Here is a 56,660-nt window from a genome sequence, read left to right on the forward strand (position 1 = left end):
CTGTGGGAGCAACTGTCTTCTTGTGGAAGCTGGCCTTGCTGGCGATGGGGCGCGTAGCGCCCTTGGCCCGGCTCTGCCGGGCATCGCCAGCATGGCTGACTCTTACGGATGGGCCACCTGCTCCTGCCAAGGTGTTCCGGCCTTTAGCATCGCATTCAGCCGTATGATCAAGACCCGCATGCACGCCACTATCGCCACCTTCGCGCATTTCCCCTCGGCCCGCAAAGCCGCATAGCGGGCTCCGAAGTCTTGGTTGTATCGGATGACGATCCAGCAGGCCATGTACAGCGCTCGCCTGACACGTGACCGGCCACCCCAGATCTCGCGCTTGCCCGCGTGTTTGCCGCTGTCTTGGTTGAACGGTGCAACACCCACCAGTGCCGCGATTTCCTTACGGTCCACCTGGCCCAACTCCGGCAGCAGAGCCACCAGCTTGGTTGCCGTGACCAAGCCAATGCCTTTGACCTCCAAGAGGCGTGGGACACGGTCGTCATTGAGCTTCACGGCCTGTTCAGCGATCTCGAGTTCGAGCGCTTTGATTTCACCTTTCAGGTAAACAATGTGGCGCTCCAGACGGAAGCAGACGCTGGTTGACTGGGCCTGCTTCAGCCGACGTTTGTCATCGTCACGTTGCTGGACGAAGCGATCCCGCTGCATCAGCAACTCGCGCAGCAAGGCCCGTTCAGGCGTCATTACCGTATACCGTTGAGGCGGCAGCACTTCGGCGAAGTGAGCCAGCACCGCAGCGTCGATGGGGTCGGTCTTGGCTTGTTTACCCATGGATTTGGCAAAGGCCCGGACGCGGCTGGGGTTTATCCGGTACGCCGGAAGACCAGCGTCATGTAGAGCCCGCAGGACGTTGCATTCGTAACCGCCGGTCGCTTCAAGGATGATTGCTGAAACCTGATACTCGCCGAGTTTTTCGACAAGCTGACTGAATCCGTTCAGGTCATTGGAAACATTGAAGTTCAAACCTTCGGGGCGGATGTGCACGGCAAGTGTGGTGCTGGAAACATCGATGCCGACAGAGGAAAACATGGCCAAACCCTCTTAGACTCAAGGAGTGAGAGCGCTTTGGCTTGGCCCACGCTTGTGGTTCGAGATTTGGCCCTCATCCAACTGTTCGGGCTCTCGCCAAAGTGGAACGGTGAATGGCAGCTTGTGCTCCCACACGTGCTCGAGGCACCTCGGGCTATCAACTTGCCATTCACCGCTCTCACCTTAGATTCTATTCCCTCCTCAAGACACAAGCGGGCTTGCCCGCGAACACGGGCGAAGCCCGTGCCAGCCCGCCCCACCTCACCAGCTGTAACTCAACTTGGCCGTCACTTCGCGCCCGGGGTTGTAGTAGTTCGCCGTCCCCGACCCAACCACATGTTGCTCGTCGAACAGGTTGCTGACATTCAGCGCCAGGTCGGTCCCCTTGGCGATCTTGTAGTTCAGCGCCGCGTCGAACAGTGTTGTGCCGTCGCTCTTCTTGGTGTTGGCAGCATCCATGTAGTAGGCACCCACGTACCGCGCGCCCAGACCCACGCTCACATCCGTGCCCGGTACGTCGTAATAGCTCCACAGCGATGCGGTGTGCTTCGGTGCAGTGGCAAATTCATTGCCCTTGAGCGAGTCGCCGTTCCACAACGACCCGCGCAGCACCTCGGACTCCATGTAGGAGTAAGCACCGATCACGCTGATGTCTTGCGTGACTTGCGCCTTGGCTTCCAGATCCAGACCGCGCACGCGTGACTCGCCCACTGTCTGCTGCTCGATGATGCCGCTTGGCAGCACCACGGCAATGGTCACGTTCTCCTGGGTCAGGTCGTAAACGGCAGCCGAGAACAGTGCGTCCATGCCCAAGGGCGAATACTTCACGCCCACTTCATACTGCCTGCCCGTTTGCGGCGTAACGCCAACTTGCGGGGGTGATACGGACTCCACCATGCTCACATAGGTAGAGACTTCATCGTTGACGATATAGGTCAGTGCCGCGCGATAAGAGGTTTCGGAGAAGTTGTCCTTTTCCGTCTGCTCGCCACCGATGTACTCCTTGCTGGACAGGTCCATCGAGTCATTACGCACGCCTGCGGTGGCGATGACGCGGTCAAAGAACGACAGGTTCTGCTGCAGGAACACCGCTTTGGTGGTGGCATCATTCTTCTTGCGGGTATAGGGCGTGATGCCGCCTGGCACGCCGGTGAATACCGGGTTGGCGATGTCGATGGATGGCGCCAGGCCGTAGACCGAACTCTGCTTGGTCGTCGAGTCGAGGTACTCCACGCCCACCAGGGTGCTGCTGTCGATATGCTCGAATTGGGCATCGTACTGCAGCATCAGGTTGCCATTGAGCTGATCGGCATCACTGTCGGTGCCGAAGATGTAGCGTGGAATCGTAGTGCCGACACGCGAGGTGCTGTCGCTCAGGTACGCGTAGCCAAAGTCATCGCTCAGCTCGCTGTAACGCAGGTTGCTGCGCAATACGAAGCCATTGTCGAAGTCGTGGGTGATGTTGCCGCTGAGGCTGGTGCGCTCCACATTGTGGAAGTTGTAGCTGGGCTCGCCATAGAAATCGCTGCGGTCGTATTCCTTGTCCAGCGGGTAGCCGCCACTGTTCGGCGAGCTATCGGTTTTCAGGTAGTCGAGCACCATGGTGGCCGAGGTAAAGTCGGTGGGCGCCCAGGTCAGGCCGCCCATCACGAACCGGTTGTCGTCCTGGGAGTGGTCGTACTCGCGGTCGCTGTTCTGCATCTTGGCCGTGAAGCGGCCGGCCAGGGTTTGCTCGTCGTTCAAGGCATCGCCTACATCGATACCGGTTTCGGCATGGTTGTAGGAGCCGTAGGTCACGTAGCCCTGGCCAAACTTCTCGAAGCGCGGTTGCTTGGTCACGAAGTTGACCGAGCCACCTGGGTCTGCCGGGCCGAACAGCGTGGAGTTGGCACCGCGCAGAATTTCTATGCGCTCGTAGGCGTAAGGGTCTTCACGCACACCGCGCATCGAGCTGAGGGTCAGGCCGTCACGGTAGGTGGTGGCCTGAAAGCCGCGGATCAGGAAGTAATCGTTGCGGTCGTCCGAACCGTAGTAGTCGCTGACCACGCCGGGGGTGTACTGCAGCGCCTCTTCGGTGGTGCTGACGCTGCGCTGCTGCATTTCCTTGTTGGTCACCACAGACACGGAGGCTGGCGTGTTGAGGATGCTGGTCGCCACCTTGCCGCCTACCCACAGCTCCTTGGCAACCACCGAGTTGCTGTCTTCGTCGGCGCTGGCTTTGACCTTGGCATTGATGATGACGGGCGCCAGGCGGTAGTCCTCGGTCGCCCCCAGCTCCAGCGGGCCGGCAGGCTTGGGCTGCGGTACCACCAGGTAAGCACTGGGGCCTTGCTGCTGCGCCTGAAGCTCGGTCCCCTGCAACAACTGCGAGAGTGCCGCCGACGTGCCCAGCGTACCTTGCACACCTGCCGTGTTGCGGTCGGCTATGCGCTGCGCGTCGAAGGACAGGCTAATGCCCGCCTGGCGTGCAAAGCGGTCAAGCGCCGGCGCCAGTGGGCCGCCAGGAATGTTCCATTGCTGCGCCTGGTTGCTGTGTTCAGCAGTTGCAGATTGCGCAAGGGCAGGCAGCGCACAGCTACTGACAACCAGGCCCAGGAAAGCACCGTGCACAGCACGACTCAATGGGTGGCGCTGTGGAACCGGGGTCGAACTCATTTTTCTCGCTCCGTAGAGGGGTCGGCGGGCTGGCCTGTATTCCGGCCTTCTCTACAAGCCGAACGAGAATGATAAAACACCTCATTTATTTTTAGATCGTTGCACGGACCCTGGCCGTTTCAAGGTCGCCCTTCGGCCATCAGCCCCTCCTGCATGGCAGGCAGTGGCCGGCTCAGCAACACGCCGACCAGCAGCGCAAACAGCAACGCCGCCACGCCCGCGACCTGTAACACAGCCTCGAAACCGCCCATGAATGCCTGGCGGGCCAATGGCGCCACCGCCTCACGCAAGCCTGGCTCAAGCAGGGCCAGCGCCGCCTGCAAGTCGCCCGCTGCAACCCGCGTGGCCATCGCGGCAACCTGGCTCGATTGTGCGGGTGCCACAGTGGCCATGGCCTCCTGCAGCAACTGCCCGCTACGGGCAGCGAGCACACCCCCGAGCACACCAATGGCCAGCACGATCGCACCAAACCGCGTGGTGGTGCTCAGGCCCGAGGCCATACCGGTACGCTCACGCGGTACGCAGGCCATGATGTTTTTCTGCGTATCGCCATTGAGCAGCCCGGCGCCCGCCCCCAACACCACGCTGGCCAGGGCGAATGCCCCATAACCGCCGTGGCGCGTGGCCCAGGCACACAGCAAGTTGCCCGTGCCCACCAGCACCAGGCCCAGCGCAAACACCTGCGCCGGGCTGCAGTGGGCAGCCAGGCGCATGCCCAGGCGCGGCGTCAGCAGCATGGCAACGGCGAACGGCAACATACCCGCCCCCGCGGCCAGGGCCGACAGTTGCAGGCCGTTCTGCAAATACAGCGGCAGCAGGGTCATCATCACCTGGGCGCAGGCGGCGTAGGCAAACATGCCCAGCAGAGCCCCTACAAAACGCCCGCTACGCATCAGTTGCAAGTCGATCATCGGCCGCTGCTGGCTGCGCTCGACCATGATGAACAGGCTGAACAGAAAGGCGCTGATCACCAACCGGCCAAGGGTTTGCGGGCTGCCCCAGCCCACCTGGTTGGCATCGATCATCGCCCAGATCAGGTAGCCCAGGCTGCCGGCGAAGGTCAGGCTGCCCCAGGGGTCCAGGCGTGCCGCCGCACTGTCGCGAGACTCTTCGATACTGCGCATGACCATTACCGCCAGCAGTGCCACCAGCGGCAGGTTGATGTAGAAGATCCAGCGCCAGCCCAAGGTACTGGCAATCACCCCGCCCAGCAGCGGCGCGAAGGTGATGGTGGCGCCCATGCAGGCGCCCCAGAAGGCCCAGGCACGCATGCGTTCTTGTGGCTGATGGAACCGGTTGCCAATCGCCGCCAGGGCCGAGGTAAGCAGCAACGCAGCGCCTACCCCCTTGGCGGCTCTGGCCAGGTCGAGAAACAGCAGGCTGGGCGCCGCACCGCAGGCCAGCGAAGCCACGCCGAACAGCACCAGGCCGAGCAGCAGCATGCGCCGCCGGCCGAAGCGGTCGGCCAGGCTACCGGCGGGCAACAGGCAAGCGGCGAAGGCCAGCAGGTAGGCGCTGACTACCCATTCGATGTCGGCGAACGAGCCGGACAGGTCTCGCGCGATACTGGGCAGGCTGACCGCAACAATGTTGGTGTCGAGGATGATCAGGGCGCAGACCAGGGAAGCGGTAAGCAAGGTAAAGCGTGCTGAAGGGGCAGGCATGGCAGGCTCCAGAAGCAGGCTGGTCGTATCAGCGCCAGCCTTGTAGTGTTGACTCCACCATAACGCCGCCAACACCAAGCCTTGTTAGCCCCGGCGGCCTGCGTCATTACCCTGTAGGTAACACCCATGGAAATCCGCCATTTCCGCTACTTCCTCTGCGTCGCCCGCCACGGCCATTTCACCCGGGCCGCCGAGCAACTGGGCATCGCCCCGCCCACCCTCAGCCGGCAGATCCAGGACATGGAGCGCGAGCTGGGCGTGCGCCTGTTCGAGCGTAACCAGCGCGAGGTCAACCTTACCGCCGCCGGCCAGGCGCTGTTGATCGAGGCTGAACAGGCCGTGCGCCAGTTCGACGCCGCACAACTGGGCGCGCAGCGCGCCGCCCGTGGCGAAAGCGGGCGCATCGAGCTGGGCTACGTGGCCTCGGCCGCCTACTCGGGCATGCTTCAGCAGCAAGTCAGCCACTACAGCGAAACCTGCCCCGGCGTGCGCCTGAATATCCGCGAACTGCCCATGGCCGATCTGCCCGGCATGGTTCGCGATGGCCTGCTTGACCTGGCCTATGTGCGCTCGCCCATGGAGCTGCCGGAAGCACTCGAAGCCATTGCCTTGCGCCAGGAAGGCTTTGTGCTCGCCCTGCCCGCCAGCTCGCGCATCAATGAAGTACCACAGATCCCGGCCGCGCGCCTGGCCAATGAAACCTTCATCCTGCCCGAGCAGATCTCCGGCACGCTGGAGGTGGCCGCGCAAGGTGGTTTCGTGCCACGGCTCGGCCCGCAACCTGGCAGCCTGGTGGCGGTGATTACCCTGGTGTCCCTTGGCCAAGGCATTGCCGTGGTCCCGGAATCGGTCGTGCAGCGCATTAGCCTGCCGCAGGTGAACTTCCGGCAAATAGTCGACTGCCAGGCCAGCTCGTGGCTGAGCCTGATCCATCGACGCTTCGAAAAAGCGCCGGCAGTGATGCGGTATGTGCAAAGCGTGATGGGCGGCACTTGATGGCTGCTCAAGCGCTCGGATCGTCTGCAGTACCCAAGGCATAGAACTCATGCAGCTTGGCTTGCAGCAGTGCCTTGTCTGGCAAGCGCGTTTGATACTCGGCAATCAGCGCGGGGGACAAACTGCGATTGAGTGCGTACTCAACCACCTCGTCGTCTCTGCTGGCGCACAGCAACACACCGATGGCCGGGTTTTCATGAGGCTTACGCTCATTGCGGTCCAGTGCTTCAAGATAGAAATCCAGCTTGCCCAGGTACTCTGGCTCGAAGCGACCGACTTTCAGTTCGATCGCTACCAGGCAGTTGAGGCCACGGTGGAAGAACAGCAAGTCGAGTGCGAAGTCACGGCCGCCGACCTGAAGCGGGTATTGTGAGCCGACGAAGCAGAAATCCCGGCCCAGCTCGATCAGGAACTGTTTGAGCCGGTCCATCAATGCGCAATGCAGGTCTGATTCGGCATGCACACCAGGCAGACCAAGAAATTCGACCATGTAGGCATCCCGAAAAACGTCCATGGCCGCAGGATAGTTCTGCCTCAGCGCTGCCGAAACTTTTGCCGGGTTAGCAACGCAGCGCTCATACAGAGCGGCTTTAAGTTGACGCTCAAGCTCACGCCGCGTCTACGCCTGGCAAGCCCCACGCCGACCGCTCGTGCTGCCAAACAAGTGTTTCAAAAAAACAACGGGCACCCATCCACGAGTGCCCTTTGCCCTACCACCCGGTGAACTCAATCACCCCATCGACCGCGCCCCCACCGGTTGCGCATGGCCCCGCGAGGTCACGATCCCCAGGAAGGAAATCACGATCGCCAGGCCCAACGTGGAACTCACTTCCGCCCGGTGCTCAGGCGTGTACATCATCACCGCCAGCGCCCCGGCAATGAAGATGATCACCGCCCAGGTCAGGTACGGGAACAGCCACATGCGAAACTTCAGCTCGGTGTTTTCCCGCTCCAGGCGGCGGCGCATGCGCAGCTGCGAGATGGCGATGACCATGTACACCAGCAAGGCAATGGCGCCGGAGCTTGCCAGCAGGAACTCGAACACACCCTTCGGCGCGAAGTAGTTGAGCACAGCGATGGCCGCACCGATCAGCGTGCTGCCGAACACCGCGGCACGCGGTACACCGACCTTGGAGGTCTTGTTGAGGAAGGCCGGGGCGTCACCGCGCTTGGCCAGCGAGTACATCATCCGCGAAGCGATGTAGATCGACGAGTTCATGCAACTGGTCACGGCCACCAGCACCACCAGGTCGACCATGAACGCCGCGTTGGGGATGTTCATGATTTCCAGCGCACGCTGGTACGAACCCACCACCGCCAGCTGCGGGTCGTTCCACGGCACCACCGAGATGATCACGAAGATCGACAGGATGTAGAAGGTGCTGATACGCCAGATCACCGAGCGGGTGGCCTTGGCGATGTTGCGCGATGGGTCGCTGGACTCGGAGGCCGCGATGGTCACCGCCTCGGTGCCGATGAAGCTGAACATCACGGTAATGAACGCACCGACCACGGCCGACCAGCCCTTCGGCGCAAAGCCGCCGTACTCGGCCATCAACCCGCTCAGCCCGCTGACCTCACGGTTGGGCAGCCAACCCATCAGCGCGGCGAAACCCAGGCCGATGAAACCCAGAATGGCGGTGACCTTGAGGATGGCGAACCAGAACTCGAACTCGCCGTACTTGGCCACACTGAACAGGTTGGTACCAGCCAGCAGCAGCACCGAAGCCAAGGCGAAGATCCAGCTGTCCACCTGCGGGAACCAGGCGTTCAGCACATGCCCGGCGGCCAGCGCTTCGATAGGGATGACCAGCACCCAGAACCACCAGTACAACCAGCCGATGGTGTACCCGGCCCAGCGGCCGATGGCCTGGTCGGCATAGGTGGAAAACGATCCGGTGTCAGGGTGTGCCACGGCCATTTCGCCGAGCATGCGCATGACCAGTACCACCAGGGTCCCGGCCACGAAATAGGAAATTATGGTTGCTGGCCCGGCTGCCGCGATGGCATGGCCGGAGCCTACGAAAAGTCCGGCGCCGATGATGCCGGCGATGGACAGCATCGTTACATGACGTGGCTTGAAACCTTGTGCAAGGTTGCCATCAGATCCCACGGTGTTCATTGATGTTGTTCTCTTTTTGCTGACACAAGGATGGACGGGCAGGCGTAGGCGAAAATATCTCCTTTGAATTCAATAAGTCGACAGCTTACTCGCGTTCTGTTGTTGATCTTTGGCACGCATCACAGAGCAGCTGTCAGTGCAGGACGGGCTTCATTTAAGCCCCGCATGGCTGTGGGTAATTACACGAGAACGCCCCGGAACTGTTCGATCACGACAGGGCGTTTCCATTAACGCCAGATGTCGCGAATGGCATGCCCGATCGCGTCACCGGGCCGTTTGGCGCTTTTGTTTTTCATTTGGATGTGTGTTGCCTGCACTGGCCCTATCGGTCAGATACAAAAAAGCCCCGGTTTCCCGAGGCCTTCCTTGCAAAGTCTTGAACCCGCCTTAACGCACCAGGCAAGGCCGCTTGTTATCGAAGCACCACCCCGGTATCAGGTACTGCATCGCCACGCTGTCATCCCGCGCGCCAAGGCCCATGTTGCGGTAGCACTCATGCGCCTTGGCCAGTTGGTCTTCATCCAACTCCACCCCCAGCCCTGGCCGCGCCGGCACCCGCACATGCCCGTCGACAATACGCAGCGGCTCGCGGGTCAGGCGTTGGCCGTCCTGCCAGATCCAATGGGTGTCGATGGCGGTGATCTCACCCGGCGCCGCAGCCGCCACCTGAGTGAACATCGCCAGCGAAATGTCGAAGTGGTTGTTGGAGTGGGAACCCCAGGTCAGCCCCCAGTCGTTGCACATCTGCGCCACCCGCACCGAACCCTGCAAAGTCCAGAAGTGCGGGTCGGCCAGCGGGATGTCCACCGACTGCAACTGGATGGCATGGCCCATCTGTCGCCAGTCGGTGGCGATCATGTTGGTGGCGGTGGGCAGACCAGTGGCGCGGCGGAACTCGGCCATCACTTCACGGCCCGAGTAACCGTTCTCGGCACCGCACGGGTCTTCGGCGTAGGCCAGCACGCCGTGCTTGTCGCGACACAGGGCAATGGCCTCTTGCAATGACCAGGCGCCGTTCGGGTCAAGAGTGATGCGCGCTTCGGGGAAGCGCTCGGCCAAGGCCGTTACCGCTTCCATCTCTTCTTCGCCGCGCAATACCCCGCCCTTGAGCTTGAAGTCGCTGAAGCCATAACGCGCCTTGGCGGCCTCGGCCAGACGTACCACCGCCTCCGTGGTCAGCGCCTTTTCGTGACGCAGGCGGAACCAGTCTTCATCGCTATCGGTTTCGTTGCGGTAAGCCAGGTCGGTCTGCTGACGGTCGCCGATATAGAACAGGTAACCGAGCATCTTCACTGCATCGCGTTGCTGCCCCTCGCCCAGCAGTGCCGCCATCGGCACGTTCAGATGCTGGCCGAGCAGGTCGAGCAGCGCCGACTCGATGGCGGTCACCGCGTGCACGGTGATGCGCAGGTCGAAGGTTTGCAGGCCACGGCCGGCCGAGTCGCGGTTGGCGAAGGTCTGGCGCATGGCATTGAGCACACGCTGGTAATGGCCGATTGGCTGGCCGACCACCAGGCTGCGGGCGTCCTCCAGGGTTTGGCGAATCTTCTCGCCGCCGGGCACTTCGCCAAGGCCGGTGTTGCCGGCGCTGTCGCGCAGCACCACCACGTTGCGGGTGAAGTACGGGCCATGGGCGCCACTGAGGTTGAGCAGCATGCTGTCATGGCCGGCGACGGGGATCACGCGCAGGTCGGTGACCACCGGGGTGCTGGTGTGAACGGCTGGGTTGGTCTGCATGTTCATGGTTGTTGTCTCGCAGTCATCAGTGGGTCTGGCCCAGGGCCGAAGGGGCCTTGAGGTCATCGGAAGGGGCGCCTTTGGGGCGCATGCGTACGAAGAAGATGGCGATGGCTGCAAGCACCGAGGTTACCGCCAGGCCGTACAGCCCACCCTGGATCGACCCGGTTTGCTGCTCCAGCAGGCCAAAGGTGGTGGGGGCGACGAAGCCACCGAGGTTGCCGACCGAGTTGATCAGGGCAATGACCGCTGCCGCGATACGGGCATCCAGGTAGCCCTGGGGGATTGGCCAGAACAGCGACGACGCCGACTTGAAGCCAATCGCGGCGAAGCACACCGCGACGAAGGCGAACACCGGCCCACCGGTAGTGGACATGAACATGCCGATGGCGGCGACCAGCAGGGCACCCGCCACCCAGGCCTGCTGGAATTTCCAGCGTGTGGAACCGGCGGCGAAGGCGTACATGGCCAGGATCGAGATCAGCCACGGGATCGAGTTGAAGAACCCGACCTGCATGTCACTCAGATCGCCCATGCGCTTGATGATGCTCGGCAGCCAGAACGTGGCGGCATAGATGGTCAACTGGATGCAGAAGTAGATCAGGCAGAACAGCACGATCTGGCGGTCCTTGAGCAGGCTCCAGGCCGACGGTTTGACAGCGCCAACGGCCTCGCGTGCTTGCTGCTCGCGGTCGATGGTGGCGACCAGTGCGTCCTGTTCGGCCTTGCTCAGCCACTTGGCATCTTGCGGCTTGGAGTCGAGCCAGAAGAACACGAAGAAGCACAGCACCACCGAGGCCATGCCTTCGATGAACAGCATCCACTGCCAGCCATGCAGGCCCAAGCCCTGAAGCTGCATCAGCGCCCCGGCCAGCGGCCCGGAAATCAACGAAGCCAGTGCCGAACCGCTGAGGAAGATGGCAATGGCCTTGCCGCGCTCGGCAGCCGGCAACCAACGGGTGAAGTAGTAGATCACCCCTGGGAAGAACCCCGCTTCGGCCACACCCAGTAGAAAGCGCAGCACATAGAACTGGGTTTCGTTCTGCACAAAGGCCATGGCCGTGGCCACCAGCCCCCAGGTGAACATGATGCGGGTCAGCCACAGGCGGGCACCGACCTTTTGCAGCAGCATGTTGGAGGGCACTTCGAACAGTGCGTAGCCGATGAAGAACAAGCCGGCGCCAAAGCCGAAGGCCGCAGCGCTGATGCCCAGGTCACTTTCCAGGTGCGGGCGGACAAAGCCGATGTTGACGCGGTCGAGGTAGTTGACGATGAACATGATGACGAACAGCGGCAGTACGTGGCGCTTGACCTTGGCCACGGCGCTGGCCAACGCGTCGCCGTCATGTCGGCCAGACGGAGCGAGGGTGTCGTTCACTTGCGGATCTCCCACTAATTGTTTTTGTGCGGGTCGAGGTTGTCTGACATGGCAGTGGGGGTGAGCATATGCGCCGCGCAGTTGTACGACAAGCTCACTAACGTCGGTAAATCCTCAAAATACAAGCAATCACAATGGCAATCTGCTTCGATTATGCAAAAACACTTAACCTACGCGTTGACTTGATCACGTGAAAAACCAGCAAAAAATATTTCTATCGATTAACTTGTCATACAAGTACAACAATCAGCGGATGGCACATGGAACCCGAACACGCCCGTAAACGCGGCCACAGCCGCGCTCATGACCTGGTTTCCAGCCTGACCCAGCACATTTTGCTGGGCACCTTCAAACCGGGCGACAAGTTGCCCTCGGAAAACACCCTGGTGCGCGAGCACGGAGTCAGCCGCACGGTGGTGCGCGAAGCCTTGTCCAAGTTGCAAGCTTCGGGGCTGGTGGAGCCGCGCCACGGTATCGGTACGTTCGTGATGGAGCGCCAGGCCCAGGCCGGCCTGCGCGTGGCGGCGGAAAGCGCGGCGAATGTGCGTGATCTGCTGGAACTGCGTATTGGCCTGGAGGGTCAGGCCGCCGCATTGGCCGCGCTGCGCCGTGACGAGGGGCAGCTGGCACGCATGCGCCAGGCGCTGGATGACTACCAGGACCTGGCCGCAGCTGGCGACAGTTGCATCGAAGCCGACCGGCGCTTTCACCTGCTGATTGCCGAGGCCACTGGCAACCTGTATTTCACCGAGATGCTGCTGCAGCTAGGCAACGGCCTGATCCCGCGTAACCGCATGGCCCTGGCCGAACGCTCCGGGGCCAAGCTGGCGCGGCAAGCCTACCTGGCCAACCTGGAGCACGAGGCGATCCTCAATGCCATCCGCCGACAAGACCCGGATGCGGCGCGGGCGGCGGTGTGCCTGCACCTGTCCAACAGCCGCGATCGGTTGCTGCCAGATTGATAATCATCCGACTGGCGCATCCCCCCTGTGTAGGAGCGGCCTTGTGTCGCGAAAGGGCCGCGAAGCGGCCCCCGGTCATCAGCTATATCGCATAAATCGGGGGGCTGCTTCGCAGCCCTTTCGCGACACAAGGCCGCTCCTACAAGGGACCGCATCTGGCCGGTTTTCAAGCCAACGCCCGGTCCACCAGCACCTGCAGGCGCCCCTGCGAACAGCGCTCCACCCGGGCCACCACGCCATACACCTCAGCCAACAACCCCGGCTGCAGCACATCCCCCGGCGCCCCGCAGGCCACCACCCTGCCCTCACGCAACACCACCAGCCAATCTGCGTGGCTGGCTGCCAGGTTGATGTCATGCAGCACCGCCACCGCCAGCAACCGATGCGCCTGCACGCGTTCGCGCACAGCGCCCATCACCCGCAACTGGTAATGCAGGTCCAGCGCACTGGTCGGCTCGTCCAGCAACAGCACCTGTGGGTTGCGTGCCAGCAACTGGGCCAAGGCCACCAGCTGCCGTTGCCCGCCAGACAAACTGTCCAGCGAGCGCTCGGCCAAACCCTCGATGCCCAACTGGCGCAACGCATCGAAGGCGCTGCCCAGCAGATCGCTGCCAGCGCTCACGCGCAAGGCCGCAACAATGCTTTCCAATACGCCCAAGGCGATACCCGGCGGTAGCTGCTGGGGCATATAGGCCAGGCGACGTGAGCGCTCGGCAAAGCCCAGGCGCGTCACATCCTGCCCATCCAGGCGCAAACCACCGCGCATCCGCTCCAGCCCTGCCAAGGCACGCAACAACGTGGATTTGCCCGCACCATTTGGCCCGACCAGCGCTACCAGGCTGCCGGCCGGCAACGCCGGCAGGCTCACCCCCTGCAGGATCTGCCGCGCGCCGTAGGCCACCGAAACACCCTCGATCAACAGGCTCACAACCTTCTCCCCCGGCGGAACACCAGCACCACGAATACCGGCACGCCCACCAACGCGGTAACGATGCCCACCGGCACGATCACCCCCGGCAAGATCGCCTTGCTGACAAGCGACGACAGCGACAGCATCAACGCCCCCACCAGCGCACTGGCGGGCAGCAGGAAGCGTTGGTCCTCACCGACCAGCAGCCGGGCGATGTGCGGCCCGACCAGGCCGACAAAACCGATGGTGCCGACGAATGCCACCGCCGTTGCCGACAACAGGCTGATGCGCAGCAGCGAGGCAAAACGCAGGCGCCGGGTATCGACGCCAAAACTGCGCGCACGGTCCTCGCCCATGCGCAGCAAGGTCATGGCCGGTGCCGCCCGTAGCGAGAACGGCAACAGCAACCCCAGCACCAGGGCCAGCATGCCAAGCTTGTGCCAGTCGGCGCGGGCCAGGCTACCCAAGGTCCAGAACACCAGTTGCTGCAGCACATCCTCGGTGGCCAGCAATTGCAGCAACGAGACCAACGCATTGCAGCTGAACACCAAGGCGATGCCAAACAGCACCAGGCTCTCGACCCCGGCGCCACGCAACCGCGACATGGCCTGCAACAGCACCACCGACAGGCAGGCGAAGATGAACGCCATCACCGTCACCTGGGCGCTCGGCGCCAGCCAGGCAATGCCCAGTGGGTAGGCAATCGCCAGCGAGGCGCCGAGTGCCGCCGATGACGACACACCCAAGGTGAAGGGGCTGGCCAGCGGGTTGTCTAGAATCGCCTGCATCTCGGCACCGGCAAGCGCCAAGGCCGCCCCCACCAGCACCGCCATCAGTGAGTACGGCAGGCGCACGTTCCAGATGATCACCCGCTCGGTGGCACTCAACGTCGCCGGGTCGAAGACGCCATGCAGCAATTGCCCCAGGCCCATGCCCGAGGCACCGCTGGCCAGGTCGCCCAGTACCGACAACAACAGCAACAACGCCAGCGTGAAGACCAGCAAGGCCCGCCGCCACAACAGGCGACGATAATGCCAGGCTGCCAACGCCGCGCCTTCGTGGGCCAGCGCGGTCACCTGGCATCGACCCAGTACTGGCCGTCCAGGCCGACCTTGAGCATGCGGTTGATTTCACCCATGGTTGCCTGCGGGTCGAGCGCCTTGAAACGCTCCGGGTGTACCCATCGGGCCATGGCCTCGACCGCCAGGATGTTGAACGGCGAGTTGTAGAAGTCATGCCACAAGCCATGGGCCTGGCCAGCCTGGATCGGCCGCAGCGGGGCGAACTCGGGGCGCGCGGTGATCTTCGCCAGGCTCTGGCGTGCCGTATCGGTGGAGACGCCAGCCCCCAGCAGCACCCCGGGCGCGCGGTTGCCGGTGGCGATGTACACGTCCGGGTCGGCTTGCAACACGTACTCGACACTCACATCACCCAGCGCCCCAGGCACCACATCGGCACCAATGTTGTGCCCGCCTACGGCTTCGACCACGCTGCCCAATCCGCTCTTGCCAGTGGTGTGCCCCGGTGCCTGCCACACGCCAGCCAACAGTTCGAGAAACACCTTGGGCCGCTCGCTTTCCTTGATCCTGGCCACGCCGTCGGTTACCCGCTTCAGGTGACGGTCGTACAGGTTCAGGTACTCCGCCGCCTGCGGCTCACGCCCCAGCAGCGTGCCCAGTGCCTGCATGCTCACCCGGGTATTGCGGATCGGGTGCACGCGAAAGTCGATGAACAGCACCGGCACCCCGGCCTTTTCCAGTAGATCGGCCACCGGGCTGTGCTGGGTCGGGCCCTCACCGGCGATGCTGAAAATGGCCAGGTCGGGCTTGAGCGCCAGTATCTGCTCAGCGCTCACGCTCTGCTCGGACGCCTGGCCGATCAGCGGCAACTTGGCCACTTGTGGGTACTGCTGCGCATACACCTCATAGGTATGCGGGTCGAGCAGGCGCATGTCGTTCTGCCAGCCAACCACCCGCTGGAACGGGTTGTCACGGTCAAGCAAAGCCAGCGCGAAGAACAGCCGCCCTTCGCCAAGCACGATGCGCTGAGGCGGGTGGTCGACCTCGACCTTGCGCCCGAGCACGTCGGTCACTTGCACGGCGCTGGCAGGTTGGATGAAGCCGAGGCAGGTAGCCAACAGCAAGACAGGCAGCAAACGCTGCCAGAAAAGGGGAGTCGGGCACATCGGGGCATCCTCTTGAAGAGAATCAATCGCAACAGAGCGGGGCATTCTAGCCAGCCGCCCTGTGCTGCCGATGTGCGCGAATGTATTGGCTTGTAGGGTGGCCGTTACATCCAGCCGCCCTCACCTATCCTCACCAAGTCAGGCAGATCTTGCCGAAATGCCGGTTGCTCTCCTGGTAACGGAACGCCTCGACGATCTGCTCCAACTCGAAATGCTTGTCCACCACCGGGCGCAGGCCGTTGGCATCGATCGCCCGCACCATCGCCTGCTGCTGCGCACGGCTGCCTACCAGCACCCCTTGCAGACGAATCTGCCGCACCAGCGCCTGCACCAGCGGCAACTGCCCAGCCACCCCGGTGAGGATACCGATCAGCGAAACATGCCCACCGATGCGCGCGGCAATCATCGACTGCTCCAGCGTCGCCGGGCCACCCACTTCGATCACATGATCAACCCCGCGGTTGCCCGTCAGCTCACGCACTTTCTCACCCCAGGCCGGGGTGCTCTTGTAATTGATCAGGTGGTCGGCACCCAACGCTTTCAGGCGCTCCAACTTGGCATCGCTGGACGAGGTGGCGATCACTGTGGCGCCGGCCAGCTTGGCGAACTGCAAGGCGAAAATCGACACACCGCCAGTGCCCTGCACCAGCACCGTGTCGCCGGGCTTGAGGTGATCATCACTCATCAGCGCGCGCCAGGCGGTAAGCCCGGCGGTGGTCAGGGTGGCCGCTTCGGCATGGCTGAAACCCTTGGGCGCCAGGGTGAACGCAGTGGCACGGGCGGTGACCTGCTCTCGGGCGTAGCCATCGAGGCCGTCGCCAGGCACCTGGGCAAAGCCCTCGACATTGGCCTGGCCATCGAGCCAATCGGGGAAGAAGGTGCTGACCACGCTGTCGCCGACCTGGAACTCGGTAACGCCAGCCCCCACCGCGACCACCTCACCGGCGCCATCGGCCATGGGGATGCGCCGCTCGCTCGGGCCCCACATGCCGCTGACCACGGCGAAATCGTGGTAGTTGAGGGAGCTGGCGTGCAGGCGCACGGTGATCTCGCCGGCCTTGGGGGCCAGGGCCTCGCTGGTGCCGACCTCGACCTTGTCGTAGCCGCCGCCGGGTTGTACGTAGATGGCCTTGCTGGTCATGGGTAGGTCTCCGTATCAGAAGAAAGAATGGGGTTCAGCATAGACAGGTCCGGCCCTTTCGCGGGCATGCCCGCGAACAGGCCCGCATTGCCAATACAAGAATCAGCCCAGCATCACCTTCAATGCCTGGCAATCGGCCGCATGCCAATCCACCAGCTCCGGCCACGGGTTATCCGGCAGGTTCACCAGCACCGTGCGCGCCCCCGCCGCCCGTCCACAGTCCAGGTCAAAGCGGTAATCCCCCACCATCACCAGCTCACTGGGCGCCACGCCCCAGGCACTGGCAATTTTCAGTAACCCATCCGGGCTCGGCTTGGGCGCCGCTTCGTCACGCCCGAGAATGTGCTCCACCGCGAAGCAGTCCGCCAGGCCGATGGCCTCCAGCGTCACATGCGCAAGCTCACGCGCATTGCGGGTAAGAATACCCAGCCGGCAACCGCGCTCGGCCAGTTCGCGCACCAGTTCCACCGCCCCGGTGGCCGCCGTGGAGGCAACCGCCAGGTCCCGCTCGTGCTCCAGCAACCAGGCATGCTTGGCTGCCGCCTCATCAGCCGGCAGCGCCGCCAGGTGGGTGAGGATGTCGTGCTCGGCCGGGATGTCCAACGCCACGCGAATGGCGGCAAAGTCGTGCACCGCCACGGTCAAGGTGCCGTCCATGTCGAACACCCAGTTGCGCACCTCGCCAAGGAGGCTCATGCCCAATCCTTGCGATGACGAATCAGGCCTTCCTGGCTGGACGATGCCACCAGTTGCCCGGCCTGGTTGAAGATGCTGCCGCGGCAGAAACCACGGGAATTACCGGCCCAGGGGCTATCGGTTGCGTACAGCAGCCATTCGTCAGCGCGCAGGTTGCCATGGAACCACAACGAATGGTCGAGGCTGGCGATCTGCATGTCGCGCTGCCACACCGACTTGCCATGGGGCAGCAGCGCAGTGGTCAGCAGGCCGAAGTCCGAGGCGTAGGCCAGCAGGTACTTGTGCAGGGCGGGTACGTCAGGCAGGTTGCCGTCGGCGCGGAACCAGGCGTACTTCACCGGGTCACCGGGCTTGGGGTTGAACGGGTCACGCTCAGTGACCGGGCGGATCTCGATCGGCTTGGCGCACAGCACTTTGTCGCGAATGCGCTCGGGCAACTGGTCGGCCATGGCGCGGGCCAGTTCGACTTCGGTCGGCAGGTTTTCCGGGCCGACCACCTCTGGCATCTGCGCCTGGTGCTCGAACCCTTCCTCGTCGTACTGGAACGATGCGCTGCAGGTGAAGATGGTCTGGCCTTTCTGGATCGCCGTCACCCGCCGGGTGCTGAAACTGCCGCCATCGCGCACGCGGTCCACCGAGTACACCACCGGCAGGCTGGCATCGCCCGGGCGCAGGAAGTAGCCGTGCAACGAATGCACATGGCGCGCGTCCTCGACCGTCTGGCTGGCTGCCGACAACGACTGCCCCAGCACTTGCCCACCGTACAGCTGGCGGAAGCCCAGGTCCTGGCTGCGGCCACGGAACAGGTTCTCCTCGATGGCTTCGAGGCTCAACAGGTCGACCAGGTCGTCCAACACATGACTCATCGGGGGTTCTCCGTAGGAGCGAGCTTGCTCGCGATGCGCCGCCCGAGCGGCGCTCGATCTCACAGGCGCTGAACGTGCAACATGCAGCGCCTTCCAAGTGGGCAAATAATACAGGGTTTGTCATTCGTGCCGGGCATGGCCATGCATTCAGGGGCGCAGGGTGCGCTCCCAATGGGTGCGGTCGATGCGGTACAGCACATGCGGGCGTAGCGGGTGGCCCTCAGGCAGGCGGGGGTGCTCGAAACTGCCCTGCGCGTCCTGCTGCATACCGATGGCTTGCATGACCTTCTGCGACGGCAGGTTGCTCTCGCTAGTGAACGACACGACTTCCTCCAGGCGCAATTGGGCGAAAGCACAACGCAGGCAGGTCCACGCCGCCTCGCTGGCAAAACCCAGGCCCCAGTGACGGCGGGCCAGGCGCCAGCCAATCTCCACAGCGGGGGTGAAATCGGCCTCGAAGCCCACGTGCAGCAAACCGGTCATGCCGATGAACGCGCCGCTGTCCTTGCGCTCAAGGGCCCACAAACCAAAACCGTATTCATTGAAGTGCCCGCGCACCCGACCGATCAATGCAGCGGCTTCCAGACGCGTCAGGGGCGCCGGGAAGTAGCGCATCACCTGCGGGTCGGCGCACAGCGCGGCGAACTCGCGCAGGTCGTCGTCGTGCCATTGGCGCAGCACCAGCCGTGCGCTTTCCAGTTCAAGGATGGGGGTCATGGGGCCTGCTCCGGTTTTGCCGCCTTGCAGTGTACAGCGTAGGCGCGGGCTCGGCTTTCACCCAACCGGTAGCCGCCGAATGCAATTTTCACACGCCCTTCACCGGCCCCCGACAGGCCCCTCAGCACAATGCCGCCATCTCTGCCGCGCCAGACGCGGCCATGCCAACGGAGCTACGCATGCAATCGAGCAATACCCTGGGGCACGCTGCCATACACACCCGGCGCAAGCGGCGCCTGTCTCGCAAAGCCCTCGGTGCCGCCCTTGGCCTGTGCATGGTCGTGGCGGCGTTGACCACCTGGCTGGCGACGAGGACGCATATCGTGGACCTTGGCAACGAGCAACAACTGAGTGACAGCGGTTTACTGCAAGACTGGGCCGAAGGCGCGGTGATCGTGATGATCCGCCACGCCGAACGCTGCGACAGCGCACCCGGCCCCTGCCTGGACGACCCCACCGGTATCACCGTCAGCGGTAGCCAGGCCGCAACCCGTGTTGGCCAAGGGCTGAACCGGCTGGGCCTGCACAACGCCGACCTGCTGACCAGCCCGAAACTGCGCACCCGGCAAACCGCGCACTTCATCCTCGGTCAGGCGGTGGCCAGCGAAGGCTGGCTGGAAACCTGCGACAGCCAGTTCGCCAGCGAGGCGCTGGCGCGCAAACGTGCGGGGCACAACCTGGTGCTGGTGACCCACAACGGCTGCATCGACCATTTTGCCCGCCAGCAGAACGTTGCCGGTGGCGAGCGTCAAAGCAGCTACGCCAGCGCTTTGTTCGTGTCGGTGGATGGCGATGGCAAGGCGCGCATCCTAGGGCGCCTGAACGAGCCGGACTGGCAACGCGTATTGGCCAGCGCAGGACGATAACTGGCAAGATCAGCACTGGCCCCGATTGTGAACACCCCATGCCGCTGCCGCTGATCTACCACGAAGACTACAGCCCGGAGTTCCCCGCCGAACACCGCTTCCCGATGGACAAGTTCCGCCTGCTGCGCGACCACTTGGTCGACAGCGGGCTGACCACCGACCAAGCCCTGCTGCGCCCGGACATCTGCCCCAACGACATCCTCGCCCTGGCCCACGACCGCAGCTACATCGAGCGCTACATGAACGGCGAGCTGTCGCGCGAGGACCAGCGCCGCCTCGGCCTGCCCTGGAGCGAGGCGCTGGCCCGGCGCACCGTGCGCGCCGTCGGCGGCTCGCTGCTCACGGCCGAAATGGCCCTGCAGCACGGCATCGCCTGCCACCTCGCCGGTGGCACCCACCATGCCCATTACGACCACCCCGCCGGCTTCTGCATCTTCAACGACCTCGCGGTGATCAGCCGTTACCTGCTGGCGGCTGGCCGGGTACACCGGGTGCTGATTTTCGACTGCGACGTGCACCAGGGCGATGGCACCGCGCGCATCCTGCACGACACGCCAGAGGCCATCACCGTGTCGCTGCACTGCGAGCAGAACTTCCCGGCCCGCAAGGCGCAAAGCGACTGGGATATCCCCCTACCCCGTGGCATGGGCGATACCGCCTACCTGAAGGTGGTGGACGACGCCCTCAATTACCTGCTGCCGTTGTATCAGCCCGACCTGGTGCTGTACGACGCCGGCGTCGATGTGCACAAGGACGACGCTTTGGGCTACCTGCAACTGACCGATGCCGGCGTTGCCGCCCGTGACGAAGCCGTATTGCGCCACTGCCTGGGCCGCGATATCCCGGTGGTGGGCGTGATCGGCGGTGGTTACAGCAAGGACCGCGCAGCCTTGGCCAAACGCCACGGCATCCTTCACCACAGCGCAGCACGCGTCATCGGTTGTTCACAATGACTGTGGAACCGCTTGTGGATAACCTGCGGGAAAGGCGCTACAGCCCTTTGATGGCAAGGCCTGCAGACTTCTGAGCATTTTTTGACCAGTGCTTCCATGGCCAGCGCTGCGCTAGAATGCGCCTCTTTTCCACAGCCTGCTGCCCACCATGCCCGATCTGAACCCCGCATCCTCTCCCCTCGCTGTCGTCATCGGTGGCGGCCCTGCCGGCTTGATGGCTGCCGAAGCACTGGCCCAGGCAGGCCTGGCGGTCGAGGTGTTCGATGCCATGCCTTCGGTTGGGCGCAAGTTCCTGCTGGCGGGCGTCGGCGGCATGAACATCACCCATTCCGAGCCCTACTCGGCGTTCGTGGCCCGATATGCCGAACGCCAGGGCGAGATCGAGGCGTTGCTGCGCGACTTCGATGCGGACGCATTACGCCAATGGATTCACGGCCTGGGCATCGAAACCTTCGTCGGCACCTCGGGCCGGGTGTTTCCGACCGACATGAAAGCCGCGCCGCTGCTACGTGCCTGGCTCAAGCGCCTGCGTGACAACGGGGTAGTTATCCACACCCGTCATCGCTGGCTGGGCTGGAACTCCGATGGCGCCTTGCGGATTGCTTATCCACAGGGCGAACGGCTGGTGAAAGCCGCCGTCGTGGTGCTGGCACTGGGTGGCGCCAGCTGGGCGCGACTGGGCTCCGACGGCAATTGGCAAGCGCTGCTGGCCGAACGGGCTGTGGATATCTCGCCTTTGCAGCCGAGCAACTGCGGTTTTGAAGTGGACAGTTGGAGCGCCTTGCTCAAGGACAAGTTCGCCGGCGCGCCGCTGAAGAACATTGCCCTCAGCGTACCGGGCAGTGCACCGCGCAAAGGCGAGTTCATCCTCACCGCGCAAGGTGTGGAGGGCAGCCTGGTGTATGCCTGGTCGGCACCGCTGCGCGAGGCCATCAACCGTGACGGCCGTGGGCTGTTGTTGCTCGACCTGCTGCCGGACAAGCCTGTGGACAAAATTGCCCAGGCACTGGCCAAGCCACGCGGTTCACGCTCCATGGCCAAGCATCTGCACAGCCAGTTGGGTATCGATGGGGTCAAGGCGGCACTGCTGCGGGAGCTGACCGATCACGCGAGCTTTGCCGACCCGCAGGCGCTGGCCCGATCGATCAAGGCATTGCCGATCACGTTGGTGCGTACACGGCCGCTGGATGAAGCGATCAGTAGCGCCGGCGGGGTGCGTTTCGAGGGGCTGGATGAGGGGTTGATGGTCAAGGGCATGCCGGGGGTGTTCTGTGCCGGCGAAATGCTGGACTGGGAGGCGCCGACCGGGGGGTATTTGCTAACGGCGTGCTTTGCCAGCGGTTTGCGCGCCGGGCGAGCGGCGGCGGATTGGGTTAAGCCGGTTTCCTGAAAGATTGCAGGGGCTGCTGCGCAGCCCTTTCGCGACACAAGGCCGCTGCCACAGGTACGGCGCGGGCCTGAACTGTGTCGCGATGGGCCGCAGAGCGGCCCCGAAATCTCAGGGCTTACGCTTGCGCGGCCCACCATTGAAACTCGGCACCTTGCGCACCGCCTTGACTGCCGGCTCGGAATTACCCGCCTCAGAACTGTCCATCCAACGGCCCAGCCCGCGCTTGGCGCTGTTTTCTTTCGGCTTCTTGGGCTTCTTCGGTTTCTTGATCACCTGGCCACTGGCATCGGTCAGCGGCACCCGGTGATCAGGGATAAAATCAGGCTCTTCATGACGCGGCAGGGTCTGCCGGGTCAGCACTTCGATAGCCGCCAGCAGTTGCACTTCATCCGCGCACACCAGCGAAATCGCCTCGCCCTTGTTGCCCGCCCGCCCGGTACGGCCGATGCGGTGCACGTAGTCCTCGGCAACGATCGGCAGGTCAAGGTTGACCACCAGCGGCAAATCATCGATGTCCAGGCCACGGGCTGCCACATCGGTGGCCACCAGCACCTGCACTTCGCGGGCCTTGAAGCTGTCCAGCGCGCGCTGACGGGTAGCCTGCGGGCGGTCCCCATGAATGCCGTCGGCGTTCACACCTTCGGCCAGCAAACGCTGCACCAGTTGGTCGACACCGTTACGGGTCTTGGCGAACACCAGCACCTGGGTCCAGCGCTGCTTGCGCAGCAGGTGGCAGAACAGGTCTTCCTTACGCTTTTTATCCACAGGCACCAGCCACTGCTTGACGCTGGTCGCGGTGGCGTTGCGCGGGCTCACTTCGATACTGAGCGGGTCATTCAAGGCCAACCCCGCCAGCACGCGAATCTGATCGGAGAAGGTGGCGGAGAACAGCAGCGTCTGGCGCTTGCGGGGCAGCGCCGCGTAAACCGATTGCAGCTCCTCGGCAAAGCCCAGGTCGAGCATGCGGTCGGCTTCGTCCAGTACCAGGGTCTGCACCTGGTTGAACTTCACCGCGTTCTGCCGGAACAGGTCGAGCAAACGACCCGGGGTGGCCACCAGCAGGTCGACACCACGGCGCAGGCGCATCATCTGCGGGTTGATGCTGACGCCGCCATACACCGCGTAGGTGCTCAGCGGCAGGTTCTCGGCGTATTCGCGCACGTTGTTGTGCACCTGCTCGGCCAGTTCGCGGGTAGGTACCAGCACCAGCGCACGGATGGAGTTGCTGGCCACCTTTTCGCCTTCCAGCGCCAGGCGCTGCAGCACGGGCAAGGCAAAGCCTGCGGTCTTGCCGGTACCGGTCTGGGCTGCGGCCATCAGGTCGCGGCCGGCCAGCACGGCGGGGATGGCCTTGGCCTGCACCGGGGTCGGGGTGGTGTAGTCCAGCTGCTGCAGGGTACGCAGCAGCGGTTCGATCAGGCCGAGTTTGGCGAAATTCATGGCAATACCGTCGGGGGGTTCAGCGAAGGCGGCAAGTTTACCGCATCACCCCTGCCTACTTGCAGATTTCGCCTTTCAACGGCTGCGCAGGCGCCTTGCGCCACTGTGGAAGGCCAATCAGCACCACCGCACCGATAATCACCGCCATCGCCACGCACTCTTCGGCGCCAATCTGTTCGCCGGCGAAGACGATGCCCAACAGCACCGCCACCGCCGGGTTGACGTAGGCGTAGCTGGTGGCGGCTGCCGGGCGCACATGTTTGAGCAAATACATGTAGGCACTGAACGCCAGGATCGAGCCGAAGAACACCAGATAGGCCAACGCCCCCCAGCCGGCAGCAGTCGGCATCTGCGTCATACGCTCGCCCGACAGCACACTGCCCAGCAACAGTACCGCCCCCCCCACCAGCATTTCTGCCGCGCTGGCCATCGGCCCCTGGGGCAGCGGCAAGGTTTTGCTCCACACCGAGCCGAACGCCCAGGACGCCGCTGCGAACAGGATCAGCGCTGCACCCATCGGGCTTGCCTGCAGGTTGGAACCCAGGTTCAGTAGGCCGATACCCACCAGCCCCAGGGTAATGCCCGCCCACTCCAGCTTCGAATTGCGGTGCCCGAACAACAGGCCGAACAGCAGGGTGAACAGTGGCACTGTCGCCACGGCCAGCGCCGCTACGCCCGACGCCACGCCAGCATGCTCGGCCACGGTCACACCACCGTTGCCACAGCTAAGCAGCAAAAAGCCAATTGCCCCTGCCGCCCGCCACTGCGGCCAGGTCGGCGCGGGCACACCGCGCCAGCGCAAAAAACCGTACAGCAGGCCGCCGGCAATCAGAAAGCGCACCCCGGCCATGAGCATCGGAGGCCAGCTCTCCACGCCGATACGAATGAACAGATAAGTGGAACCCCAAACCAGGTACAAGGCCAGGAAAGCACCAATGAGCAACAGCGGGAAGCGACGGGCGGCAGGCATGGGAAAACTCGAAATCCGTTTACGGGTGCTTCAGTTTAACGGCCTGCCTGGGCGAAGATACGTTACAGAACGGGCTCAAATGAGCGGCACACTTTTGGTGCGTTCGGCTTGAGCCCTGTATTGCCGGCCAGCCCTAACGGTACTTGGCCAGCGTGTCGCGCACCTTTGCAGCCGGGACTTTCTGCAACCGACAAAGCAGACCGTGCGAAAGTTGCTGTAAACCGTGGTCCTGGCGCAACACGCCAGTCAGGTGTTGCAGCAGGTTGGCGGCCATTTCGGCATCGGCCATGGCCCGGTGCGCGGTCCCGGTGTCCGGCAACCCAGCCCAACGTGTCAGAGTACCCAGCTTGTGGTTCGGCGCCGCCGGCAGCAGGCGCCGTGACAGCAGCAGAGAGCAAGCGAACGGCTGGCTGCGGCTGCGACCGATGCGGCTCAGTTCGTAGTCCCAGAACTTCTGGTCGAAGGCCGCGTTGTGCGCCAGCAATGGGGTGCCACCGACAAACTCGGCCACCTCGTTCATCACTTTGTCCACCGGCGGCGCAGTGCGCAACATGGCGGTGGTGATGCCGGTCAGGCCGGCGACGAAGGCCGGCACTGGCACGCCCGCGTTCATCAGGCTCTGGTAGCGCTCGACAATGCGCCCGCCTTCGAGCATTACCACCGCCACCTCGGTGGCGCGGCAACCGGCACCGGGGGAAATACCGGTGGTTTCAAAGTCGATGACAGCGATACGTTCCATGAAAAACCTTAGTGTTTGAGCAACAGTGTGCCCTCGATGGGCACATAGCGGGTGGCGGCACGGATCAATGACAGCGCCGTCAGCCCCGGCACGCCATACACCACGGCTTCGGTGCCATGGCGCTGGATCACCCGCTCCAGCAGCAGGTCGAAATCACCATCGCCAGAAGCCAGCACTACCTGGTCGACCCTGCTTGCCGCGTCGATTACATCCAGGGTAATGCCCACATCCCAGTCGCCTTTGGCCGAGCCATCGCTGCGCTGGATGAAGGGTTTGAGACGCACGTCGAAACCGAGGTTGCGCAAAATCTGCTGGAACTGTTGCTGCTTGGCGTCGCCACGGTCGATGGCATAGGCCACGGCTTCGACGATCTGGCCTTCGCGGCTGACGTCGGCCCAAAGGGCGGTGTAGTTGAAATGGCAGCCATGGGCCTGGCGCACGGTGTAGTAGAGGTTCTGCACATCGGCGAACAGCGCGATCTTTTTCACCTGGGAACCTCGTGTCCGGTCTGGGATTTTGGGGCTGCGTTGCAGCCCTTTCACGACACAAGGCCGCTCCCACAGGTCGGGCAATGCGTGTGAAACCTGCACTTTACCTGTGGGAGCGGCCTTGCGTCGCGAAAGGGGCGCACAGCGCCCCTCAAAAATGCCAGCAGTATGCCAGACCTGTCAGACGTACGAGTCGTCGTCCGAGAAGAACCCGCCATCATCGCTGCCATAATCGCTGTCGGCGTAACCACCCTGGTCACTGCCCCAACCGCCATTGTCAGCCACTTGCTGCTGACCGCCCTGGTCGTTCCAGCCGCCGCTGTCGCTGGCCGGTGTCGGTTCTTCCTTGATCACCTCGACCACTTCTTCCGGCTGCGAGTTGTGGTTGAACAGGCTGCTGATACCCTGCGCCAGCAACACACCACCGGCCACACCGGCAGCGGTCTGCATGGCCCCACCGAGGAAACTGCTGGCGCCGCCGCGCGCCGGCGCGGCGGCAAAGCCAGGTTGCTGTGTTGGCGGCTGGGAGAAGCCCGGTGCCGAAGGCTCGCGCCAGCCACCACCCGACGCCACCGGGGCAGCAGCGGGACGCTGCGGCTGCACCGCCGGGGCCGCGTTACGCCCACCCGAACCAAAGATGCTGGACAGGAAACCACCCCCGCCATTGCTTGGCGCGCTGCTGGCGGCTTGTGCGGCCTGGGCCTGGGCGCGGGCCTGCTGCAGTTCGGCCTCCAGCTGCTTGTTCTGCTCGTCGAGGCGCTTGATCGCAGCCTCCTGCACCAATATGGCTTGTGCCATGTAGTAAGGCGCCGCCGGCTGTTGACGCAGATGTTGCTCGATGCACGCCTGGGCCTGCGGATCGCGCGGCTGGCTCGGGTCTTCAGCTTGCTTGATGCGGCCGAACAGGCCGTCGATCAGGGTTTGTTCTTCAGTGTTCATGGGCGACCTCGTGGGGTAGCGGGACAACGGACAGCGTCAAAGATGGGGCGTACGGACGCGGGATTCAATCACCGGCGCGGTGAAACTTTTTTCAGCAAGTGACAGCCCCAGGCCTGCTTTGGGCTAAAGTTAGGCCCCTGTTTTTACTGCCATGCGATGTTGACTGATGAATCCGCTGAGCGTTCTGCGCGACTCCCTGTACTTCTTCCGCCGCCACCTGCCGAACATTGTCCAGCTGTGCCTGCCGCTGGTGGTGCTGGAAGCCCTGCTCACTCAGTTGCTGTACCGGCAGTTGGGCGACCAGGCATCGCCTGCCTACGGCATGCTCGTCAGCCTGCTGCTCTACCCGCTGTACAGCGCCGCGCTGATCCTTTACCTCGATACCCGCAGCAAGGGCCAGGAAATCGCCAAGCGCGACCTGTTCGCCCGCGCCCTGCAGCTCTGGCCACAACTGGCCCTGCTGATTCTCATCAGTTCGCTGCTGATCATGGCGGGCCTTGCCTTGTTCGTCTTCCCGGGCGTATGGATCATGATCAATCTGGTGTTCGCCGAGTACCTGCTGGTGCTGCGCGGCCGCCCGGTGGTGCAGGCGATGCGCGAAAGTGCCAGCATGACCACCGGTCACTTCATGCGCATCATGTTCTGTGTGGTGGCTGTGCTGGCACCGATCTGGCTGATCGACGGGCTGCTGCTGATGGCTTTCCCAGAACCCTCGCCTGGCATGGAGCTGGCCATGGACAGCCTCAGCGGCTTCCTGCAGCTGTTCAGCACCGTGGTGCTGTACCGCCTGTTCATGCTGCTGGAAGGTGAAGCCGGCGCCTGAGGCAACCGGGGAAAGTCTTCGATCTGCCTGGGCGTCGCGCTTGGGCATTAGGGTGCGAAACCTTCAATGCCAACCGAGGAAAGCACCATGCACGAAGACATCAAAGCGGAATTTGCCAGGTCGTTTCGCGGCAGGCTGTACATGCGCGCCGTCAACCGGTACATCCCACTGCGCCTGAGCCGCAGCAGTGACAAGTTCAGCTGGGGGGTTACCCCTGAGGATGACTGGCTACAGGTTGGGGGAAAGCAGGACTCGCCGGTGATGGACTTTCATTACCACTCGCAGACCGACGATCGCCTGCATCACCACATCAGCATCCCTGGGCGACCACAAGCCAAGAAACTGGGCATCAGCCGCAATGGCTACCTGGGCTTCTACTGGCATGCCGACGTCACTGACTACTGGAAGATCGAGCCACTGGAGCTGACCGAGGACGGCCTGGTCTGCCATCTGCGCGACCACCGAGGCCACAGGGTTGGCATCATCAAGGATACGCCGCACAAAAGCGGCGACTGGGTGGCCTTGCTCAATGTCGAGGAAGGTGAAGTGTTCACCTTCCTGCTCGTACCGCTCGGCTGACAGCCGCCCCGGCCACGCTCAGGTCCCCCGAGGTTTGGCTCGCGCCGTAGCCTCGGCCACCAAGGGGTCGTCAGGCCAGTAATGCTTCGGATACCGCCCCTTCAAATCCTTCTTCACCTCGGCGTAGGTGGTGCGCCAGAAGTTCGCCAAGTCCTGGGTCACCTGCACTGGCCGGCGTGCGGGTGACAGCAGGTGCAGCTTGACCTGCTGCCGGCCGTTGGCGATGCGTGGGGTGTCGGCAAGCCCGAACAGCTCTTGCAAGCGCACGGCGAGGACCGGCGGGCTCTCGCTGTAGTCCAGACGAATGTTCGAGCCGGACGGCACCGCCAGGTGCGCGGGGGCCTGTTCGTCCAGGCGCTGTGGCAGCGGCCAGGGCAACAGGTTGCGCAACAGCGACGGCAGGTCCAGCGCGGCAAAGTGGCTAAGGCGCGACACTTTGCCCAGGTAGGGCTGCAGCCAGTCTTCCAGGTTGGCGAGCAGGGCCTCGTCGCCCAGGTCGGGCCATTCGCTGTGGCCATCCTTTTCCAGGTCCAGCTGGCGCAGCAGTGCCACCCGTGCCTGCCACTGGCGCAGTTCCGGCGTCCAGGTCAGCAGGTTCAGGCCCTTGCGCCGAACCAGGCCAAGCAGCGCCCTGGCCTTGGCCTCGTCATCCAGGCCCGGTAGTGGCTCACGGCTGAGGACCAGTTCGCCAACCTTGACCTGCCGCTCGGCGCGCAACACCTGCTCGCGCTCGTCCCAATCAACGATATCGACCCGCTCGACCTGCTCGGCCAGCACGCCATCGAGCAACGCCGGATCGAATTCGGCGGCCAGGTAGATGCGCTCCTCACGCTGCCCCTGGCGGCTACCCAGGTCGGCGACTACCAACCACGGGCACTTCATCAACGCGTCAACTTCGGCAAACAGCGCCGCACGGCCATTGGCCAACCGATACTCCGCCCCACCCTCGCGGCGCTGCAAGGCGACGCGGTCGGGGTAGGCCAGCGCCAGAAGCGCGCCCAGCCAGCGCGAGTGGTCCGGGTCGGCGACCGGCGCACCGGCCTTGCCTCGCAACAGGCCACGGTACTGGCGGGCCAGCTGACGCGCCCGCTGCACGCCACCCTGGCCGCCACGCGCCGCCTTGCTTTCGCCGCTGACCAGCGCCAGCCGGTTGTGCAAGTCCGCGCCACCCCCACGCTGGATATCCCGCTCCCCCAGCAGCGCAGCCACATCGCAGGCCATCTGTGCCAGGCCCAGGTCCTGGCCTCGCAGCAGCAAATGCGCGATGCGCGGGTGCGCCGGCAGTTCAGCCATGGCCTGGCCGTGTTCGCTGAGGTTGTCACGGCTGCCAGGCTTGAAGGCATTGAGCCGCACCAACAGGTCTTGGGCCTGGGCGAACGCGGCAGCCGGCGGTTGGTCAAGCCAGCGCAACTGCTCGGGGGTAACGCCCCAGCGCGCCAGTTGCAGGGCCAACCCGGCCAGGTCGGCCTGGAGGATTTCGGCGCTGCCATGGGCGGCCAGTTGCTCATGCTGGGCTTCGGACCACAGGCGGTAGCACACGCCGGGCTCCAGGCGGCCGGCCCGGCCGGCGCGCTGAGTGGCGCTGGCGCGGGAGATACGCTGAGTGTCCAGGCGGGTCATACCGCTGCCAGGGTCGAAGCGCGGCACACGGGCCAGGCCGGCATCGATCACCACACGCACGCCATCGATGGTCAGGCTGGTTTCGGCGATGTTGGTGGCCAGCACCACCTTGCGCAGGCCCTTGGCCGGCGGGTCGATGGCGGCACGCTGGGCATTGAGATCCAGTTCGCCATGCAGTGGGCAGAGCAGAATTTCGGGCCGATCGCCCAAGGCCTCCTGCAGGCTCTGGTGCACCCGGCGGATCTCGGCCTGCCCAGGCAGGAATACCAGCACGCTGCCGGCTTGGTCTGCCAGCGCCTGCAGCACGCTGTCCACCACCCGTGGTTCGATGAACTCGCCCGGCTGGAACGCTCGCCCCCAACGGATATCCACCGGATGCATGCGGCCTTCGCTGCTGACCACCGGCGCATCGTCCAGCAACCGCGACAGGCGCTCGCCTTCCAGGGTGGCGGACATCAGGAGAATCTTCAGCGGCGGGTCGTCACGCAGCAACTCGCGGCCATTGAGGCTCAGCGCCAGGGCCAGGTCGGCATCCAGGCTGCGCTCGTGAAATTCGTCGAAGATCAGCAAGCCCACACCCTCCAGTGCCGGGTCGGCCTGCAGGCGGCGGGTGAGGATGCCCTCGGTCACCACTTCGATACGGGTTTTAAGCCCGACCTTGCTGTCCAGGCGGATGCGGTAACCCACCGTTTCCCCCACCTGCTCGCCCAGCTCGCTGGCCAGCCGCTCGGCGGCCGCCCGCGCCGCCAGGCGCCGTGGCTCAAGCATCAGGATGGTCTGCCCGGCCAGCCACGGCTCGTGCAGCAGCGCCAACGGCACGCGGGTGGTCTTGCCAGCGCCGGGCGGCGCTTCAAGCACCGCTTCGTCACGGTTTGCCAGGGCCTGGCGCAAAGCGGGCAAGGCCGCATCAATGGGTAATGAAATCATGGTGGTCCTCGAACAGTCTGGCGAGTATAACGGCGAACCCAGCCTGCTCTATCATGGTCTTAGCATCAGGCGCAGGCGCTTCGCTTGCCCTGCTGAACACCTTCTCGGAGATTTACATGCGCATCTCGACCCGCGTCATCGGTGGCGCCCTCATTGCCACCCTGCTGACCCAACTGACGGCCTGCGGCACCATTTTCTACCCGGACCGGCGCGGCCAGATCGGCGGCAAGATCGACCCTGTGGTTGCCGCAATGGACGCCATTGGCATCCTGTTCTACGTGATCCCTGGGCTGATCGCCTTCGGCATCGACTTCGCCACGGGCGCCATCTACTACCCAGGTGGCCGCACCGCCCAGGTCGACCCAGCCAAACTGCAAGAAGCCGTCAAACCAGATGGCAAGGTCGACAACCTCAAGTTGCAGGCCATTCTCGAAAGCGAACTGGGCCAGCGCCTGCCATTGGACGACCCTCGGCTGATCCAGCACCGCGGCAGTGTCGAGCAGTTGGCCAGCCTGGGCCTGGTGCCAGCCGCCTGAGCCACAAGGACACCGACCACGGATGATCACCACCCCGGCTGAACACCAGCGCCTGCTACGCCTGGCCACGCGCGCGTCATTGGCGGTGGCCAGTATTCTGGTGCTGAGCAAGGCGCTGGCCTGGTGGCTGAGCGGTTCGGTGAGCCTGCTGGCCGGGCTGACCGATTCGGCACTGGACGCTGTAGCCTCGTTCCTCAACCTGCTGGCGGTGCACTATGCGCTGCGCCCGGCAGACGACGATCACCGGTTCGGCCATGGCAAGGCCGAGGCCCTGGCCGGCATGGCGCAGGCGCTGTTCATCGGGGTCAGTGCAGTGCTGATCGGCGTGCAGGCGGTCGAGCGCCTGCACACCCCACAACCGCTGGGTGATACCGCCATCGGCATCGCGGTGATGCTGCTGTCGCTGGTGCTGACCGTCGCCCTGCTGGCCTTGCAGTACAAGGTCATCCGCCTGACCGGCTCTACCGCGGTGCGGGCCGACTCCCTGCACTACCGCTCGGACTTGCTGCTAAACAGCAGCATCCTGCTGGCCCTGCTGCTGGCGCGTTTCGGCTGGCCCCAGCTGGATGCGCTGTTCGGCCTGGGCATCGCCTTTTACATCCTCTGGAGTGCCTTGCAGATTGCCCGCGAAAGCACGGCAATCCTGATGGACAAGGAACTGCCCAGCGATGTCGGCGAAGACATGGCCACGCGGGTACTGGCCATTCCCGGCGTCAAGGGCGTGCACGACCTGCGTACGCGGGTGTCGGGCAACCAGTGGTTCGTGCAGTTGCACCTGGAGCTACCAGGGCAGCTACCACTGCATGAAGCACACGGATTGTGCGTGGAGGCCTCACGGGTGATCCGCCAGCGTTATCCACAGGCGGATGTGATGGTGCACGCCGACCCGGTATAGATATTCTTCAGGCTAACAGGCCGCGCCTACCGCTTTAGTTGATGCTGTATCCCCGGCCACTGAAGCAGGCACCCAGCGCCCGCCGGTAATTGTCGAGCACATTGGCTGGCGGTGCGTACGTCGCCGTCGCCGGATCGAAGCCGGATTGGCTCACTGCCCAGCGATGGCACTGGTAACGGTCCTGCTCCTGCTGTTCCTGCCCCTGGCCATACATCGGGTAAGCCACCACGTCATACCCACCGTTCGACGGTGCCACCGGTACGGGCGCCGGCACGCCGACTGGCGGGTTGACCACCACGTACTCCTGGCTGTCCGCCAGGTACTGGTAGTAGGTATCGGCTACCAGGAAGAACAGCCCACCCCCCAGCCACACTTCCCGCGCATAAGGCGGCAGGTAATTGACCCGCACGCCATAGGGCGGCCTCACCACGATGTAGCTGCCACCATGAGGGCGGTACCAGTAGCCGCCGGAGTAGAAGTAGTCAGCACCACGGTAAGGCACTTTCCAGTAGCGGTCGGGAAAATGGTCGACTGTGTGCCCGGGGCGATACTGCGGCCCAGGCCCCCAGCCATTGCCATGTCCATCTGGGCGCCCTTGCCAGTCACCACCGGGCCGTTGCCCAGGGCCACCGGCTTGCCAGCGATGGTCATCACCGTGGCGGCGGGGAATGTCCTGGTAATAACCCTGGCGCGGGGGCTGGGTCTGGCGCACTTCGTCGCGCGAGTTGAGCGAGCGGCCAGGCACGCCCTCACCTTGCACCTGCTGGCCGCGTTCGCCATGCCCCTCGCCCGGCCCTTCGGCCATGGCCCCGAGGCTGATGCTCAAACCCAGCAAACCAACACCTGCCAACTGCCAGATGCGCGACTTCATGGTATTCCTCTCGGTAGAAAAACTGCGCCCGCAACCAGTCTACCGCGCCCATCACGCAGGCCAATTAAATTTCCAGACAGAAAAAAGGGAGGCCACAAGGCCTCCCTTCAGGAATTGTCGTCCGTGCTCGGCACTTGTGGCGCCGGCTCACCTCACACCGTCTTCTGGAGGGTGTGTAGCCCGGGGGCCTGCAGATCCTGTTGGATGGCTGGCCGCGACCGCCCGCCTAGGGCGCGTCGCCGTGGACTGATGTCCGGGCAGTGATTCTGGTGATAAAGATACCGGACGGCTTGCGACAGATGATTGCGAAGATTGCTCAGATAAATAGCACTTGCGCAATTTTTCACCCTGGATTGATAATTCGCCGCAATACGAACAGAAAAGGCAAATGCCATGAGCAAACTTGACCGTTACGACCTGAGCATCCTCGCCGAATTGCAGCGCGATGCGCGCATTTCCAACCAGGAGCTGGCCGAACGCATCGGCCTGTCACCTTCGCCATGCTCGCGTCGGGTCAAGCAACTGGAGGACGATGGCTACATTTCGCGCCAGGTTGCGCTGCTCGACCGCAAGAAGCTGGGCCTGAGCCTGACGGCCTATGTGCTGATCGGCATGGACCGCCACACCCCTGAGCGTTTCGAAACGTTCGAGGCCGCCATCCGCAACCTGCCGCAGGTGCTGGAATGCAGCCTGGTCACCGGCATGGATGCCGACTACCAGCTCAAAGTGGTGGTGCCCGACATGGACCACTACCAGAAACTGCTTCTAGGCAGCCTGACCCGTATCGAAGGCGTCACCAGCGTGCGTTCGAGCTTCGTGCTCAACCAGGTACTGGCCAGCACCGAGCTGCCATTGACCCACCTGCGTTAAACCCTCACGCCAGCCAGCGTATAATCGGACGCTCAACCCGCCTGGAGAACACCGATGGATCCCGCCGTATTCGAAGAGTGGATGATGATCATCCTGGTCACCGTGCTGATCGGTTTCATGGGCTTCATCGTCTGGGACCTGGCAAAAAAATCCAAGGCGGGCAAGTTCGGGACGCTGATCCTGTTCTTCGTGCTGGGGCTCGGGGTGCTGGCCTTCATCATCAAGAGCGTGGTGGTGGGGTTTCTCGAAGGGGTGTAAGGCTCAAGGCTGCCGGGAGCGTGCTGCGGCCCCGGCTAGCGCTTTAACTTTGCCGGGACTTCGCGCCAGCAACCCTGCTCCAGCCCATCCAGCGCCCAATCGCCAATCCTCACCCGCACCAGGCGCAAGGTCGGCAACCCCACCGCTGCCGTCATCCGCCGCACCTGGCGGTTACGCCCCTCGCGGATCACCAGTTCCAGCCAGCTGGTCGGTACGCTTTTGCGAAAGCGTACAGGCGGGTTGCGCGGCCATAGCTCGGGTTCTTCCAGCCGCCGCGCCTCGGCCGGCAAGGTCGGCCCATCGTTCAGTTCCACTCCGTCACGCAAGCGCTGCAACTGCTCGTCGCTCGGTTCGCCCTCCACCTGTACCCAGTAAGTCTTGGCCAGCTTGTGCTTGGGGTCGGCAATCCGCGCCTGCAGCCCGCCATCGTTGGTCAGCAACAGCAGGCCTTCACTGTCGCGGTCCAGCCGACCGGCCGGGTACACGCCCGCGATGTCGATGAAGTCTTTGAGGGTCGCGCGCCCTTCGCCGTCGCTGAACTGGGTCAGCACGTCGAACGGCTTGTTGAACAGGATCAGGCGCGGCTCGGCCGGTGGCGCCTTGGCCTGGCGACGCGGGCCGGTGGCAGGCCGCGCCTGGGGACGGCGCGGCTTGTTACGGGGTGGCAGTGACATGAATCCTCAGCGGAACGGCGGCTCATCGAAGCTGCGCAGTTTACGCGAGTGCAGCGAGTTGAGCTCGGTGCGCAGCAGGTCGAGAGCAGCAATGCCGATTTTCAGGTGTTGGCTGACCGCGCGGTTGTAGAAGGCGTTGGCCGAACCCGGCAGCTTGATCTCGCTGTGCAGCGGCTTGTCGGACACACACAGCAAGGTGCCGTACGGCACGCGCAATCGGTAGCCCTGGGCAGCGATGGTGCCGCTTTCCATGTCCACCGCCACCGCACGCGACAGGTTGATCAGCGGGCGTTCCTGAGCCCAGCGCAGCTCCCAGTTGCGGTCGTCGTAGGTGAGCACGGTGCCGGTGCGCAGGCGCTTCTTCAGCTGTTCGCCACGCTCGCCAGTGACCTGCGCGGCGGCTTCCTGCAAGGCCATCTGCACTTCGGCCAAGGCCGGGATCGGGATATTCGGCGGCACAACCCGGTCGAGAATCCCGTCGCGGCGCATGTAGGCGTGGGCCAGCACATAGTCGCCAATGGTTTGCGACTGCCGCAGGCCACCGCAGTGGCCGATCATCAGCCAGCAGTGCGGGCGCAGTACCGCCAGGTGGTCGGTGATGTTCTTGGCGTTGGACGGGCCGACACCGATGTTGACCAACGTAACACCGTCGCCGTCGGCGGCGATCAGGTGGTAGGCCGGCATCTGGTAGCGGTGCCAGACCACGCTGGCCACCAGGGCCTGGGTTTCGCCGTGGTCCATGCCCTTTTCGATCACCACGTTGCCCGGTAGCACCATGCGCACGAAGCGCGGGTCGTCACGCAGTTGCTCCAGGCCATGGCTGATGAACTGGTCGACATAACGGTGGTAGTTGGTCAGCAGGATCCACGGCTGCACATGGCGCCAGTCGCTGCCCGTGTAGTGCACCAGGCGGCGCAGCGAGAAATCGACCCGCGCGGCATCGAACAGCGCCAGCGGCAGCACTTCGGCACGGTCCCAGTCGTACAGACCATCGGCGATATTGTCGGTGGCGGCCGACAGGTCGGTGCTGGGGAACACCCGCGCCAGCTGCGCGGCGGTAATGCCGCTGCCGGCCAGCTCGTCGCCCTGATCGACCACGTAGGGGTACGGGATGTTCTGTTCACTGACGCCGACTTCTACCGTGACGGTGTAGTCGTGCATCAGCGGGCGCAGTTGCTCCAGCAGGTAGCCACGAAATGCAGCAGGCTGGGTGACGGTAACGCTGTAGGTACCGGCTACCTGGACCTTGGCGTAGGCGCGCGTGGTAGCGGCGACCTCACCGTGGCTGATGTAGGTCAGGCGCAGTGCCGGGTAGCGGAACAGGTCGCGCTCCTCGGCGTTCGGCTCGGTACGGTCCTTCAGGTAACGCTTGAGGGCCTGGCTAAGGGCCCCGGTGGCCTGTTCATGCAGGGCCGCCAGACGGTCGACGGCCTGTTCGGGGGTATCAACGACTACAAAAGCTTGGCTCACACTGTGCTTCCTGTCTGGACATGCATGTGAACCATCTTGCCTGCCTTCTGGGTTAAATACACCCCCATTGATCGGTGCTGGATTCATTCGCGGGCAAGCCCGCGCCTACAGCGGCCAGGCGGGCGTAGCCCTTGTTACCAGCGCCTCGGCATCAACCCCCCGCGGCAATGCCCCGTACGCCCTCCCGCTCCCGGCCAGGCGGCTGCCGATAAACGCATCGCTGACCACCGCATTCCCCGCCTCCAGCAACAGCTTGGCCTGCAACGCCAAGGCTATATCTTCGGTCAACTGCCGCGCCCGGTACTGCATGTCGCCGGTGTCGGCAAACGCACCCTTGAGGTTGCCGATGTGGGCCGCCAGGCGCGGGTCGCCATGGCCATCACCCAGTTCGGTGAACAGCGCATCGAGCACACCCGGCTCCTTGGACAAGGCCCGCAGCACATCCAGGCACTGCACATTGCCCGAGCCCTCCCAGGTCGAGTTGACCGGCGCCTCGCGGTACAGCCTTGGCAGAATGCTGTCTTCCACATAACCCGCGCCACCCAGGCATTCGGCAGCCTCGTTGATCATGGCCGGCGCACGCTTGCAAATCCAGTACTTGCCCACCGCCGTGACCAGCCGGGCGAAATGCGCTTGCTGTGGGTCGTCCAATTGCTCCAGCGCCTGGCCCATGCGCAGGCTCAGGGCCAGTGCCGCCTCGCTTTCCAGGGCCAGGTCGGCCAGAACGTTCTGCATCAGTGGCTGCTCGTTCAGCACACGGCCACCGACCTTGCGGTGCGCACAGTGGTGGGCGGCTTGGGTCAACGCCTGGCGCATCAAGGCGCTGGAGCCGACCATGCAGTCGAAACGGGTCATGGCCACCATCTCGATGATGGTCGGTACGCCCCGCCCTTCTTCGCCAATCATCCACGCCAGCGCCCCACGGAACTCCACCTCGCTGGAGGCGTTGGAACTGTTGCCCAACTTGTTCTTCAGGCGCTGGATATAGAACTGGTTGCGGTTGTCATCCGGGCGGTGGCGCGGCAGCAGGAAGCAGCTCAGGCCTTTTTCGGTTTGCGCCAGGGTGAGGAAAGCATCACACATGGGCGCCGAGCAGAACCACTTGTGGCCGACCAGCTCATAGGCCTGGCCAGGGCCTGGTGCACCGACAGGGTAGGCCCGCGTCGTGTTGGCGCGCACGTCGGTGCCGCCCTGCTTTTCAGTCATCGCCATGCCCAGGGTGACCCCGGCCTTGTGCCGGTCGCCGACGTTGCGCGGGTCGTACTCGCAGGCAAGCATTTTTGGCAGCCAGTATTCGGCCAGCTCAGGTTGCAAGCGCAGCGCCGGCACGGCGGCGAAGGTCATGGTCAGCGGGCAACCGGTGCCAGCCTCGGCCTGGCTGTGCAGGTAGGTCATCGACGCCCGCGCCACATGGGCGCCTGCGCGGGGTTCTGCCCATGGCAAAGAAGGTAACCCGTGCTCGACGGCGGTGCGCATCAGCACGTGGTAGGCCGGGTGAAACTCAACCAGGTCGATGCGATGGCCATAGCGGTCGTGGCTGCTGAATTCAGGCTTATGCGCGTTGGCCAGGAAGCCCGCCTGCATCAGTGGGCCGCCGGCCAGGGCACCGTAGGCATCGATCCGCGATTCGGCCCAGCCCGCGCCAAAACGCCGGGACCATTCTTGCAATGGCAAGTCGAGGCGGTACAGGTTGGCACCGTCGAGGGACGGCGGCTGGTTGGTGACTTCGTGGGTTTCAGCGTACTGGTGCAGGTTCATCGGGGGCTCCTGGATCCGGGTAGGCTTGAGAGACCCAGTGAAGCACTCCCTGCGGGGCAGTCAAAGTGGCATTCATGACTAAACGTGTGGCGGTGGGAGCAAACGCGCGCCACAGGCCATGAGTGCTACAGCGAGCGCCGTGACTGCAGGATACTCGGACTCATCTGCACCTGCGAAATAGCCATGTTCAAACTGAGCTCAAACCGGCTGCCCAACCCGCGCGTCGACTCATGCGCCAACCTGGCGCCCAGCAATTCCCCCATCTGCCGGCAAATCGACAACCCGATCCCCAAGCCGCCGTAGCGCCGGGTCATCGAACCATCCACCTGGAAGAACCGCTGGTACAGGGTCGACTGGTCCAGGTCATCAAAGCCGATACCGCTATCACTGACCGTGAAGGTCAACGCCAGATCGTCCGGCCCCACGCGGCGGCCGCGCACCTGAATCATCACCCCACCCTGATGAGTGAACTTCAAACCGTTGTCCACCAGGCAGCCCAGGCAGTGCGCCAGTTTCTGCCCGTCACCGAGCAACCCGTCCGGCAGGTCGGCCGGGATATCCAGGCTCAGGTACAAACCTTTGCCCAAGGCCTGCCCGGCATAACCGGCGCGCACCCCCTGCAACAGGGCGCGCAGGCTGAACGGTGCTGGCTGCGCCCGTAGGCGGCCGGCCTGCAGTTCGGACAGAGTGAGGATCGCATCCACCATGTCCATCATGCCCTGGGCAGACCCCGCCGCCGTGCGATGGTACTGCGCCATTTCGGCCTCCATCGGCAGGGTGTGCATCAGCTCCAGCGAGCCAATCACGCCGTTCATCGGGGTACGCAGTTCATGGGTGACGCTGGCCAGAAACTCGTCCTTCAGACGGTTGCTCCTGGCCAGTTGCAGGTTCAGTTGCTCCAGTGTGCGCCCGGTTTCGCGCAAGGTCTGCGCCTGCTGCTCACGCAGGCTGTTGATACGGTCGGCCAGCGCCAGCGACAGCAAGGCCACCTCCAGCGCAGAACCCAACTGGCTGGCATACATGGTAATGAACACATTTGGCAGGTAGCCCAGCACCATCAAGGTGTTGACCAAGCCACCGAGCAGGAACGCAGTCCAGGCGATAATGAACCAGCGCGCCACGCGCAAGCCACGCCACCAGGCGTACAAGCCGGCGCTGAAGATGCTCACGGTAAACAGCAATGCCAGCAGCGTGGCCATGCGCAGGGCAATGCCGTAGGGCATGCTCACCGCCAGCACCATGACCAGCGCGCCGCCCAGCATCAGTAGCTGCAGCAGCCGGTCGAAACCACGGCTGGTGTTGCCCAGTTGCAGGAAGTGCCGGGCGAACTGGCAACCGAACAGGCCGGAGGCACCAATGAACAGTGGCGTGGATGCATTCGCCCACCAGGGGCTGTCCGGCCAGAAGTAGGCCACGCCCGCACCGTTCACCGACACCTGGTACAACCCGAACGAGGCAATATAGAGGATGTAGTAGAGGTAGCTGACGTCGCGCACGCTGAGGTAGATGAACAGGTTGTACACCAGCATCACCAGCAACACGCCGTAGATCATCCCCAGCACATACAGGCGTGTGGGCTGCTCCTCCATGTAGGCCTCGGCGGACCACAGCGCCAACGGCACCTGCACCGAACCCTGGCTGTGCAGCCGCAGGTAGGCGGTGGTCACCTTGCCAGGGGGCAACTGCAGTTCGAACAGGTAATTGTTCTGCAGGATCTGCCGGCTGTCGTAGGGCAAGGCATCACCGGTGCGTTGCGCCAGGCGGTACAAGCCGCTGCTGTCAGGCAAAAATAGCTCAAGGTGATCCAGCGGCGGGTAGGCCAGCTCCAGCAGCCATTGCCGTGGGGCCGCGCCAGGCGCGGCAAGCGGGCGCAGCTCGACCTTGAGCCAGAACACCGAGGTGGAGTAACCGGCGTTCAGCACGTCTTCATGGTGGGCTTGGAAGTGTTTGGCGAACCCAGGGGCACTGACCTGGGCAATGCTGGCACTGCCATCGAGGTCTTCATAAACCTGCATGGCCTTGCCCAGTGGAAGATGCCGGGTAGCGTCGTCGAAATCGACCGCTCCGGCCAGCACGGGCAGCAAACCCAGAAGCACAATCAGCAAATAGCGCATACAGCCCCAGCATGGCCTGTCCGGTCGCGTCGCGGTAGCCTCCCATCCGTTTGAGACGACGTGATCCTGCAGAACCCGTTTGTCGAGTTATCCGAGCACTCTAGCATAGCTTCACAACCTGGTAATCGGCCATATAAAAACACAAAGAAAAGGCTCTAACTCAATGCTTTCAGAAGAAAAACAAAATCTAATCTGACCGTTCGATCAACAAATCTCGTTTGTCGGACGATCCGCCCAAACAGGTTTGGTGGTAAGCTCGCCGACCATGAATACCTACAGCTCCCGCCCCGTTGTCCTCTGTCTCTCCGGCCACGACCCCAGTGGCGGCGCCGGCTTGCAGGCAGATATCGAAGCCCTGATCGCCCAAGGCTGTCACGCTGCACCTGCAGTGACCGCCCTGACCGTGCAGGATACCGTCAACGTTTCCGACTTCCGCGTGCTCGACCGCGAGTGGGTGCTGGCCCAGGCTAACGCCGTGCTGGCCGACTCCACGGTGGCCGCCGTCAAGCTGGGCATGCTCGGCTCGATCGACATGGTCGACACCGTCGCCGAACTGCTGGCTGCCCACCCGCACCTGCCGCTGGTCTGCGACCCGGTGCTGCGGGCCGGTGGCGGTGGCCGCCTGGGCAAGGACGAAGTGGGTTATGCCCTGCGCGAACGCCTGCTGCCGCTGGCGACCATCGCCACGCCGAACCTGCCCGAAGCACGCATCCTCGCCGAGCTGCCTGAAGGCACCGCCGACGAATGCGCCGAAAAACTGTTGCCGTTCTGTAGACACCTGCTGATTACCGGCGGTCACGGCGACGAAGTCGAAATTCACAACCGCCTGTACACCCAGGACGGCCAGCAACACACCTGGACCTGCCAGCGCCTGCCAGGCAGCTACCACGGTTCGGGCTGCACGCTGGCCAGCGCCCTGGCGGGCCGCCTGGCCCTCGGCGAACAGCTGGAAAGCGCCGTGCGCAGCGCCCTGGACTATACCTGGCGCACCCTGCGTGATGCCGAGCAGTTGGGCAAAGGCCAGTTCGTGCCGCGCCGCCTGCCCCTGGACTTCTGCTCCTGATACGAGGCCTTCAATGAAGCTACGCGGTCTGTATGCCATCACCGACAGCCAGCTGCTCGCCGGCCGTTTCCTGTCCCATGTCGAGGCGGCCCTGGACGGCGGCGTGTGCCTGCTGCAGTACCGCGACAAAAGTGACGACGCGGCGCGCCGTCTGCGTGAAGCCGAAGGGCTTATGAAGCTCTGCGAGCGCTACGGCACCCAATTGCTGATCAACGACGACGCCGAACTGGCCGCACGCCTGGGCGTCGGCGTGCACCTGGGGCAGACGGACGGCCCGCTGACCCCGGCCCGCACCCTGCTCGGCCGCCAGGCGATCATCGGCTCCACCTGCCACGCCAGCCTCGAGCTGGCCGCCCAGGCCGCCAGCGAAGGCGCCAGCTACGTGGCCTTTGGCCGCTTCTTCAACTCCGTCACCAAGCCGGGCGCGCCCGCTGCCAACGTCGACCTGCTGGAGCAGGCCCGCGCCCAGGTGAAACTGCCGATCGCGGTGATCGGCGGCATCACCCTCGACAACGCCGCCCCGCTGGTCGCCCATGGCGCCGACCTGCTGGCGGTGATCCACGGCCTGTTCGGTGCCGACAGCGCGCAGGAAGTCACCCGCCGCGCCCGCGCCTTCAATGCCTTGTTCGCATCCTGATTTCGAGAGAACTTCCATGTCCCGTTCCGAAGACCTGTTCGCCAAAGCCCAGAAGCACATCCCCGGTGGCGTCAACTCGCCGGTCCGCGCTTTCAAGAGCGTTGGCGGCACGCCGCTGTTCTTCAAGCATGCCGAAGGCGCCTATGTCGTTGACGAGGACGACAAGCGCTACGTCGACTACGTTGGCTCCTGGGGCCCGATGATCCTCGGTCACGGCCACCCGGACGTATTGGACTCGGTACGCAAGCAACTGGAGCACGGCCTGTCCTATGGCGCACCGACCGCCATGGAAACCGACATGGCCGACCTGGTCTGCTCGCTGGTGCCGTCCATGGAAATGGTGCGCATGGTCAGCTCGGGCACCGAAGCCACCATGAGCGCCATCCGCCTGGCCCGTGGCTACACCGGCCGTGACGCCATCATCAAGTTCGAAGGCTGCTACCACGGCCACTCCGACAGCCTGCTGGTAAAAGCCGGCTCCGGCTTGCTGACCCAAGGCGTGCCAAGCTCGGCAGGCGTGCCGGCGGACTTCGCCAAGCACACCCTGACCCTGCCGTTCAACGACATCGCCGCGGTCGAGAAGACACTGGCAGAAGTCGGCCAGACCGTGGCCTGCATCATCGTCGAGCCGGTGGCTGGCAACATGAACTGCGTCCCCCCGGCGCCGGGCTTCCTCGAAGGCCTGCGCGAGCAGTGCGACAAGCATGGCGTGGTGCTGATCTTCGACGAAGTGATGACCGGCTTCCGCGTCTCGCTCGGCGGTGCCCAGGGCCACTATGGCATCAAGCCGGACCTGTCCACCTTCGGCAAGATCGTCGGCGGCGGCATGCCGGTCGGCTGCTTCGGCGGCAAACGTGAAATCATGGGCTGCATCGCTCCGCTCGGCCCGGTCTACCAGGCGGGCACCCTGTCGGGCAACCCGCTGGCCATGGCCGCCGGCCTGACCACCCTGAAGCTGATCAGCCGCCCAGGCTTCCACGCCGAACTGACCGACTACACCAGCCGCATGCTCGACGGCCTGCAGCAGCGCGCCGATGCGGCTGGCGTACCATTCGTCACCACCCAGGCCGGCGCCATGTTCGGCCTTTACTTCAGCGGCGCTGACGACATTGTCACCTTCGAAGACGTGATGGCCAGCGATGCCGAACGCTTCAAGCGCTTCTTCCACCTGATGCTCGACGGTGGCGTGTACCTGGCGCCGAGCGCGTTCGAGGCGGGCTTCACCTCCATCGCCCATGGCGACAAGGAGCTGCAAATCACCCTGGATGCGGCTGAAAAGGCTTTTGCAGCGCTGAAATAAGCAGCTGCTCCCCTTTGTGGGTGCAGCCTTGTGTCGCGATTGGGCCGCAAAGCGGCCCCAGCGATTGATGCATTTTTGCTGAAATTATGGGGCTGCTGCGCAGCCCTATCGCGACACAAGGCCGCGCCCACAGCGGCTGGTAGAGGCAACAAAAGACCGCGCACAATCAGCTAACGCCCCCAACCAAGCAGAAATTCGAGTAAAACTTTGTAAGGTTGGCGCTGCTTATCCCATAATGTGCCACCAGAGACATTGGCCGCAGCTTTGCAGAGGTAAGTCGATCCCCATGAACCGCACCGGCCGCGCCCTGACCCTGGGCTGCCTGTTGCTTCTTCAGCCCCTGCTGGCCTTGGCGGAGGGCGGTAACTCGTTGCTGATTCCGGCGACGGGCCGCTGCACCTTGAACGTTCAGCCTGAAGACCTGGCAAACGCCCTCAAGGCCTGTGAGCAGACGGCAACCGCGGGGGATGCCCAGGCGCAGTTCGAACTGGGCGAGTACTACTACACGCAAACGCCAAAAAAACTCGACAAAGCCCTGGACTGGTTCCAGAAGGCTTCGCTGCAAGGCCAGGCTGATGCCCAGTATCGCCTGGGTGCCATGTTCTTCCATGGTGAAGGGGTCAAGGCCAACAACGTACAGGCCTACATTCTGCTGAAGATGGCCGCGGTCAATGGCGCCGAAGATGCGCTGGACATGGCCGACGAAGTGACCGAGCAAATGCCCCGCGACGAGCTGGAGCATGCCACCCAGGTGCTCGGCCAGATCTTCCGCAAATACCTGCTGGAACTGCAGAACGCCGAAGGCCGCACGCCGTTCTCGCCACTCCCCTGAGGGTTACTTTTCCGGCATCGGCATCGGGAACGGCATGACATTGCCGCCACCCTTGGCTTCGCTGATTTTCGCCGTGCCCAGTCGCTCCACCTCATCGATGCGCACAATCGCATGCATCGGCACGAAACTGCGGATAACGCCCTCGAACTGGCTCTTGAGCTTCTCCTCGCTCGGGTCCACCACCAGTTGCGAGCGCTCGCCGAACACGAACTCCTCGATTTCCAGAAAACCCCATAGGTCGCTCTGGTAGATCTGCTTGGCGTACATCTCGAAGACCTGCCCCTGGTTGAGGAAGATCACTTTATAGATGGCAGGTTCGCGTTTGCTCATGTTCGACGGGATAACACATGCGTAAGAAAAGGCGGGCATCATAGCAGTGCCGGCCTGCTCGCGGGTAAACCCGCGACGAGGCCGGAACAGGCCGCACATACCGTTGAACGTTTCAGTGCTTTCGCCACTGCCATTCAAGGGTTATTCTTGAGTTCACATCCATCGCCGTCGAGCGGCTAAAAACGACCTTGAACGCACCCATAGAACCCCATCGTTTCATCCTCGAGCCCTTCGAGGCCCACCGTTTCGCCAACTTGTGCGGCCAGTTCGACGAGCACCTGCGCCTGATCGAACAGCGCCTGGCCATCGAAATCCGCAACCGCGGCAATCAGTTCGAACTGATCGGCGAACCCAGGACCACCTCCGCTGCCGAACAGCTGCTGCGCCGTCTCTACCGCGAGACCAAGGCCACCGACCTGTCGCCGGAAACCGTGCACCTGTACCTGCAGGAATCGGCTGTCGAGAACATCGACAACCCGGCCGTCAACGAGGTCAGCGTGTCGTTGCGCACGCGCAAGGGCAACATCCGCCCGCGCGGGCTCAACCAGCAGCGCTACGTGAAGGAAATCCTGGCCAACGACATCAACTTCGGCATCGGCCCGGCCGGTACCGGCAAGACCTACCTGGCCGTGGCCTGCGCCGTGGACGCGCTGGAGCGCGAACAGGTGCGCCGCATCCTGCTGGTGCGCCCGGCGGTCGAGGCGGGTGAAAAGCTCGGCTTCCTGCCCGGCGACCTGGCACAGAAGATCGACCCGTACCTGCGCCCACTGTACGACGCGCTGTACGAAATGCTCGGCTTCGAGCACGTGGCCAAGCTGATCGAACGCCAGGTGATCGAGATCGCCCCGCTGGCCTACATGCGTGGCCGCACCCTGAACAACAGCTTCATCATCCTCGACGAAAGCCAGAACACCACGCTGGAACAGATGAAAATGTTCCTCACCCGCATCGGCTTCGGCTCCACGGCGGTGATCACCGGTGACATCACCCAGGTCGACCTGCCACGGGGCACCAAGTCGGGCCTGGCACACGTCATCGAGGTGCTCGAGGACGTTCCGGGTATCAGCTTCACCCACTTCCAACCCAAAGATGTGGTTCGTCACCCACTGGTGCAGCGCATCGTCGAGGCCTACGACCGCTTCGAAGGCCGCCAGAACAAGCCCGAGGCGCCCGGCAAAGATGCTTGAACTTGATATCCAACGGGCCACGGATGCCGCCGCCCCGGATGACGCCGCCTTCCGCCGCTGGTGCGAACTGGCCCTGCGCCAGCGCACCGCCGACTCTGAAATGACCATTCGCCTGGTCGACGAAGCCGAAGGCCGCGAACTGAACCACACCTACCGGCACAAAGACTACGCGACCAACGTGCTGTCGTTCCCGGCCGATGTGCCCGATGACCTGCTCGATATCCCGCTACTGGGCGACCTGGTGATCTGCGTGGCGGTGGTCGAGCGCGAAGCGGCCGAACAGGGCAAATCGCTGGACGCGCACTGGGCACACCTGGTCATGCACGGTTGCCTGCACCTGCTCGGCTACGACCACATCGAGGATGAGGAAGCCGAGGAAATGGAAGGCCTGGAACGGGAATTGCTGGCAGAACTGGGTCACCCCGACCCGTACGCCGATGATGAAACCGACACAATCACACACTGATACACGAAGGATCACGAGAACCGCCATGAGCGAAGATCGATCGAGCAACGGGCAGAAGTCCTGGTTGGGTAAACTGACCCAGGCTTTTGCCCATGAGCCGAAAAACCGCCAGGAGCTGCTTGAGCTGCTGCGCGAAGCCCATCAGAACAAACTGCTGGACAGCGAAGCACTGACCATCGTCGAAGGCGCCATCCAGGTCGCCGACCTGCAGGTGCGCGACATCATGGTGCCGCGCTCGCAGATGAACAGCATCAAGGCAGGTCAGTCGCCACGCGAGTTCCTGCCGGCGGTGATCGACGCCGCGCACTCGCGCTACCCGGTCATCGGCGAAAGCCATGACGATGTGCTCGGCATCCTGCTCGCCAAAGACCTGCTGCCGTTGATCCTCAAAGAGAACGGCGACAGCTTCAACATCAAGGACCTGCTGCGCCCGGCCACCTTCGTGCCCGAGTCCAAGCGCCTGAACGTGTTGCTGCGCGAGTTCCGCGCCAACCATAACCACATGGCCATCGTCATCGACGAATATGGCGGTGTAGCGGGCCTGGTCACCATCGAGGACGTGCTTGAGCAGATCGTCGGCGACATCGAGGACGAGCACGACGTCGAGGAAGACAGCTACATCAAGCCGCTGCCCAGCGGTGATTTCCTGGTCAAGGCGCTTACCCCGATCGAGAACTTCAACGAGTTCTTCGACAGCGAGTTCTCCGATGACGAGTTCGACACGGTCGGCGGCCTGGTGATGAGCGCCTTTGGCCACCTGCCCAAGCGCAACGAAACCACCGAGATCGGGTCTTACAAGTTCCGTATTCTCAACGCCGACAGCCGGCGGATACACTTGCTGCGCCTGACCCCGATCACCCGTTAAGGACAAACATGCGTTGGATCACCCGCCCCGGCTGGCCCGGTAACCTGCTGGCCCTGGCGGCCGGTGCTTCCACCCTACTGGCCTTGGCGCCGTTCGACATCTGGCCGCTGGCCGTGCTGTCCATCGCCATGCTCTACCTCGGCTTGCGCGAGCTCAGCCCGCGCCAGGCCATGTGGCGTGGCTGGTGGTTCGGTTTTGGCCTGTATGGCGCTGGCACCTGGTGGATCTACGTCAGCATGAACACCTATGGCGGCGCCTCGCCGCTGTTGGCCATTCTGCTGCTGTTGGCGTTTTTCGCCGCCCTGGCGTGGTTCTTTGCCCTGCCCACCTGGTTATGGGCGCGCTGGCTACGGCGCAACGAAGCGCCACTGGCCGACGCCCTGTGCTTCGCCGCCCTGTGGCTGCTGCAAGAGGCCTTCCGCGGCTGGTTCCTGACCGGTTTCCCTTGGCTCTACGCCGGCTACAGCCAGCTGGACGGCCCACTGGCCGGCCTGGCACCGCTGGGCGGCGTGTGGCTCATATCCTTCACCCTGGCCCTCACCGCTGCCCTGCTGTGCAACCTGCACCGCCTGCGCGCCCGCCCCTCGTTCCTGGCGGTGGCCACTGTACTGCTACTGGCCCCTTGGGTGCTGGGCCTGGCGCTCAAGGGCCATGCCTGGACCAAGCCGGCTGGCGACCCGCTGAAAGTGGCGGCAATCCAGGGCAACGTCGAGCAGGACCTGAAATGGGACCCGGCACACATCGACGCACAACTGGCGCTGTACCGCGACCTGAGCTTCAGCTCCAAGCCGGTGGACCTGTTGGTGTGGCCGGAAACTGCAGTGCCGGTACTCAAGGACCAGGCGCAAGGCTACATCGACGTGATGGGGCGCTTCGCCGCCGAGCGGCATTCGGCACTGATCACCGGCGTGCCGGTGCGTGAAGAAGTGCATCACCAGCGCCGCTACTACAACGGCATCACCGTCACCGGCGAAGGCGATGGCACCTACCTCAAGCAGAAGCTGGTGCCGTTTGGCGAATATGTACCGCTGCAAGACCTGCTGCGTGGCGCCATCGAGTTCTTCAACCTGCCCATGTCGGACTTTGCCCGCGGGCCGGAAGACCAGCCGCTGCTGCAGGCCAAGGGTTACCAGATTGCGCCGTACATCTGTTATGAGGTGGTCTACCCCGAGTTCGCCGCCGGTCTGGCCGCGCGCAGCGACCTGCTGCTGACCATCAGCAACGATACCTGGTTCGGCAAATCGATCGGCCCCTTGCAGCACCTGCAGATGGCCCAGATGCGCGCACTGGAAGCCGGCCGCTGGATGATCCGCGCTACCAACAACGGCGTGACTGCGCTGATCGACCCATTTGGCCGCATTACCACGCAGATTCCGCAGTTCCAGCAAGCCGTGCTGTATGGCGAAGTGGTGCCGATGCAGCAACTGACGCCTTACCTGCAATGGCGTTCGTGGCCGCTGGCGATTGTCTGTGCGCTGCTGCTGGGTTGGGCGTTGCTGGCAGGCCGCATAGCCAAAACCGTCTGATTGGCGATACGCGCTCCCACAGAGGGAGCGCGAGCCGGTGAATCAGTAGAACACCCGATACCCCACCAACCCCACCAATTCATTGAGCAACTGCCCGCTCTGCCACATCGCCCGACTCTCCGGCAGCAAACCGGCAAACGGCCGCGCATGATCGCGCCCCAGGAACCCCACCGGCGCCGACACCACCTCGAACCCCGCCTGTTCAAAGCTCCAGCGCGAGCGTTGCATGTGCCAGGCCTGGGTTACCAGCACCACCCGGCGAATCCCCAACGGCTGCAGCACCTTGGCCGTCAGCTGGGCATTTTCCCAGGTCGTGCGGCTGGCCTCTTCGCGCCACTTCACCGCGACAGCGAAGTCTTCCTGCAGGCGATCAGCCATCAGCAGTGCCTCACTGGGCGGCGTGCCGTAATGTAGCCCGCCACTGGTCAACACTGGCAGGCCCGAGGCCTTGGCCAATCGCGCAGCAAAGCGCATGCGCTCAAGTGCCGTCGCGGTGGGCTGGTCACTGCCACCCCAAGCCGGGTCGCCACGTTCACGTCCCGCGCCCAACACCACTATGGCATCGGCCCGGCTCGCAAGGCCCACCCAGTCGCCCACCGCCAACGGCGGCTCGGTCTCCAGCTGCCGAGCCGTTTCCTGCACCACCAGCGGCAGGCTCATCAACCATAAGCCACCCAATCCCACGGCAAAGCACAGCGCCGCCAGCCGTGGCCGCCGCGTACGCAGCCACCAAGCCACAAGCAGCAGCAGGAACAAGACGCCCGGCGGCATCAGCCATTGTTTGATGAAAAATCGGATCGGCATCGGCCACACCTCCTTCGCAGGCGTGCAGCCTAGAAGGATCGACGCCGGTCAACAAGTGCGCTCCGGCGTCGATCTGAGTTGTGTGATATTGAAGAACCGGCGCGCGATGGCCTGCGCCTGGCGTCCTGAACGGCTAGCGATGTGGCAGCGTCCTGGATCTCGCCGTACTGGCGGGGCGTTTCTTGTCCTTGAGCCAAATGATCTTGGCCGATGTCGGCTCCGCTTGTGGGTAACTGCCAACAGAGGCATTGTGGCGCTCCGGGAGGGATTCCAGGTAGGCCCTGATCACTTCGAACTCTGCGTGGCTCAGGCCACGCAACTCCAGCTCGGCTGGCATCTCGTCGCGCAATCGTACCGAGGTCCTGGCCACTTCCAGTGCCAGGCCAAGCCGGTCGATCAGGCGTTCGTAAAGCTCCGGTTTCATAGCGGGTAGCTGCGTCTCTCCCATCCGTTCACCTCATTGAAGATAAAGAATATCTCCCCCCACACCTGAGCTTAGCGGCGCTATGAAAAGCAGCCGGACGCCGCGACCAGCGGGCATTCGCAACGAAGGTTTCCCACGATGCACAGCGCTGCTGTATGCTACGGCGTTCACTCTAAACGACACCGGAGTGCCGGACGCAGCGAGGTTCCGCTGCCTGGAACAAGGTCTCTTCTCTCTCAGCCAAAAGTAGCCATGCACGAACAATACACGCCCCGTGATATCGAAGCCGCCGCCCAGAAGTTCTGGGACGAGCAACAATCGTTCGCTGTTACCGAACAGCCAGGCAAAGACACTTACTATTGCCTATCGATGTTCCCGTACCCGAGCGGCAAGCTACACATGGGCCACGTGCGCAACTACACCATCGGTGACGTGATTGCCCGCTACCAGCGCATGCTGGGCAAGAACGTCCTGCAGCCGATGGGCTGGGACGCTTTCGGCATGCCCGCGGAAAACGCGGCGATGAAAAACAACGTCGCCCCGGCCAAGTGGACGTACGAAAACATCGACTACATGAAGACCCAGCTCAAGAGCCTGGGCCTGGCCATCGACTGGGCACGTGAAGTCACCACCTGCAAACCCGACTACTACCGTTGGGAGCAGTGGCTGTTCACCCGCCTGTTCGAGAAAGGCATCATCTACCGCAAGAACGGCACCGTGAACTGGGACCCGGCGGACCAGACCGTACTGGCCAACGAACAGGTCATCGACGGCCGTGGCTGGCGTTCGGGCGCGCTGATCGAAAAGCGCGAAATCCCGATGTACTACTTCCGCATCACCGACTACGCCGACGAGCTGCTGGAAAGCCTCGACGAGCTGCCGGGCTGGCCTGAACAGGTCAAGACCATGCAGCGCAACTGGATCGGCAAGTCGCGCGGCATGGAAGTCCAGTTCCCGTACGACCAGGCCAGCATTGGCCATGAAGGTACGCTGAAGGTCTTCACCACCCGTCCCGACACGCTGATGGGCGCCACCTACGTCGCCGTCGCCGCTGAGCACCCGTTGGCCACCCAAGCCGCCCAGGGCAACCCGGCGCTGCAGGCGTTCATCGACGAATGCAAGAGCGGCAGCGTTGCCGAAGCCGACATGGCCACCCAGGAGAAGAAGGGCATGGCCACTTCCCTGCTGGTCGAGCACCCGCTGACTGGCGAGAAGCTGCCGGTATGGGTCGCCAACTACGTGCTGATGCACTACGGCGATGGCGCGGTCATGGCCGTGCCAGCCCACGACGAGCGCGACTTCGAGTTCGCCCACAAGTACAACCTGCCGGTCAAGGCCGTGGTGCGCACCAGCGCTGGCGATGAAGTCGGCAGCGAGTGGCAGGCCGCCTATGGCGAGCACGGCCAACTGATCAATTCCGCCGAGTTCGACGGCCTGGACTTCGCTGGCGCCTTCGACGCCATCGAAGCAGCCCTGATCCGCAAGGAACTGGGCAAATCGCGTACCCAGTTCCGCCTGCGCGACTGGGGTATCAGCCGTCAGCGCTACTGGGGCTGCCCGATCCCGATCATCCACTGCCCGTCCTGCGGCGACGTACCGGTGCCGGAAGACCAGCTGCCGGTCACCCTGCCGGAGAACGTGGTGCCGGACGGCGCCGGCTCGCCACTGGCGCGCATGCCTGAATTCTACGAATGCACCTGCCCGAAATGCGGCACCGCGGCCAAGCGCGAAACCGACACCATGGACACCTTCGTCGAGTCGTCCTGGTACTTCGCCCGCTACGCCTCGCCAAACTACGACAAAGGCCTGGTCGACCCGAAAGCCGCCAACCATTGGCTGCCGGTGGATCAGTACATCGGTGGCATCGAGCACGCGATCCTGCACCTGCTGTACGCGCGCTTCTTCCACAAGCTGATGCGTGACGAAGGCCTGGTGACCTCGAACGAGCCGTTCAAGAACCTGCTGACCCAGGGCATGGTGGTCGCCGAGACCTACTACCGTGTGGCCAGCAACGGCGGCAAGGACTGGTTCAACCCAGCCGATGTCGAAATCGAGCGCGATGCCAAGGCCAAGATCATTGGCGCACGCCTGAAGACCGACGGCCTGCCGGTGGAAATCGGTGGCACCGAAAAGATGTCGAAGTCGAAGAACAACGGCGTCGACCCGCAGTCCATGATCGAAGCCTACGGCGCCGACACCTGCCGCCTGTTCATGATGTTCGCCTCGCCGCCCGACATGAGCCTGGAATGGTCCGACTCCGGCGTCGAAGGCGCCAGCCGCTTCCTGCGCCGTGTCTGGCGCCTGGCTCAGGCTCACGTCAGCCAGGGCCTGCCAGGCAAGCTGGATGTTGCCACCCTGGACGACGCGCAAAAGGTCATCCGCCGCGCCATTCACGCTGCCATCAAGCAGGCCAGCACCGACGTGGGCCAGTTCCACAAGTTCAACACCGCCATCGCCCAGGTGATGACCGTGATGAACGTGCTGGAAAAGGCCCCGCAAGCCACCGAACAGGACCGCGCCCTGCTGCAGGAAGGCCTGGAAGCCGTCACCTTGCTGCTGGCGCCGATCACCCCGCACATCTCCCACGAGCTGTGGCAGCAACTGGGCCACGCAGGGTCGGTGATCGATGCCGCCTGGCCGAGCGTCGACGAACAAGCGCTGGTGCAGGACACCATTACCCTGGTGGTTCAGGTCAACGGTAAACTGCGCGGCCAGGTCGAAATGCCTGCCGCTGCCAGCCGCGAAGAAGTCGAGGCCGCTGCCCGCGGCAACGAGAATGTCCTGCGCTTCATTGATGGTCTGACCATCCGCAAGGTCATCGTGGTACCGGGCAAGCTGGTCAACATCGTCGCCAACTGATGAAAACGCCCACCCGCATTGGCTGCGGGTGGGCGGAACAGGCCCACAAGGGAGCAACAACATGATCAAACGCAATTTGCTGGTAATCGGCCTGGCGGTCATGCTGAGCGCCTGCGGTTTCCAGCTGCGCGGCACCGGCTCCACCGAGCTGAGCGTGAAGGAAATGGACGTCAGCGCACGCAATGCCTACGGCCCGACCGTGGTTCAACTGCGTGAAGTGCTGGAACGTAGCGGCGTCAACGTGCACGCAGGTGCACCGTATCGCCTGGTGCTGACCAACGAACAGGAGCGTGAGCGCTCGGCCACTTACAACAGTGGCAACCGTACCGCCGAGTACGAGCTGACCACAGAGCTGAACTACAGCATCCAGGGCCTGAATAACCTGGAGCTGATGAGCGACAAGCTGGAAGTGCGCAAGATCTACGTGCGTGACGGCTCGAACATCACCGGTTCCGAGCAGGAAGCCAACCGCGCCCGTGAAGAAATGCGCCGCGACCTGGTCAACGGCATGGTCGTGCGTTTGCAAATGCTGACCCCGTCCCAGCTGGACGAGCTGCAGCGTAAAGCCGACGAGCGCGCCAAAGCCGAAGCTGCCGCGTTGGAGGCTGCCCGCCGCCAGCAAGCCGAAACACCTCAGCAATCGCCACTGGAAGTACCGGGCAACTAAGCCCGTGCGGGGCGCCCTCGGGTGCCCCGCCTGTTCCCCATGAAGCTCGCCCCCGCCCAACTCAACAAGCACCTGCAAGGCGCCCTGGCACCGGTCTACGTGGTCAGCGGCGACGACCCGCTGCTGTGCCAGGAAGCCGCCGACGCCATCCGCAATGCCGCGCGGCAGCAAGGTTTCGACGAACGCCAGGTATTCAGTGCCGACGCCAACTTCGACTGGGGCACGCTGCTCCAGGCTGGCGCCAGCCTCTCGCTGTTCGCCCAACGCCGCCTGCTGGAACTGCGCCTGCCCTCGGGCAAGCCCGGTGACAAGGGCGCCGCCGCGCTGATGGAGTACTGCGCCAACCCTGCCGAAGACACCCTGCTGCTGATCAGCCTGCCCAAGCTCGACGGCAGTGCGCAGAAGACCAAGTGGGGCAAGGCATTGATCGAAGGCGCCCACTGCCAGTTCATCCAGATCTGGCCGGTGGATGTGCACCAGTTGCCGCAGTGGATCAACCAGCGCCTGCAACAGGCCGGTTTATCAGCACAGCGTGACGCCGTCGACCTGATTGCCGCCCGTGTGGAAGGCAACCTGCTGGCAGCCGCGCAGGAAATCGAAAAGCTCAAATTGCTGGCCGAAGGCAGCCAGATCACCGTGGAAACCGTGCAGGCCGCCGTGGCCGACAGTGCCCGCTTCGATGTTTTCGGCCTGGTCGATGCCATTCTCAACGGCGAAGCTGCACATGCGCTGCGCATGCTCGAAGGCTTGCGCGGTGAGGGTGTGGAGCCGCCAGTCATCCTCTGGGCCCTGGCCCGCGAGCTGCGTCAGCTGGCTGGGTTGGCCCAACAGTTCAGCCAGGGCGTGCCGCTGGACAAAGCCTTCAGCCAGGCCCGCCCGCCTGTCTGGGACAAACGCAGGCCGCTGGTCAGCAAGGCCCTGCAGCGCCTCTCGGCGCAGCGCTGGGCGCAGTTGCTGCAGGACGCCCAGCGCATCGATGCGCAAATCAAGGGCCAGGCCGAGGGATCGCCCTGGACGGGCCTGGCGCGGCTATCACTGTTGATGGCTGGGCAGCGCCTGACCCTCCCCCCTGAGTAATGGGGGCTGCTTTGCAGCCCTTTCGCGGCCATAAACACAATCAATTGGCCCCACCCCGCACCACGCCCTACAGTGCGCCCCGAAACCCACCCAACCGGGGAACCCCGCCATGAGCAAAAAGCCGAAAAAACACGGCCCCAACAAGGCCAAGTCGATCATCGCCCAGCCCCTGTTCCGCTGTCGCCAGGAACAACCCGACAAGGGCAAAGGCAGCTACCGCCGCGAAGCCTTCCAATCGAGAGATTGGGAGGCTTCCTACTTTTTGGCGGCATGAAAGCATCGCAAGCGCAGGCATGGTATGGTCGTCACCTGACCTGCAATTCTGGATCTGTGCATGCTCTTCCGTCTTCTCCCCCGTTGGGAAACCCGCCAGCTGATCGCGGCCTCCAGCTTCATCCTGCTTGTGGCCTGCGCGGAAAAACCCACCGCCGCCGACGCACTGCCGCTGGCCCCTGCCCAACCCGCTCCAGTGGTGACTGTGCCCGGCACAACGCCTGACGTCAGCACTGAAATCCAGCCTCTGCAAACCTTCGCCCAGTGGCAGGCAGGCTTCCGCCAGCAAGCCCTGCAAGCCGGCATCTCGCCGAGCACCTTCGACCGAGCCTTCCTCGGCGTCACCCCCGATATGGACGTGATCAAGGCCGACCGCAGCCAGCCGGAGTTCACCCGCCCGGTATGGGAATACCTCGAAGGCGCCCTATCGCCCCTGCGCGTGCGCAACGGCAAGAAGCTGCTGGAGCAGAACGCCGAACTGCTGACCCGCCTCGAACAACGCTATGGCGTCGACCGCCAGGTGCTGGTCGCGGTGTGGGGCATGGAAAGCAACTTTGGCCAGTTCCAGGGCAACAAGTCGGTGATCCGCTCGCTGGCCACCCTGGCCTATGAGGGCCGCCGCCCGCAGTTCGCCCAGGACCAGCTCATCGCCGCGCTACAGATCATTCAGCATGGCGACATCCAGCCCGAGGCCATGCGCGGTTCGTGGGCCGGCGCCATGGGCCAGACCCAGTTCATCCCGACCACCTACAACACCCATGCCGTGGACTTCGACGGTGATGGCCGCCGCGACATCTGGAACAGCACACCGGACGCCCTGGCCTCGACCGCGCATTACCTGCAAAGCTCGGGCTGGAAGCGTGGTCAGCCGTGGGGCTTCGAGGTACAGGTGCCGGCTGGTTTCGACTTCTGGCAGGCCGATGGCGCGCTGCGCAAACCGGTGAGCGAATGGCTGGCGATGGGCGTGAAACTGCCAGCAGGCACCCAGCTGCCGGCCGGTAGCAACCAGCTGTCTGCCGCCCTGCTGCTGCCGGCTGGCGCGCGCGGGCCGGCGTTCCTGGTACTGGACAACTTCCGCGCCATTCTCAAGTACAACAACTCGTCGTCCTACGCGCTGGCAGTGAGCCTGTTGGGTGACCGCTTTAGCGGCTGGGGCTTCATTGCCGGCGCTTGGCCGAAGGAAGACTTGCCGCTCAGCCGCAGCGAGCGCATGGAGTTGCAGAACCTGCTGAACAGCCGTGGGCATGATGCGGGCAATGCCGATGGCATTATCGGCGCCAACACCCGCAAGGCAATCCGTAATGCCCAGCAGGGGCTGGGGTGGCCGGCGGATGGATACCCGACCCACAAGCTGCTCGAGAGCTTGCGCCAGCAGTGAGATTGCCCGGGCCGCTCCCACAGGAGGATCGCATCGCTCTGGTGGGAGCGACCTTGTGTCGCGATGGGCTGCAACGCAGCCCCGGCAATCTCAAGCCTTGTACAAGTCCTGCTCCAGCACCAAGCTCTGCCGATCACTGTCCAGCCTGACCCGAGCCCCCAGCGGCAAACATACATTCGGGTCGCAATGCCCACTGCGCCACCCTGCCAGCACCGGCACACCCAGCGGCGCGAAAGTGTCCTCCAGCAACGGCGCCAACGCCGCCGTGGTAATCCCGGCAAAGTCCCCCACCAGCACACCTTTCACCCCTTCCAGCTTGCCTGCCAGACGCAACTGGGTCAGCAACCGGTCCACCCGGTACAACGGCTCGTTGACGTCCTCGATGAACAGGATGCACCCCTGGGTATCCAGTTCGGCAAGGGTCCCCATGGTCGCACCCAACATAGACAGGTTGCCGCCCAGCAGCGGCCCGCTGGCCGCTCCCGGCAACACACTGCTCAAGGCATAGTCCGCCGGGTGCGCGATCTGCTCGCCTGCCCGCACATGCCCGCCCAATTGCGCCAGCAACGACGACTCGGTCGGTGGCAACTTCGCCCCCAACAGGTCGGCATTGAGCATCCCCCCATGGAAGGTAACCAGCCCGGCATGCCGGTAGATCGCCGTGTGCAACGCAGTGATGTCGCTGTAACCGATCAACGGCTTAGGGTTGCGCCGAACCAGCTCGA

52 protein-coding genes and 1 pseudogene (1 of these 53 running past the window's edge) are annotated in these 56,660 nt (G+C 63.8%); 24 read left to right on the forward strand and 29 right to left on the reverse strand.

Annotated features, from left to right (window positions below):
• Nucleotides 1–102 precede the first annotated feature (102 nt).
• The 3 genes from DM807_RS11110 to DM807_RS11120 all read right to left on the reverse strand — a co-directional run bounded on the left by DM807_RS11110 (nt 103) and on the right by DM807_RS11120 (nt 5,357).
• Nucleotides 103–1,038 carry an IS110 family transposase gene (locus tag DM807_RS11110; protein ID WP_179026968.1) on the reverse strand — a complete coding sequence of 312 codons (936 nt, stop codon included), beginning with the start codon at nt 1,036–1,038 and terminating at the stop codon, nt 103–105.
• Between the two features lie 261 nt (nt 1,039–1,299).
• On the reverse strand, nt 1,300–3,693 hold the full coding sequence (locus tag DM807_RS11115; protein ID WP_069942903.1) for a TonB-dependent siderophore receptor: 2,394 nt from the start codon (nt 3,691–3,693) through the stop codon (nt 1,300–1,302).
• A 119-nt stretch (nt 3,694–3,812) separates the two neighbouring features.
• Nucleotides 3,813–5,357, reverse strand: coding sequence for an MFS transporter (locus DM807_RS11120; RefSeq protein ID WP_179027384.1), 1,545 nt, complete (start codon nt 5,355–5,357; stop codon nt 3,813–3,815).
• A 126-nt stretch (nt 5,358–5,483) separates the two neighbouring features.
• On the opposite strand from DM807_RS11120, the gene DM807_RS11125 reads away from it, so the two are divergent.
• On the forward strand, nt 5,484–6,353 hold the full coding sequence (locus DM807_RS11125; RefSeq protein ID WP_060494252.1) for a LysR family transcriptional regulator: 870 nt from the start codon (nt 5,484–5,486) through the stop codon (nt 6,351–6,353).
• 7 nt (nt 6,354–6,360) lie between these two features.
• Here the strand turns inward: DM807_RS11125 and DM807_RS11130 are convergent.
• The 4 genes and pseudogenes from DM807_RS11130 to DM807_RS11145 all read right to left on the reverse strand — a co-directional run.
• A pseudogene (locus DM807_RS11130) lies at nt 6,361–6,972 on the reverse strand (PDDEXK nuclease domain-containing protein); the annotation flags it as partial.
• A gap of 111 nt (nt 6,973–7,083) precedes the next feature.
• The gene (locus DM807_RS11135; protein ID WP_012274292.1) at nt 7,084–8,475 is read right to left on the reverse strand and encodes an amino acid permease; all 1,392 of its coding nucleotides are present in this window, start codon (nt 8,473–8,475) and stop codon (nt 7,084–7,086) included.
• A gap of 387 nt (nt 8,476–8,862) precedes the next feature.
• Nucleotides 8,863–10,218 carry a glucarate dehydratase gene (gene gudD, locus DM807_RS11140; RefSeq protein WP_071984711.1) on the reverse strand — a complete coding sequence of 452 codons (1,356 nt, stop codon included), beginning with the start codon at nt 10,216–10,218 and terminating at the stop codon, nt 8,863–8,865.
• A gap of 19 nt (nt 10,219–10,237) precedes the next feature.
• Nucleotides 10,238–11,590, reverse strand: a complete 1,353-nt coding sequence (locus DM807_RS11145) for an MFS transporter (RefSeq protein ID WP_060494254.1) — start codon at nt 11,588–11,590, stop codon at nt 10,238–10,240.
• Nucleotides 11,591–11,850: 260 nt separating this feature from the next.
• On the opposite strand from DM807_RS11145, the gene DM807_RS11150 reads away from it, so the two are divergent.
• Nucleotides 11,851–12,552: a FadR/GntR family transcriptional regulator gene (locus DM807_RS11150; RefSeq protein WP_069942906.1), complete on the forward strand. Its 702-nt coding sequence runs from the start codon at nt 11,851–11,853 to the stop codon at nt 12,550–12,552.
• A gap of 166 nt (nt 12,553–12,718) precedes the next feature.
• Here DM807_RS11150 and DM807_RS11155 read toward each other — a convergent pair whose 3' ends face one another.
• The 7 genes from DM807_RS11155 to DM807_RS11185 form a co-directional block, all read right to left on the reverse strand.
• Nucleotides 12,719–13,480: an ABC transporter ATP-binding protein gene (locus DM807_RS11155; protein ID WP_012274296.1), complete on the reverse strand. Its 762-nt coding sequence runs from the start codon at nt 13,478–13,480 to the stop codon at nt 12,719–12,721.
• A complete protein-coding gene (locus DM807_RS11160) occupies nt 13,477–14,538 on the reverse strand; it encodes a FecCD family ABC transporter permease (protein WP_012274297.1) in 1,062 nt (353 codons plus the stop codon). The genes DM807_RS11155 and DM807_RS11160 overlap by 4 nt, the downstream gene beginning before the upstream one ends.
• Nucleotides 14,535–15,647: an ABC transporter substrate-binding protein gene (locus DM807_RS11165; RefSeq protein WP_012274298.1), complete on the reverse strand. Its 1,113-nt coding sequence runs from the start codon at nt 15,645–15,647 to the stop codon at nt 14,535–14,537. The genes DM807_RS11160 and DM807_RS11165 overlap by 4 nt, the downstream gene beginning before the upstream one ends.
• A 130-nt stretch (nt 15,648–15,777) precedes the next feature.
• Nucleotides 15,778–16,788, reverse strand: coding sequence for a zinc-dependent alcohol dehydrogenase family protein (locus tag DM807_RS11170; protein WP_012274299.1), 1,011 nt, complete (start codon nt 16,786–16,788; stop codon nt 15,778–15,780).
• A 102-nt stretch (nt 16,789–16,890) separates the two neighbouring features.
• The gene (locus DM807_RS11175) at nt 16,891–17,484 is read right to left on the reverse strand and encodes an HAD family hydrolase (protein WP_012274300.1); all 594 of its coding nucleotides are present in this window, start codon (nt 17,482–17,484) and stop codon (nt 16,891–16,893) included.
• On the reverse strand, nt 17,481–18,350 hold the full coding sequence (gene tesB / locus DM807_RS11180; protein ID WP_012274301.1) for an acyl-CoA thioesterase II: 870 nt from the start codon (nt 18,348–18,350) through the stop codon (nt 17,481–17,483). Before tesB ends, DM807_RS11175 begins: the two co-directional genes overlap by 4 nt.
• Before the next feature lie 147 nt (nt 18,351–18,497).
• Complete coding sequence (locus DM807_RS11185; protein ID WP_012274302.1) at nt 18,498–19,067, reverse strand: GNAT family N-acetyltransferase; 570 nt, start codon at nt 19,065–19,067, stop codon at nt 18,498–18,500.
• 179 nt (nt 19,068–19,246) lie between these two features.
• On the opposite strand from DM807_RS11185, the gene pmrG reads away from it, so the two are divergent.
• The 3 genes from pmrG (at nt 19,247) to DM807_RS11200 (ending at nt 22,276) form a co-directional block, all read left to right on the forward strand.
• Nucleotides 19,247–19,933, forward strand: a complete 687-nt coding sequence (gene pmrG, locus DM807_RS11190; protein WP_060494258.1) for a lipopolysaccharide core heptose(II)-phosphate phosphatase PmrG — start codon at nt 19,247–19,249, stop codon at nt 19,931–19,933.
• A 38-nt stretch (nt 19,934–19,971) separates the two neighbouring features.
• Nucleotides 19,972–20,886, forward strand: coding sequence for a histone deacetylase family protein (locus DM807_RS11195; protein WP_012274304.1), 915 nt, complete (start codon nt 19,972–19,974; stop codon nt 20,884–20,886).
• Nucleotides 20,887–21,034: 148 nt separating this feature from the next.
• Complete coding sequence (locus tag DM807_RS11200; protein ID WP_179027385.1) at nt 21,035–22,276, forward strand: TIGR03862 family flavoprotein; 1,242 nt, start codon at nt 21,035–21,037, stop codon at nt 22,274–22,276.
• 108 nt (nt 22,277–22,384) lie between these two features.
• Here DM807_RS11200 and rhlE1 read toward each other — a convergent pair whose 3' ends face one another.
• The 5 genes from rhlE1 to DM807_RS11225 form a co-directional block, all read right to left on the reverse strand.
• Nucleotides 22,385–23,716, reverse strand: coding sequence for an RNA helicase RhlE1 (gene rhlE1 / locus DM807_RS11205; RefSeq protein WP_012274306.1), 1,332 nt, complete (start codon nt 23,714–23,716; stop codon nt 22,385–22,387).
• A 55-nt stretch (nt 23,717–23,771) separates the two neighbouring features.
• Entirely contained in the window at nt 23,772–24,686 is a 915-nt protein-coding gene (gene yedA, locus DM807_RS11210; protein WP_179027386.1) for a drug/metabolite exporter YedA, read from the reverse strand.
• Nucleotides 24,687–24,819: 133 nt separating this feature from the next.
• Complete coding sequence (locus DM807_RS11215) at nt 24,820–25,425, reverse strand: 3'-5' exonuclease (RefSeq protein ID WP_179027387.1); 606 nt, start codon at nt 25,423–25,425, stop codon at nt 24,820–24,822.
• 8 nt (nt 25,426–25,433) lie between these two features.
• Complete coding sequence (locus DM807_RS11220; protein ID WP_060494262.1) at nt 25,434–25,913, reverse strand: LabA-like NYN domain-containing protein; 480 nt, start codon at nt 25,911–25,913, stop codon at nt 25,434–25,436.
• Between the two features lie 180 nt (nt 25,914–26,093).
• Nucleotides 26,094–26,852 carry a DUF2076 domain-containing protein gene (locus tag DM807_RS11225; RefSeq protein WP_012274310.1) on the reverse strand — a complete coding sequence of 253 codons (759 nt, stop codon included), beginning with the start codon at nt 26,850–26,852 and terminating at the stop codon, nt 26,094–26,096.
• Between the two features lie 166 nt (nt 26,853–27,018).
• Here DM807_RS11225 and DM807_RS11230 point away from each other — a divergent pair, with 166 nt between their 5' ends.
• Both DM807_RS11230 and DM807_RS11235 read left to right on the forward strand, forming a co-directional pair.
• Nucleotides 27,019–27,675 (forward strand): YciC family protein, encoded by a 657-nt coding sequence (locus DM807_RS11230; RefSeq protein WP_012274311.1) that lies wholly within the window; start codon nt 27,019–27,021, stop codon nt 27,673–27,675.
• A gap of 87 nt (nt 27,676–27,762) precedes the next feature.
• Complete coding sequence (locus tag DM807_RS11235) at nt 27,763–28,254, forward strand: hypothetical protein (protein WP_060494264.1); 492 nt, start codon at nt 27,763–27,765, stop codon at nt 28,252–28,254.
• 18 nt (nt 28,255–28,272) lie between these two features.
• Here DM807_RS11235 and hrpB read toward each other — a convergent pair whose 3' ends face one another.
• Nucleotides 28,273–30,801 carry an ATP-dependent helicase HrpB gene (gene hrpB / locus DM807_RS11240; protein ID WP_179027388.1) on the reverse strand — a complete coding sequence of 843 codons (2,529 nt, stop codon included), beginning with the start codon at nt 30,799–30,801 and terminating at the stop codon, nt 28,273–28,275.
• Nucleotides 30,802–30,917: 116 nt separating this feature from the next.
• Here hrpB and DM807_RS11245 point away from each other — a divergent pair, with 116 nt between their 5' ends.
• Nucleotides 30,918–31,337 carry a hypothetical protein gene (locus tag DM807_RS11245; RefSeq protein WP_012274348.1) on the forward strand — a complete coding sequence of 140 codons (420 nt, stop codon included), beginning with the start codon at nt 30,918–30,920 and terminating at the stop codon, nt 31,335–31,337.
• Between the two features lie 22 nt (nt 31,338–31,359).
• The gene (locus DM807_RS11250) at nt 31,360–32,232 is read left to right on the forward strand and encodes a cation diffusion facilitator family transporter (RefSeq protein ID WP_012274349.1); all 873 of its coding nucleotides are present in this window, start codon (nt 31,360–31,362) and stop codon (nt 32,230–32,232) included.
• 34 nt (nt 32,233–32,266) lie between these two features.
• Here DM807_RS11250 and DM807_RS11255 read toward each other — a convergent pair whose 3' ends face one another.
• Complete coding sequence (locus DM807_RS11255; RefSeq protein WP_179027389.1) at nt 32,267–33,103, reverse strand: DUF6515 family protein; 837 nt, start codon at nt 33,101–33,103, stop codon at nt 32,267–32,269.
• 393 nt (nt 33,104–33,496) lie between these two features.
• Here DM807_RS11255 and DM807_RS11260 point away from each other — a divergent pair, with 393 nt between their 5' ends.
• Nucleotides 33,497–33,973 (forward strand): Lrp/AsnC family transcriptional regulator, encoded by a 477-nt coding sequence (locus tag DM807_RS11260; RefSeq protein ID WP_003249795.1) that lies wholly within the window; start codon nt 33,497–33,499, stop codon nt 33,971–33,973.
• 54 nt (nt 33,974–34,027) lie between these two features.
• Nucleotides 34,028–34,231 (forward strand): DUF2788 domain-containing protein, encoded by a 204-nt coding sequence (locus tag DM807_RS11265; RefSeq protein ID WP_003249787.1) that lies wholly within the window; start codon nt 34,028–34,030, stop codon nt 34,229–34,231.
• A gap of 35 nt (nt 34,232–34,266) precedes the next feature.
• Here DM807_RS11265 and DM807_RS11270 read toward each other — a convergent pair whose 3' ends face one another.
• The 4 genes from DM807_RS11270 to DM807_RS11285 form a co-directional block, all read right to left on the reverse strand.
• On the reverse strand, nt 34,267–34,905 hold the full coding sequence (locus tag DM807_RS11270; protein WP_060494267.1) for a pseudouridine synthase: 639 nt from the start codon (nt 34,903–34,905) through the stop codon (nt 34,267–34,269).
• A 6-nt stretch (nt 34,906–34,911) separates the two neighbouring features.
• Entirely contained in the window at nt 34,912–36,375 is a 1,464-nt protein-coding gene (gene amn / locus DM807_RS11275) for an AMP nucleosidase (protein WP_012274352.1), read from the reverse strand.
• A 105-nt stretch (nt 36,376–36,480) separates the two neighbouring features.
• Complete coding sequence (locus DM807_RS11280; protein ID WP_060494515.1) at nt 36,481–38,133, reverse strand: acyl-CoA dehydrogenase family protein; 1,653 nt, start codon at nt 38,131–38,133, stop codon at nt 36,481–36,483.
• Between the two features lie 125 nt (nt 38,134–38,258).
• Entirely contained in the window at nt 38,259–40,247 is a 1,989-nt protein-coding gene (locus tag DM807_RS11285) for a sensor histidine kinase (protein ID WP_012274354.1), read from the reverse strand.
• A gap of 265 nt (nt 40,248–40,512) precedes the next feature.
• Here DM807_RS11285 and DM807_RS11290 point away from each other — a divergent pair, with 265 nt between their 5' ends.
• The 4 genes from DM807_RS11290 (at nt 40,513) to DM807_RS11305 (ending at nt 44,079) form a co-directional block, all read left to right on the forward strand.
• On the forward strand, nt 40,513–41,310 hold the full coding sequence (locus tag DM807_RS11290) for a hydroxymethylpyrimidine/phosphomethylpyrimidine kinase (RefSeq protein WP_012274355.1): 798 nt from the start codon (nt 40,513–40,515) through the stop codon (nt 41,308–41,310).
• A 13-nt stretch (nt 41,311–41,323) separates the two neighbouring features.
• Entirely contained in the window at nt 41,324–41,947 is a 624-nt protein-coding gene (gene thiE, locus DM807_RS11295; protein WP_012274356.1) for a thiamine phosphate synthase, read from the forward strand.
• Between the two features lie 16 nt (nt 41,948–41,963).
• On the forward strand, nt 41,964–43,247 hold the full coding sequence (hemL, locus tag DM807_RS11300; RefSeq protein ID WP_060494518.1) for a glutamate-1-semialdehyde 2,1-aminomutase: 1,284 nt from the start codon (nt 41,964–41,966) through the stop codon (nt 43,245–43,247).
• A gap of 286 nt (nt 43,248–43,533) precedes the next feature.
• Nucleotides 43,534–44,079, forward strand: coding sequence for a tetratricopeptide repeat protein (locus DM807_RS11305; RefSeq protein WP_012274358.1), 546 nt, complete (start codon nt 43,534–43,536; stop codon nt 44,077–44,079).
• Between the two features lie 3 nt (nt 44,080–44,082).
• On the opposite strand, the gene DM807_RS11310 is transcribed toward DM807_RS11305, so the two are convergent.
• Complete coding sequence (locus DM807_RS11310; RefSeq protein WP_041166798.1) at nt 44,083–44,409, reverse strand: DUF1820 family protein; 327 nt, start codon at nt 44,407–44,409, stop codon at nt 44,083–44,085.
• A gap of 188 nt (nt 44,410–44,597) precedes the next feature.
• Here DM807_RS11310 and DM807_RS11315 point away from each other — a divergent pair, with 188 nt between their 5' ends.
• Genes DM807_RS11315 through lnt form a run of 4 tightly spaced genes read left to right on the forward strand, consistent with a single transcriptional unit; the run spans nt 44,598 to nt 48,453 of the window.
• Entirely contained in the window at nt 44,598–45,596 is a 999-nt protein-coding gene (locus DM807_RS11315; RefSeq protein ID WP_060494519.1) for a PhoH family protein, read from the forward strand.
• Complete coding sequence (gene ybeY, locus DM807_RS11320) at nt 45,589–46,062, forward strand: rRNA maturation RNase YbeY (protein WP_069942911.1); 474 nt, start codon at nt 45,589–45,591, stop codon at nt 46,060–46,062. The genes DM807_RS11315 and ybeY overlap by 8 nt, the downstream gene beginning before the upstream one ends.
• Nucleotides 46,063–46,087: 25 nt before the next feature.
• The gene (locus DM807_RS11325) at nt 46,088–46,927 is read left to right on the forward strand and encodes a CorC family transporter (RefSeq protein WP_003249762.1); all 840 of its coding nucleotides are present in this window, start codon (nt 46,088–46,090) and stop codon (nt 46,925–46,927) included.
• An 8-nt stretch (nt 46,928–46,935) separates the two neighbouring features.
• On the forward strand, nt 46,936–48,453 hold the full coding sequence (gene lnt, locus DM807_RS11330; protein WP_060514259.1) for an apolipoprotein N-acyltransferase: 1,518 nt from the start codon (nt 46,936–46,938) through the stop codon (nt 48,451–48,453).
• A gap of 42 nt (nt 48,454–48,495) precedes the next feature.
• On the opposite strand, the gene DM807_RS11335 is transcribed toward lnt, so the two are convergent.
• On the reverse strand, nt 48,496–49,257 hold the full coding sequence (locus DM807_RS11335; RefSeq protein WP_179027390.1) for a YdcF family protein: 762 nt from the start codon (nt 49,255–49,257) through the stop codon (nt 48,496–48,498).
• A 133-nt stretch (nt 49,258–49,390) separates the two neighbouring features.
• Nucleotides 49,391–49,705, reverse strand: coding sequence for a hypothetical protein (locus DM807_RS11340; protein ID WP_012274364.1), 315 nt, complete (start codon nt 49,703–49,705; stop codon nt 49,391–49,393).
• A 228-nt stretch (nt 49,706–49,933) separates the two neighbouring features.
• Between DM807_RS11340 and leuS the strand changes: the two genes are divergently transcribed.
• The 5 genes from leuS (at nt 49,934) to DM807_RS11365 (ending at nt 55,935) form a co-directional block, all read left to right on the forward strand.
• Entirely contained in the window at nt 49,934–52,540 is a 2,607-nt protein-coding gene (gene leuS, locus DM807_RS11345) for a leucine--tRNA ligase (RefSeq protein WP_012274365.1), read from the forward strand.
• 61 nt (nt 52,541–52,601) lie between these two features.
• A complete protein-coding gene (locus DM807_RS11350) occupies nt 52,602–53,207 on the forward strand; it encodes an LPS-assembly lipoprotein LptE (protein WP_012274366.1) in 606 nt (201 codons plus the stop codon).
• 39 nt (nt 53,208–53,246) lie between these two features.
• The gene (gene holA / locus DM807_RS11355) at nt 53,247–54,284 is read left to right on the forward strand and encodes a DNA polymerase III subunit delta (protein WP_041166601.1); all 1,038 of its coding nucleotides are present in this window, start codon (nt 53,247–53,249) and stop codon (nt 54,282–54,284) included.
• 109 nt (nt 54,285–54,393) lie between these two features.
• Nucleotides 54,394–54,558, forward strand: coding sequence for an alternative ribosome rescue factor ArfA (arfA, locus tag DM807_RS11360; RefSeq protein WP_012274368.1), 165 nt, complete (start codon nt 54,394–54,396; stop codon nt 54,556–54,558).
• Nucleotides 54,559–54,618: 60 nt separating this feature from the next.
• Nucleotides 54,619–55,935, forward strand: a complete 1,317-nt coding sequence (locus DM807_RS11365; protein WP_012274369.1) for a lytic murein transglycosylase — start codon at nt 54,619–54,621, stop codon at nt 55,933–55,935.
• A 90-nt stretch (nt 55,936–56,025) separates the two neighbouring features.
• Here the strand turns inward: DM807_RS11365 and DM807_RS11370 are convergent, their stop codons facing one another.
• Nucleotides 56,026–56,660, reverse strand: the 3' portion of a protein-coding gene (locus DM807_RS11370; protein ID WP_012274370.1) for a S66 peptidase family protein. It continues 304 nt past the right edge of the window; 635 of the gene's 939 nt are visible here — the last part of the coding sequence; its start codon lies off the right edge, out of view; it ends in the stop codon at nt 56,026–56,028.

It is taken from the genome of Pseudomonas hunanensis (genome assembly GCF_013393325.1).
GTDB classification, from domain to species: domain Bacteria; phylum Pseudomonadota; class Gammaproteobacteria; order Pseudomonadales; family Pseudomonadaceae; genus Aquipseudomonas; species Aquipseudomonas putida_P.

What these genes read in the sequence shown, in the direction of transcription:
- DM807_RS11110 (WP_179026968.1), bottom strand. Translation starts at nt 1,038, where the DNA reads ATGTTTTCCTCTGTCGGCATCGATGTTTCCAGCACCACACTTGCCGTG.
- DM807_RS11115 (WP_069942903.1), bottom strand. Translation starts at nt 3,693, where the DNA reads ATGAGTTCGACCCCGGTTCCACAGCGCCACCCATTGAGTCGTGCTGTG.
- DM807_RS11120 (WP_179027384.1), bottom strand. Translation starts at nt 5,357, where the DNA reads ATGCCTGCCCCTTCAGCACGCTTTACCTTGCTTACCGCTTCCCTGGTC.
- DM807_RS11125 (WP_060494252.1), top strand. Translation starts at nt 5,484, where the DNA reads ATGGAAATCCGCCATTTCCGCTACTTCCTCTGCGTCGCCCGCCACGGC.
- DM807_RS11135 (WP_012274292.1), bottom strand. Translation starts at nt 8,475, where the DNA reads ATGAACACCGTGGGATCTGATGGCAACCTTGCACAAGGTTTCAAGCCA.
- gudD (WP_071984711.1), bottom strand. Translation starts at nt 10,218, where the DNA reads ATGAACATGCAGACCAACCCAGCCGTTCACACCAGCACCCCGGTGGTC.
- DM807_RS11150 (WP_069942906.1), top strand. Translation starts at nt 11,851, where the DNA reads ATGGAACCCGAACACGCCCGTAAACGCGGCCACAGCCGCGCTCATGAC.
- DM807_RS11165 (WP_012274298.1), bottom strand. Translation starts at nt 15,647, where the DNA reads ATGTGCCCGACTCCCCTTTTCTGGCAGCGTTTGCTGCCTGTCTTGCTG.
- DM807_RS11170 (WP_012274299.1), bottom strand. Translation starts at nt 16,788, where the DNA reads ATGACCAGCAAGGCCATCTACGTACAACCCGGCGGCGGCTACGACAAG.
- DM807_RS11175 (WP_012274300.1), bottom strand. Translation starts at nt 17,484, where the DNA reads ATGAGCCTCCTTGGCGAGGTGCGCAACTGGGTGTTCGACATGGACGGC.
- tesB (WP_012274301.1), bottom strand. Translation starts at nt 18,350, where the DNA reads ATGAGTCATGTGTTGGACGACCTGGTCGACCTGTTGAGCCTCGAAGCC.
- DM807_RS11185 (WP_012274302.1), bottom strand. Translation starts at nt 19,067, where the DNA reads ATGACCCCCATCCTTGAACTGGAAAGCGCACGGCTGGTGCTGCGCCAA.
- pmrG (WP_060494258.1), top strand. Translation starts at nt 19,247, where the DNA reads ATGCAATCGAGCAATACCCTGGGGCACGCTGCCATACACACCCGGCGC.
- DM807_RS11195 (WP_012274304.1), top strand. Translation starts at nt 19,972, where the DNA reads ATGCCGCTGCCGCTGATCTACCACGAAGACTACAGCCCGGAGTTCCCC.
- DM807_RS11200 (WP_179027385.1), top strand. Translation starts at nt 21,035, where the DNA reads ATGCCCGATCTGAACCCCGCATCCTCTCCCCTCGCTGTCGTCATCGGT.
- rhlE1 (WP_012274306.1), bottom strand. Translation starts at nt 23,716, where the DNA reads ATGAATTTCGCCAAACTCGGCCTGATCGAACCGCTGCTGCGTACCCTG.
- yedA (WP_179027386.1), bottom strand. Translation starts at nt 24,686, where the DNA reads ATGCCTGCCGCCCGTCGCTTCCCGCTGTTGCTCATTGGTGCTTTCCTG.
- DM807_RS11215 (WP_179027387.1), bottom strand. Translation starts at nt 25,425, where the DNA reads ATGGAACGTATCGCTGTCATCGACTTTGAAACCACCGGTATTTCCCCC.
- DM807_RS11225 (WP_012274310.1), bottom strand. Translation starts at nt 26,852, where the DNA reads ATGAACACTGAAGAACAAACCCTGATCGACGGCCTGTTCGGCCGCATC.
- DM807_RS11230 (WP_012274311.1), top strand. Translation starts at nt 27,019, where the DNA reads ATGAATCCGCTGAGCGTTCTGCGCGACTCCCTGTACTTCTTCCGCCGC.
- DM807_RS11235 (WP_060494264.1), top strand. Translation starts at nt 27,763, where the DNA reads ATGCACGAAGACATCAAAGCGGAATTTGCCAGGTCGTTTCGCGGCAGG.
- hrpB (WP_179027388.1), bottom strand. Translation starts at nt 30,801, where the DNA reads ATGATTTCATTACCCATTGATGCGGCCTTGCCCGCTTTGCGCCAGGCC.
- DM807_RS11245 (WP_012274348.1), top strand. Translation starts at nt 30,918, where the DNA reads ATGCGCATCTCGACCCGCGTCATCGGTGGCGCCCTCATTGCCACCCTG.
- DM807_RS11250 (WP_012274349.1), top strand. Translation starts at nt 31,360, where the DNA reads ATGATCACCACCCCGGCTGAACACCAGCGCCTGCTACGCCTGGCCACG.
- DM807_RS11255 (WP_179027389.1), bottom strand. Translation starts at nt 33,103, where the DNA reads ATGAAGTCGCGCATCTGGCAGTTGGCAGGTGTTGGTTTGCTGGGTTTG.
- DM807_RS11260 (WP_003249795.1), top strand. Translation starts at nt 33,497, where the DNA reads ATGAGCAAACTTGACCGTTACGACCTGAGCATCCTCGCCGAATTGCAG.
- DM807_RS11265 (WP_003249787.1), top strand. Translation starts at nt 34,028, where the DNA reads ATGGATCCCGCCGTATTCGAAGAGTGGATGATGATCATCCTGGTCACC.
- DM807_RS11270 (WP_060494267.1), bottom strand. Translation starts at nt 34,905, where the DNA reads ATGTCACTGCCACCCCGTAACAAGCCGCGCCGTCCCCAGGCGCGGCCT.
- DM807_RS11280 (WP_060494515.1), bottom strand. Translation starts at nt 38,133, where the DNA reads ATGAACCTGCACCAGTACGCTGAAACCCACGAAGTCACCAACCAGCCG.
- DM807_RS11285 (WP_012274354.1), bottom strand. Translation starts at nt 40,247, where the DNA reads ATGCGCTATTTGCTGATTGTGCTTCTGGGTTTGCTGCCCGTGCTGGCC.
- DM807_RS11290 (WP_012274355.1), top strand. Translation starts at nt 40,513, where the DNA reads ATGAATACCTACAGCTCCCGCCCCGTTGTCCTCTGTCTCTCCGGCCAC.
- thiE (WP_012274356.1), top strand. Translation starts at nt 41,324, where the DNA reads ATGAAGCTACGCGGTCTGTATGCCATCACCGACAGCCAGCTGCTCGCC.
- hemL (WP_060494518.1), top strand. Translation starts at nt 41,964, where the DNA reads ATGTCCCGTTCCGAAGACCTGTTCGCCAAAGCCCAGAAGCACATCCCC.
- DM807_RS11305 (WP_012274358.1), top strand. Translation starts at nt 43,534, where the DNA reads ATGAACCGCACCGGCCGCGCCCTGACCCTGGGCTGCCTGTTGCTTCTT.
- DM807_RS11310 (WP_041166798.1), bottom strand. Translation starts at nt 44,409, where the DNA reads ATGAGCAAACGCGAACCTGCCATCTATAAAGTGATCTTCCTCAACCAG.
- ybeY (WP_069942911.1), top strand. Translation starts at nt 45,589, where the DNA reads ATGCTTGAACTTGATATCCAACGGGCCACGGATGCCGCCGCCCCGGAT.
- DM807_RS11325 (WP_003249762.1), top strand. Translation starts at nt 46,088, where the DNA reads ATGAGCGAAGATCGATCGAGCAACGGGCAGAAGTCCTGGTTGGGTAAA.
- lnt (WP_060514259.1), top strand. Translation starts at nt 46,936, where the DNA reads ATGCGTTGGATCACCCGCCCCGGCTGGCCCGGTAACCTGCTGGCCCTG.
- DM807_RS11335 (WP_179027390.1), bottom strand. Translation starts at nt 49,257, where the DNA reads ATGCCGATCCGATTTTTCATCAAACAATGGCTGATGCCGCCGGGCGTC.
- DM807_RS11340 (WP_012274364.1), bottom strand. Translation starts at nt 49,705, where the DNA reads ATGGGAGAGACGCAGCTACCCGCTATGAAACCGGAGCTTTACGAACGC.
- leuS (WP_012274365.1), top strand. Translation starts at nt 49,934, where the DNA reads ATGCACGAACAATACACGCCCCGTGATATCGAAGCCGCCGCCCAGAAG.
- DM807_RS11350 (WP_012274366.1), top strand. Translation starts at nt 52,602, where the DNA reads ATGATCAAACGCAATTTGCTGGTAATCGGCCTGGCGGTCATGCTGAGC.
- holA (WP_041166601.1), top strand. Translation starts at nt 53,247, where the DNA reads ATGAAGCTCGCCCCCGCCCAACTCAACAAGCACCTGCAAGGCGCCCTG.
- arfA (WP_012274368.1), top strand. Translation starts at nt 54,394, where the DNA reads ATGAGCAAAAAGCCGAAAAAACACGGCCCCAACAAGGCCAAGTCGATC.
- DM807_RS11365 (WP_012274369.1), top strand. Translation starts at nt 54,619, where the DNA reads ATGCTCTTCCGTCTTCTCCCCCGTTGGGAAACCCGCCAGCTGATCGCG.